This is a genomic window from Olleya sp. HaHaR_3_96, assembly GCF_019278545.1.
Taxonomy (GTDB): Bacteria; Bacteroidota; Bacteroidia; order Flavobacteriales; family Flavobacteriaceae; genus Olleya.
In genome coordinates, this window is sequence record NZ_CP058987.1 from 2842056 (window position 1) to 2899726 (window position 57671).

The following is a 57671-nucleotide window of genomic DNA, read 5'->3' on the forward strand; positions in this document are numbered from 1 at the left end:
TTCTTGAGCTGTTGCTTCTGTAAAAACAATAGCATTCTCTGTATTTAATTCCGGATTAAAAGTTTTATATGTTTTGGTTCCGTTGGCAGATAATTGATTGCCTATAAAGTTTTTTCCTGATATCATCTTTACTAATTTTTTAAATGTTTTTTCAATTTTACTGGTTTGTAAGCTACCTTTTTTTGATTATCGATATTTTGCAATAATAGCTTGAGATGAAAAACCTTTTCTCAAAATCATCTCTAAAATTATGATAAACGTGTTTTAATGTCTATATTTTACCTTCTTTAAAAACAAAGCTTTCTCTTTTTTGAATATTTGAAAGGCTTACCCTATTAAGTCCAGAACTTCAAGTCTTTCTTTTGCCAGAATATATCTTGCACGTACATCATCAATTTGCTGTTGCGTTAATTTCTTACCAAAAGTACGAAGCCCTCCAGCAACATCATTATGATGAATTCCCATAGCAAGCTTAAGATATTCCATAAGCAGTGGCTGAGCATCCAGATACGATAATGAATTTAAAGCCTGAGAAATTTTGTATGCCTCAGCCCATTCTCCATTTAAAACATACTCCTGCATAGTAACACTTGCTTTTGGGAAGATAGTACCTACACCTGTAATGCCACCACTTGCTCCAGCAAGTCCTGCATATACAGTTACTGTGTCTACTCCAGCCAAAACTTTTAAATCTTTGTTCTCTAACATCAAGGTTTCAATAATTGAAACATCTATAGTCGATATTTTAAGAGCAGTTACCTTAGGAAGAACAGAAAGTCTTTTAAGAAGGTCTGTTGAGAGCGCATGATAACCGGCTGCATCAGGATTGTTATAAGGCATAATTGTTACGCCTACATCTTTTGCAGTCGCTTCAGAAAGTGCATAGTACTCATACATTTCTTTTTCAGAAGGAATCGCCTTAGTTTTTGGTGGCATAACCATGACTGTATCAACTCCAACTGTTGCAAGTCCTTCAACAATTTTAGCAAGTTCTTCCTTAGTTTCTGCTGCTGCTCCGCTAATCAACGGGACATTGTATTCTTTAGCAACCTCAGAAAGGGATTTAAGTAAAGAAAGACGCTGCTTGGTGCTCAGGTAGCTATTCTCACCCAGTGTTCCAGAACCGACAAGTCCGCTCATTCTGCTTCCGCCCTTTCCTTGAACCTTTAAAATACCTGCAGCCTGTTTTTGTGTTGCTTCAAAGTCAATTTCAAGAGCGCCAGATTTTGACTCCTTCAACCATGTAAACACAGCTGGCATTACGCCATTCCATTGTATACTCATAATTCTATTTTTAATGTTAGTAAAATTAAAGAGTTAACAAATATTAAAATAAGATTAAATTACTCACTTTAGATACTATATTATCCTTAATAACACATAATTTTGTATTATTGAATAATTTTAGATTAAAATACAACTATTTGAAATGAAAGTTTTACCCTTTAAAATTCCTAAACCAGAAAATAACGCCTTGATTTATCAAGAAGATATTGAATTGGTGTTTTATGATAAACTGCACCAACATGACGAAATTCAAATAAGTTTTATTGAAAAAGGGAATGGTACTTTATTGGTTGGTGATCGTATTTCTAGCTTTGCTGAAAATGATATTTTTGTTATTGGAAGCAATTTACCTCATGCTTTTAAAAGTGATAAAAATGCAGTAAGCGACTCTAAAATGTTGAGTCTGTTTTTTACAGCATCTTCTTTTGGAGATACTTTTTTTGATTTAAATGACTTTGCAGAAATTAACCATTGCTTTACAAATTTCTCGCAAGGGTTAGTAGTACAAACAAATAAGAATGCTATTATTGACGCCTTTTTTAAACTTAAAACAGCGTCAAAATTAGAGCGTTTTATTTTGTTATTAGAAATTTTAAAAATTATATCGGTGTCCAAATACCAACCGCTTTCTAATTTTGTTTACACTAAAAAATATTCTGATCTTGAAGGAAAAAGGATGCGAAATGTATTTGATTTTACATTAGAAAACGCGTATCAAAATATAACCTTGGATGATGTTGCAAGCGTTGCTAATATGACAAAAAATGCGTTTTGTAAATATTTTAAAAAGCGAACGAACAAAACGTTTGTTAGTTTTTTAATTGAATTACGAGTTGAAAATGCTTGTAAATTATTAAGTACTGACAAGGATTTATCTATTAACGACATTGCTTTTAAATCGGGATTTAACAACACTTCTAATTTTAATAGACAATTTAAAATGATAAAACACATGTCTCCCAATACGTTTAGGAAGACTAATCTTTAATGTAACCTATACTATTGTGTTTTCAATTGATATTTGACATAATTAAAGATGTAATTACAAGTGATTTTATTGGTTCCACCAGAATTAAATAAATTACTGGCTTAAATTTCCATTCCACACACATTCCACTTCTCTCCTATCGTCGTTTCGTAAAAAGAGTGTTCCATTAACATTGTAGAGAAACATTTTAGAAGAAAAAAATAAGAAAATGTAGAAGTTTAAACTTCGCTTTTACCAAAGCAAAGTTACATAACGCAGAACATTATAGCACAAATTATATGTAATACAATTAGATAGCTATAATTCAATATTATGTAAAATATCCCACGATGTCTTATATTTCATAATAAACGTTTGTAATTGGGTCTTTAAACATTCGTTACAAGTCAATTAAACCTTTGTCATAACTTTTATATTCTGTACAATTGCTCAACATTTTTTAAATAAACGAATTACGAGAATGTTCAGAATTCCATTTTTGTACTATAATTAGTCGTTATGTAAAATATCCGCTGCCTATGCGCTCGATTGTTTTTTATAATCAAATTGCTTCGGCAATTTATTCTAAACACAATTTCCAACCGCATGCCAGCGCGATTTAAAAGCTAGACTTTTGCTTCGTTACAAAATTCGCAGATTCATTAATATTACATAATAAAAAAAATCACATGATTCTCGTAGCTTTCCGTAAGAGCTTAAATTTTTAGAAATCGACTTTTTAGGAGATTCACCAACACATTTGAAGTTTCTGCAAATAATTAAACCTGTGAGTAAAATAAAAATTCTAAGCACTTACTATATTCTAGTTACTATTCATCTTTTTTTAATTGCAACTATTTACATTATGTAAAATAGAAATTAATGTTTTGAAGTCTTTAAATTTTAATAATATCTTTTGTCTTGAAACAAAAGAAACAAAAATTCAAGACTGCATAAACTTTTGGAAACAATTACGGCTCTTTACGCTATATTTTAGACTATTTGGCGTTAAGAAAATGTACAGTGTACATTTTTAGTTAAATACAATTTGAAACTATCATTTATTAAAGTGTTGTATCCAATTACAATCATCCACAGGATAATTGCATTTGTATAGCCTAAAACATGAACGCTCACTTCAACTTATTGTTTTACCAAAATTTTATGAGGTCTTTTTAACATCTTGCTTCTATTCAACATTAGAACTTATTTAATGTTTTTGATGCGCGCACAAGTAACACCAAAGTTATGTTTTTCGGTTCGTGAAATGCAAGGGTAAATAAACTAAAGCTATTTAGCCAACGCTTCATCCAACGCGCCTTAAACCGCTTTATCCGTTGCATTTGACTCATTCAAAACAAGGGAATCGGCTATCCTTGGCGCTATTGCTAAGATTTAACTTTAAATTCTTTTATTATGGATGTTAAGTATTATCTTTTTTATTTTAGGCTTAAGCCTTTTTTTCGCTGTTATGTATTTTTAGGTGTAAATCATAATTGTAGGTTTAAAATACTTTATATGCCTAAGGCAAAAGTTTATTTACACGCTATTTGGTTCTTTTGGCTAGAATTTGGTATTACAAACTTTCCACCACCTCCTAAATAGGAAGTTTTTTGTTATCAAAACCTTATTTCTTAAAATATATATACTCATAAAACATTGTAGAAATCTCCCTCGCTTGTTCATAGCGAACAAGGTGGGAGATTAAATACAAAAATTGTTTATTGAATATTCAAGACAAAGGTTAAAGTAAAATCGGTATCACCATCATTGGAGCCAGATGTAGCTGTTTTAACATCTGGCTGGTGCTGCAACCTAACAGTGAATGATTCTCCAGAAGATGTTGCACTAGAGGTTGTCCAAGTAGAGGACAAACCGACCGGATTACCATTTTCATCCTGATCGTTGTAATTTATTGGGTCTGCAGCTGTATCTATATTACCGTTTCCAGTAGGATTGGCAAAGACGTCTTCCGTGAAACTAAAGAAGAACTGATGCTCATTGTCTTCCTCAAGGATTTCGTTGCCAATATTTTCAATGTCTGCTGGATTTAGAGCATTTAGAATTTCATAGGTTAATATATATTCGGTATCGGGAGCAAGTGTAATAGCATCCAAGATTTGTAATTCTTGTATACCTGTTCCGTCTGGGTCTTGAGCGGAAGCACTTACCACGTCACTAGCATCAGCCGTATTCGTGAAAGTAAGGGTAACATCTGTAAATACTTCTACTACATTTTCTACTTGCGGTGCGGCATCATCATCATTACTACAACCAACAATGGTAATAGCTGAAAATAAAATGGCTAATAAATGTAAATTTTTAAATGGATTCATTGTTTTCATCTTTCTTTTTTTTAATTTTATTGTATTGTTTTAATTTTATTGAATGGTACTATAGAAATCTTCAAAACTCAAGGCGGCCTAGTTGCCATAGCTCTGTATTTAGTGGCGTTTTTTATATTCATTTTTAGTATTTGTTTTAAGAGTATATTTTAGTGTAAAAAGTAAATTTCTACCAGATTCATCGGCGAAATAGCGATTTTCATTTAAGTAATCCCGATAAGCCTTATTAAAGAGGTTTTGAACCGTAATACCTCCATTGAGGTTTTTCCACTTAAAGTTCCATGACAGATCAAGTAGAAAATACCCACCAGTTGCCGCTGCAAAGTCAAATATTTCAGAGTTTGTTGTAAGCTCCACAGATCCATCAACCAAACTTTCGGGTGTAATTGTACGTGGTGCTTGAAATTGTCGAAAGGTATAACTAGGACGAATCGACCATTTAGAAGAATCAAATAACCATACGTTGCCTTGGTTCCATTTCAGATTAACATTTGTCGAAACCGGTGGTTGGTTGATTAAAGGCACATTATCACCTACATTTATGGACCATAAGTAGCTTGCGCCAAAAACACTTGAAATATTATCCGTCCATTCTTTTTTCCAACTGTAATCTGCGCCTAAGAACAACGCATCGACTTGATCGAAAATAAATGCAGGCATTGGGCCACGTATCGTTCCGAAAACTCCAATGGGCCGATCAAAAACATAATTTTCTATAAAATGTGAATACACCGTTATGTTATGGGTGTTTCCATTTTTATTAGTTTGAAATTCATTGATGAATTTATAGCCTCTTTCTGGGTTCACATTACTTTGATCTAAAGGGATAATTTCGTCGGTACTCAGTTGGCCATTGGAATCCGTGAATCGCAACAACCCAAAGGTTGTTTTAAAACCATGTTGTCCATAACCAAACAGTTCTTCCATATTTGGAGTGCGCCATGCAGTTCCTATATTTGTTCTAAAAGTGCTATTTTCGGAAAGTTGCCGAACATAACCCAATGATCCGGTAAAATTGGTAAAAGTATAGTTGTCTCTAAAAATATCTTGATTGGTTTCTCTACCTCGTACATCATTGGTTTCATAGTCAAAACGTAGCCCAGCTTCAATCATATTTTTTCCAAATGTTCGGCTTTCAACCGCAAAAGCACTAAACCTATCTGTATTGTAGTTGGGGATATACGGAGTGGTTTGGGTACCTGGGTTATTGTCGTTGTTTTGACTAAAATATTGAACACCAAGCAAACCCTTTAATCCATTCCATTTGGGATGTTTCCATTCCAGTTGATAGTCATAGGTAATCAAATCGAGATCAATAATAGGCAGCTCTGCATTTCTACGGACATCAAATTCCTTTCTTTTGTTTAATTGCACACCTCCAATTAATGTAAGCTTTGCGCCTTGGGCGTACCACCAATTGATTTCAGCCTTTGCCAAATGGTGTTGGGTTATTTGATTAGGTTCATTAATATCATAAGAAAACGGGTTTATAATAATAGGTTCGTTTGAATTAATAGCTCGAATAAACGAATCTGGACTATTGGCGATAGAAGCGCGTAAGAGTGCTAGATTTTGGTCAACAAAACTATAGTTCAACTTGAAATCCCATTGGTCTAAATGCCGAAGAACACCAAAACTAAACGCTTTTTCTTCTTTTCCAGAATTGGTTAAACTGTAATCGGGTGTTTTGCGATCTCCTATTCTGGTATAATTTCCGTTTGCAAAATAACTCCAATTTTCAGTTCCGTTTCCAATTTCAAAATTGGCATTGTAGCCTTTGCCATTGGTTTGGTAGCCCGTACTTAGTTCTGCATAAAATGGATTGTTTAATAGTAATGGATTGGGTTCAATAATAATGGCGCCTCCTAAGGCTTCAGAGCCATACCGTACACCAGCTGCACCTTTTATTACGGTAATACTGTTTGCCGAAGCAACGTCTATTTCTGGAGCATGATCGGTACCCCAATTTTGAAAGCCATGTTTTAGGCCATTATTCAATACTAAGATTCGATTGCCATACAAACCATGAATAACAGGTAATTGTACATTAGTACCGGTTGATGTAAATGTTACTCCCTGTTGTTGTGATAAGGCGGCTGCCAATGATTGGGTTGGATTGCTGGTAATTTCCCGCTTTCCAATTGTAACTTGCGAAATTGTTTCAGTACCTTTTTCTTTAGCTCGTTTCGCTTGAATGATTACTTCGTTCAATCCTGTAACCTCTTGGGTTAAATAAAAGTGTATGGCTGAATCGTGTTCATGGTCTTTTGTCGAATTCGTATAGCCTAAGCATGAAATAATAAGGATATTATTTTTTGTACATAGATTATCTATTTTAAAATTACCTTCAACATTAGTGGTGGTGTATTTTTCTATGCCCTTAACTTTAATCACAGCATTAGGAATAGGAGCTTCTGTATTGGCATCCAATACCTTTCCACTAAGGGAATAAGCGCATGTTTGTTTTTGAGCCATTAGTAATGATGACCCAATGAATAAAAATAATAATATTAGAAAATGTCGTTTCATTCTGAATGGCATTCAAAAATTGTTTTGTCAAGTATTACGTGACTTTATACTAAAGAATTGGCTACTTTCTCGTACTTTATGAGAATTGAAAGCTCCAAATCGGATGTTGAACGTAAATACTGGCTATTCATATCTTTTATTTAGTGAAGCCCAAAAATAGGTTAAATTTATTAAATGCAACTGAGTTGCATTAGCTATTTTAAATTGTTTTTTTTAGGAACATTGAAATGGTCAAAACTTTGAACTTAGGGTATGCCTATACACCTTATACCAAATAAACATTAAAACGAGCCTTATAATTCGTTTCTACCGCACTTTTATTTCACCATAAAATGAAACCGTAGCTAAGGCTATGATTGAATTTTATTATTCATTTAAGAGCAACATAATTCAAATTATTTAGGACTCATTTTAAATTTCATTTGGTATTATATCAATTATTAAAGTAAAGCCGAAGTAATACTTTCTTTTATTACATTTTCAAGTACAGAAGGTTTACTCCCAGGACCAATACTAAGTAGTTTTGAACCTGTTATAGGAATTCCATTAAATGGACGTATAAATACTTTACCATCTGGAGTACGTTCAAAATAAGTGTAATTGCTATCGCCCTTAATTTTAGTGCAACCTTTTACTCTAAGAATACTTTTAGGTAATGCAGAACAAATAGTATGAATACAGGTTGTGTTTGGTAAGTCTGATAAATCTACAGAACAAGAAGCCCAATGTGCTTTTTGATGGTCGAATTTCTTTGCTGTATTTTTAGATGGTAGTAACTCAGGAAGTAATAAAACATCCAAATCGGCTATAGTTAATATTTTAGCTATTGGATTCAGTTGTTTTATGTCATTAACTACTTGAGTTTTTCGACTTTCAGTTACATCTTCAATATGTGTTAAAACCAATAATGAGGACACCTGAATTTGATTTGCTTCGAGCTCATTATGTTCGCCTCGTTGTTGCCAATTTTTAACATCAACCACCGAAATTTGAATTGGTGGCAAAAACCGATCATGAAGACCAACACCCAAAAATTCCATTAACGAACACGCATCAGATGTTCCGTTAGCTTCGATTAAAGTAATTCCATTTTTTCTTTCAGGAATTCTGTTTACCGTATTTCTAAGTTCAACGATACCGCTACAACAAATACAACTACCGCTTAAAGGCTTAATACGGTTTAATTCAATATGCTTAGCAAATTGTTGAGCGTCCATATTTGCATTTTCATAATCGTTAAGAATAACAAAAGGGTTCCAGCCGTTATTAGCAAATTTTTCTAACAAATATTTTAATAATGTAGTTTTACCTGCCCCTAAAAAACCAACAACGGTAATAATAGCTTCCATGTTTTTTATGTTTTAAACTTCTGATATATAGTTTTTATGTAATTTCACCTTCGCTTTTGTAATTCTTAATTTCCCGAGCCTTTTACTTCACTAACACTCCTGTACATTCATTTAAAATATAATTAAAATGCTCAACATCATCTTTGTTTAGTTTTAATGTTCCAGTTATTGCGACTATATTATCGGTTTTAAAATTTGATTTATTAGAAAATTGAAGTTCAATAGTTGTTTCAGGACCTCCTTGACCACAGAAAAAACAAGATGACATTGGTCCTTTTGATAAGATAAATAAATTGTCTTCTGGAGATATATTTAAAAAATAACCTGTTATAGTTATTTGCTTTCCTTCTAATTTTTTTACGGAAAGTGAAAATTCAGGATACTTAAAATACTCATCGTATAAAGGGAAAAACTTTTCTGTATAAGTAACTTTAGATAAATTTTGCCAAGTAATTTTTTGCTGACTAAAAGATAAAGTGCTAGTTAAAAAAAGTAATATTAAAAATAAAAAATTATTTCTCATGGCTTAAAATTGTTGAAATATTCATACTTAATAATGGATATATAGCAACTGTAACAGATACAATCACCATGGAAAGAATAAGCATTGCTATTTCTAATATATTTTGAAAAGGCAATTCTTTAAGTATGTTAGGCTGAACGTTTGTTTGCATAGTGTTTAAGACAAAATACATGCCAATTTTAACTAATAAAACACCTGTTAAAAATGCTATAAATACTATAAATAAAGCTTCGTATATAAGTGTTTTAATAAGCTGAAAATTAGTAGCTCCATAGGTTCTTAGAATGGCCAAATGAAAAGCACGTTCTTTTACCATTTTATAAAAATTAATAAAAATAGTTAGGCAAGAGATTACAAGAATAATATAAGCGATCCACGAAATGGTTTTAAAACCAACACTAGTATACTCGTATAATTTAGTTAATTCGTATTTTGGCAATGCAGCTTGCATATTTGTACTCTTATTTACCTTATTAGGAAAGGTTAATAATGCTCTAGGACTTTTAAAAGTTACTAATAAAGATGTTATTTCTTTGTGATCTTCATGTTGTTCATGCGTTTCATGATGGTTGTGATGTTTATGTTCATGCACATCCCAAACACTTTCTAAATTAGTAATTATTAAACGGTCTATTACTTTTTGTGTTGGTTTTAAAACACCTACAATTGTTAATTTATCTGAATGTACATCTATACTATTATCTATTAATCCGTGAGCACTTACTAACGTATCTCCTATTTTAAGATTAAGTTTTTGTGCTACAGTTGCTCCTAAAACAACTTCTAAAGATGCTTTTACAGCGCGTCCTGTATTTAACTCTGCATTATAAATAGACATATATTCTTTTGTAGTACCTACAATTCTATAGTTTTTATAATTATCGCCATAAGAGATTGGCACTGCAGATGTTACCATAGGATGTGTTCCTATTTTTTTTGCTTCTTCATAAGAAATGTTTCCTGTTGGATTGTCTAAATGTAATATAGATGCTAAAACGAGTTGCAATGGACTTCCTTTTGCTCCTATAACCAAATCTATGTTACCTAAATTATTTTCTATTTGATTTTTAAATGAGAATTTTAATTGCTGTATTCCCAAAAGAAGCATAATACTTAATGATAACGTAAAGATGCTAAGAAATGAATATAATGGTTTGGATTTTATGTTATGTATAGTAATATTCCAAATATTCATAATGTAATGCTATTTTGGAAGTATGATTTAACTCTAAAGTCGTGTGTAATTACAATTAAATTGGCATTGGTTTGTTTTGCTTGCTTTAAAAGTAATTCAATAACAATTTTGCAATTATCATCGTCTAAGCTAGATGTAGGTTCATCTGCTAATATAAGCTTTGGTTTATGTACAACAGCTAACGCAATACTTAAACGCTGTAACTGTCCTTCACTAAGTTCGTTTGTTTTACTTTTTTTAAATTGATATATGCCCAATTCTTTTAACAAGGTATCTACAGCCTTATTATTAATAGGTGTTTTGCTAAAAAAAAGGCGAGCTTTTAAATTTTCGATAACATTTAAGGTTGGTATGGCATACTTTTTTTGAAAGACTATACCTATATTTTGTCCTCTAAAGGCATCTAATTTTGAATTAGATAATGTACTAACATCTACATTGTCTACTACTACTCTACCATTTATAGGTTTTAATAAACCTGCCAAAAGGTGCAGGAAAGTTGTTTTTCCTATTCCAGATTTTCCTAAAACAAGTACATTTTCTTGTTGTTCTAAAGTTATATTAGGGAAACTGAAAATGGTTTCATTTTTTTTATATTGAAATATTAAATCATTGGTTTGTACCATTGTTAATCTTATCTAGCTATTGGCCATTTATCTTCTTGAGGGAAAGCTTTCTCTTTCCATAGTTCTTCTTCATTTTTAGTAATTAAACAGCTATTTAACTGTTCTATTATTTCTTCATTTTCAAGATATTGCCCAATAAATACTAATTCAATTTTTCTATCTCCATATGCTGCATCCCATTCCGATTCTATTTGTTCTTTATTATCGTTAAAAGAAGCAGAACCCATACGCTCTCCATAAGACATAGAACACCACCAATCTCCTGCAAAATCTGCTTTACAAGAACCTCCTGCCGAACTCCATATTAAGGCTTCATTAGATCTGGATGCTAACCAAAACAAACCTTTACTTCTAATAATATTTTGTGGAAAATCTGTATTTAAAAAGTTTAAAAAACGTTCTGGATGAAATGGCTTTTTACTTTTAAAAACAATAGAGCTAATACCATACTCATCGGTTTCTGGAACATGTTCGTTTTCCAATTCTTTTATCCAACCAGCAGAAGCTTCTGCTTTTTCATAATCAAATAATCCTGTATTAATAATACTTTCTAAAACAACCTTAGATTTTTCTGTTGTTATAATACTTGCTTCTGGATTTAGCTTTTGAATAATAGCACGAAGTTCTTCTAATTGATCTTCTGAAACCAAATCAATCTTATTAAGAATAATTACGTTAGCAAATTCAATTTGATCGGTTAATAAATTTACAATGGTTCTATTATCGTTTTTAATAGTTGTTAAATCCCTTGTTGTAAGATAATCTGAACTAGAAAAATCTTTTAAAAAATTATAAGCATCAACAACAGTTACCATAGTATCTACATAACTAAACTTACTTAAATCTATTTTTCCGTCTTCACTTTCAAAAGAAAATGTTTGTGCAACTGGAATGGGCTCACTTATTCCTGTACTTTCTATAAGAAGATAATCGAACTTATTTTGGCTTGCTAGTTTTTCTATTTCTACCATAAGATCTTCTCTAAGTGTACAACAAATACAACCATTAGACATTTCGACTAACTTTTCTTCGGTTCTAGAAAGTGTGTTTTCATTTTCAATAAATTGAGCGTCTATATTTACTTCACTCATATCATTAACAATTACAGCTACTTTTAAACCTTCTTTATTATGTAGTACGTGGTTTAATAAAGTGGTTTTTCCTGCTCCTAAGAACCCACTTAATACTGTTACAGGTAGTTTTTTCATTTGTTCAATATTTTGTTAGAAGGAGATAACTTTAAAAGAAAATCAATATCTATAGCTTCCATGTTTACGCTTCTATTATACTTAGTTTATTCATTTTTTCAATTAAATCTCCTGTAATAGCAACAACAGCAGGTTTAGGAATATTATCGCTATCAAAAGGCCATTTACTTGTTGGATTTTTTAAATCTTTAGTTTGCTCTCCTGGATGTTGCACACTTAAAAATAGTGTTTTACCATCTGGAGAAAACCAAGGACCTGTAAGTTCTGCATCTTTTGGTGCTGAGGCAACTCTAATAACTTTACCTGCATCTTTTCCATACCTAGGAATAACAAATAAACTATTGTTTTTAAAAGGAAAGTAAGGTTTGTTGGCTTTGTTCATAGCATTTCCAGACATATCTGAAGTTATCCATAAATTACCTGATAAATCGAATGCTAAATTATCTGGACAAGAGAAACCATTGTCTTCTCCTCCTGCTATATATGTAGAAGCTTTAAAAGTTAAAGCATCAAAAGCTCCATTATTTTCTTCTAGTTTTAATATAGAACCATGAAAGTCGTTTTTAGTTTTATTATTGGTAAGCGAAATAAAAACATTTCCAGTAATAGGATCTATTTCAATATCTTCAGGTCTATTTAATGCTGTAGCACCTAATATTTTTGCTGCTTCTCTAACTCTTATTAATACTTCTGTTTGGTCTTTAAATTTACTTTTTAAAAGCGGTTGGTTTTCCCAATCTAAGGCTAACCATTTTCCATTAATAGTATCTGCTACATAAAGCGTACCTTCTTTTAAAGAACCTGGTTTCGAAGAAATAAATTTATATAAATGTTCATTATTTTTATCGTCTCCTGTATAAGCAACGACTCTTTTATCCTCTAGTTCGTATAGCGTACAGCACTCGTGAGCAAAGCGACCTAAAGCAATATGTTTTTGAGCCATTCCGTCTTTTGGGTTTACCTCTACTACCCAACCATAATTTTCTGGTGGATAATTATAAATTTTTTCCCAACCTAACCAACTTGGTCTGTGAGTTACTATATTGTTTACATCATACTCCGTTTCTCCAAAACAACCATCATAGTTTTCTTCGCAGGTAATAAAGGTCTTCCAAGGTGTAATTCCGCCAGAGCAATTACTATTAGTACCTATTAATGTGGTTGCTCCTTTTATTGGTGTGTCCCAATTTATTTTCATAGGTGTTTTTGCAGTAATACGTCTATTATGCGGATCGTTTTTTACAACAGACCAAACTCCTTTTTCTTGTTTAATTCGTACAATACTACCACCAACATTGTACATCTCTTTATCTACTTGTTCTTTTGTTTTTTCAAGTTCATTCTCTTCGGAATTTATAAAATTAGAGACAAAAAGAGGACTTACATATTCGTGATTTACCCATAATAATCCATCATTTGGATTATTTTCATCTAACGGAATAAAGCAAGTAAAATCATTATTAAACCCAAAAGTGTTTGTTTCATTAATTGAATCTTGCCATTTTATAATGGTATGATAATTTAGTCCATTAGCTAGCAACAAATCATCTTTATCTGAAGGTGTTAAACCTTCTAAAACAATTGTTTTAAGGGCTTCTATTTTTTTATTTGTAAGCGTATTATAACCTGCTGTTGGAGTTGTAGTACTACCACAACTTGTTAAGAATTTAGGCGTTAAAAACACACCAATTCCAGCTAATCCCATAAAAGAAATAAATTTTCTTCTGCTATATTCCATATTGTTATAAATAGTTAGACTTTTTCTTGAGCTATTATTTTCAAAAATTCATTACGCTTTTCTGTGTCAGAAAAACAACCTCCATATTCTAATGTTGTAGTAAAACTACTTTGGTCTTTTATACCTCTTGAAGAAACACAAAGGTGTTTTGCGGTTATTGAAACAATAACATCTTTAGTTTCTAGAACCTCTTGTAAGTCATTTAAAATTTGAAGTACTAATCTTTCTTGAACCTGAGGTCGACGTGCATAATAATCTACCAAACGATTAATTTTAGACAATCCAATAACTTTATTATTAGGCACATAAGCTACATTAGCAAACCCGGTTATTGGTAAAAAATGATGTTCGCAAGCAGAGTCTATATTGATGTTTTGTTCTACTAACATTTTTTTATAACTATACTTATTTTCAAATGTTGAAAGTTTTGGCATATTGATAGGATTTAAGCCATAAAACAGTTCTTTTACATACATTTTTGCAACACGATAAGGCGTTCCGGATAAGCTATCATCTGTTAAATCTAATCCCATTTCTTCCATTATCATTTTAAAATGATGTTGGATGTTTTCTATTTTTTCATCGTCAGATTTATCAAAAGCATCTGAACGCAAAGGCGTTTTTATACTTTTTGAAAAATGATTATCTCCTGTAATTATAATTTCTTCTTTATTTTTCATTTGTACAGCAATTAGTGGTTTTGCATTGGCAGTATTTTCTATTGTATAAATGCAAAGCAATTAATATTAATGCTGGTACATATATAAGGCTTTCAGGAAAGTTAAACCAAGCCATTTTTTCATTTATTATAATTATAAATAACATAAACCAACTTAGCCATAAAGCAGGTTTTATCCAATTACTTGTTGTTGTTTTTGTAGAACGGTAAATAGCATAGAATGAAATTATTAAGAAAAAATAATCTATAGATCTCCACCAAATTGGTGTAGCACTGCAGCAAGTTATAGAACACGTTTGAGCTATAAATAATATTGGTGTAGCTATACAATGTATAAGACAAAGTGTACTTGCTATTGCTCCTATGTTATCCGATTTTTGGTTTGTAATTATCATTAAAAAATATATTAATACAACTGAGTTGCAAATATAGTATTATTATCAACTAACGCAACTTAGTTGCAATAAATATGGTTATATTTTTTTCTACTCTATAGTTGTGCTATATTTGTATTATGGGAATTTTAAGGAAAACTAAATCTGTTAAAATACTTCTTGATGAATTTGAAGGTCAATCAACAGCTATTTCAGCAATTACATTAATAGAACGTCTTCATTTAAAGATGAATAAAACGACGATATATCGTATTTTAGACAAGCTAGAAGATGATGGTTTTTTGCATTCATTTTTAGGTAAAAATGGACATAAATGGTATGCGAAATGTAGTGGCTGTACTAGTGATGAACATCATGATATTCATCCTCATTTTCAATGTTTGGACTGTGGAAAAGTAGATTGTTTATCGACGGATATTCTTATTCCTAATATTCCTAATCGTAAAGTTAATGTGTCTCAAATATTACTTCAAGGAAAGTGTGAAGAATGTTTTGTTTAAATAAATTTCATATCTATTAATACTTATAAATTAAATAATCACCCATAATATTTTCAATACTCGGGTATAATAAATCAATATTAAAATTTAATAAATTTCACAGAAATATCTTTAGGGAAAAACCGTAAATAATAGAATATTAGTTGATTAAAAACCATTCCACACACATTCCACTACTCTCCTATCGTCGCTTCGTAAAAAGAGTGTTCCATTAACATCATAGAGAAACATTTTAGAAGATTTTTTTTCAGAAACAATAGAAATACTTTCGCTTTTAACCAAAGCTCAAGTTACATAACGCGGGCCATTATAGTACACTTTTAATATTGGATAATCCTGTGGATGATTCAATATTAAAACAACATTTAGTACTAAGTATGATGTTTGTTACCTGTGTAAGCTATAATTCAATATTATGTAAAATATCCCAGTATGTGCTGTTTTCATAACAAACGTTTGTACTTGGGTAATTAAACATTAGTATTTTACTTATCGTTTAATTTGAATATTCTGTACAATGGTTCAAGTTTTTTTAAATACGCAATTTATCAAGAAACTTCAGAATTCCATTTCTGTACTATAATTAGTCGTTATGTAAAATTTCCGCTGCCTTTGCGCTCGATTGCTTTTTTAAAATAATTATGCTATCGCATTAATTTTTAAAAACTCAATTTCCAACCGCAAAGCCAACGCCAAATAAAAGCTAACTTTTTACTATTATTATAATTTGCGTTTTCGAGGAAATGTTCGTTGTAATTTTTTTACGAGATTCTCGTGGATTGCCACAAGAGCTTAAATTTTAGAAAATAAAAATTCTAAGCACTTGTTCTATTTTCGTTACTATTTAAACTTTTTTTAATTGGAACTATAAATATTATGTAAAATAGGATTAAACATAACAAAAAAATTAACATCTTTTTTCATCTACTTATAAGGACGTAAATTTACATAATTTAAACACCTAATAATATGACAAACAACGAAATAAAAGAGAAACTAGACAAAGCTAAAAATCATTTTAAAGAATATCTTATCAATAAACCAATCATGCATAAAGGCAATGTAAAAACAAAAAAAAGAGCCAAATATGAAATAGATTTAGCGCGAACTTATATATATAGAATATTTGATTCAAAATTTTGCTATGAACTTTTTGAAACAAACGATTCAGTTAATGATCCCTGGACTATAACTGCATTAATTGATGACCTTAAAAGTGGTGATGGTTTTGAGTATACTTATACTGAGATAAGAAATAAAGGTTTGGAGCGCATTAATAAAGAGTAATAATATAATTAGTTCTTATTTTTTTTTTCTTGATAAAAAAAGAAACAAAAAAATCAAGACTGCATATGATTTTGGAAACAATTACGGTTCGTTACGCTATATTTTAGGAAACATTTTTACTCTTTAAATTGCTTTGAAATCCGTTGCGTATTTAATAACTATTAAGAAGCTTTATTACTAAACCCCTAAAATATTTACGCACCACTCACCTATTGTTTTACCTAAATTTTATGAGGTCAAAAAAAAGCAGGCTATTAAACCTGCTTTTCATTATTTAAATTTAAATCCTATCCAACATTTGAATAACCTTCATCATATATGATTTCGATTATTTCATCATCTGATAAAACTCTTAACCTACCATTTAAATGGTCAGTTTTGTAATCAACCAACAATTTCCCAAAATGGATTGACCAATTTGTTAAAGATTCTTTAGATAAAGGATATTGGGACTTAATATCTCTGATAAGAATTTTTCCATCTTTACCTGAAGCACTCACATCTTTTAACATTTTGGTATCGTTATAAACAAATTGTCTTATTGCATATCTGTAAAAGCAACTCACATTTTTACCAGCAGTATTTTCTAATCTAACTACATTTTTGGGCACAAAAATAATTGGCTTATCAAAATATTCAGGTAGTTCAACTTTCTTATTTACCCATTTTAAAGTATTACAATCAAAAATGTCTTTTTGAACAAATGTCTTCATTGGTATATTATGAATCTTACATTGCTCTTGCGTAAACTCAATTAAAACAGATTTTATGATTTTGGTAGTCATGTCAGAAATTCTATCAGAACTAATATCTTCAAAAAATAACTCTATATCAGCAAAATGACTTAAAACGCCAGTTTTAACTGCTATATTATTATAAATTGTATTAGATATTCTTTGTCTTAATTTATTTCCAACTGAATTTCCGTGATGCTTACTAAAAGCGTAACCCAATCTTGTTTCGTTAGGCTCACTTAAACCAGATAATAAGTAATCTGCTTGTTTAAATGATTTTTGCTTAACATTTTTTATTAATTCACCCCAAAAAATTTCCAAATGCTTTTGCATTTTTTTTGCTAAAGGAGTTTCTAAGCTTTCTATTAATCTTGGGTCTACAAACAATAAGTTGTCTGTATTTAATCTAATATCAACAAAATCTAATTTTGTTTGTTGATATCCTAATTTAAAGTAATCTGATATATTCATTGTAAAAAAATATTTATTATATATTATTATGCATTGACACTTTTGTCAACACTTATTTTGTAAAGCAATTATTGCTTTACTTTACTTAACCGATAATATATTTTAACTCTCTACAATTTTCGTTTTATTTAATTTATATTTATTTTAACATTGTTATTAACAATTTATTTTTATATTTGCACCCTGATAACGTCGAAAATTATCTTATAAAAACAAACTTTTAAAACCAATAAAGGTTGTAAGCCTCCATTATAGTTTAATTTATTTGTTTTAACTGCAACAAACAATAGCTAAATTTAATACAAAATTCGTGCCAAATGTCCTGTTTAAGACATTTTGGCATTTTTGCATTTGCTTTTGTCAATAAAACACTGCCAATGTGCATCTAAAACATTAAAATGTCAATTAAATTATAATTTGGCATACTATGTCATTCCACACACATTCCACTTCTCTCCTATCGTCGTTTCGTGAAAAGAGTGTTCCATTAACATTGTAGAGAAACATTAGAGAAGAAAAAAATAAGAAAAAGTAGTAATTTAACTTCGCTTTTACCTAAGCAAAGTTACATAACGCAGAACATTATAGTACAAATATACAGTAATTTCTGTATAGCCGTATTTCAGGCTATTTATACATAATTGTAGATATGACTTCTTTAGAATCATATCGTCAACAATTATGTTAAAAGAAATTACGGCTCATTAACTTGTAGATTTATTTGATAGCTATAATTCTATATTATGTAAACTATCCCAGAAAGTCTTGAACATACAATAAACATTGTTATTGGGGTGTTTTAAAATCCGTCAACAAGCCTCAATTATAATTCCGTAGAATCTCGTATTTGGCAATATTCAATAACATTTTCTAAATACGTTATTCTAACAAACATTCGAACTATAATAATTTGTAGCTATAATTCGACATTATGTTAAATTGCCTCTTGCCAAAAACGCTCGATTGCTTTTTAAAAATAATTATGTTACGCAGTAATTTTTTTAAACACAATTTTCCAATGCTTGCAGCCGCACAAAAGCTAACATTTAGAAATCTTCGAAATTCGTTTATTCAACAATAATCTTGCAATATTTTTTTCTATGACATTCTCGTCAATTTGCTACAAGAGTATAAAATTTAAGAAAAATAAATTTCTATACACTTGTTCTATTAGAACTATTATTAAACCTCTTTTGTTTATTACTTTTAATATTATGTAAAAAAGAAATTCTAGATTAGAACTTTTAAATCTTTTATTATTTTCTTTTTTCCTTGATAAAAAAAATTAGATAAACTAACAATATGTATTGCTAACCCCCTAAAATATTACGTTCCACTTACCTATTGTTTTCCCAAAATTTTATGAGGCCAAGTTAAAATCGAGATTCTATTTTAGATAATATTTGTAGATCTAATTTGTCTTTTGATAAAAATATTTTACAATGTAATTAAATTATCCACTAAATTCTCATCAGATCGTGTTCCGTATGGATCTATAGCAATGTAGCTTGGCTTTTCTTTTACGATTATTTTTATTTCAGTCATTTCTTTATTGATTTGACTAGATTCATAATACAAAACCGAACTATCATCCTTCACATTAGATGGATGTGCTGTAAAAACGCCAATTTTAATAGGTTCATTAATAGAAATTTGTTTTAGTTCTCCAGAATCTAAAGTTTCAAGGCGTTTCGATTTTACGCTTACAGTAACTTCAAAAGTTCCGTTTGGTAATTCTTTAGTTGTAGCGTTTTCTATTGCTAAATCATACGTAATTACTTTTTTAAACCAATCGTCTATTAAATGGTGTTGATGTGTTGGTGTAACGTTATAAACTTCATTTAAAAAATCTAACGTAGTTGCTTCTAATTTGGTGCTATTTCTATGGTTATCTGTTAACGTTTTCAATACTTTATTCACTTGCTCCTCTCCTACTAAATCTCTTAAGGCCAATAGTAGGTTTAATGCTTTTCCGTAAGAGATAAAACTTTGTCCTTCCACTTTATAAACTGGTGGCTCTATTTCAGAAGCAAAAGATCTTCCCGAAAAATACCTGATTCTTGTGTCTTCCGCTAATGTGTACAAAGCACTTTTTCCATACATTTTTTCCATTACCACTGCTTCTGTATATTTAGCAAATCCTTCAACTAATAAAGAACCTCCTGCAACTGGTTTAGCCGATAATGTATGTCCCCACCATTGATGGGCAACTTCGTGAATCGTTCTTTTTGCAACAACATTAAAAGTCTCTTCATCACTTACATCCAACAAATACAATCTATCTTCAACCATACTGATAACGCCTGGATGTGCAAAACCTCCAAAAGGCCAATGTGAAGGAACTTCAGCCATTCTAACGTGATCAAATTGATATGCTCCAAAATTTTCTTGACAATAATCTAGTGTTTGTTTTATGCTTTCTTCAATATCATCAATATTAAAATCATGATTTTTATCATAAAACTGCTCAATAGCAACACCTTTATAGTTTATCTTCTTCGTTTTATACTTTGCTGAAAAATAACCTACTTCTGGTGTGATTTTTCTGATAGATTTATAATGAAAATAGTTTCTATTATTTTTTGTCCATTCTTTTAGTAATTTCCCAGAACTAATGGCTGTTTGGTCACTTGATGTAGAAATAATAGTTTCAAAGTTTACTTTTTCATATTTAACATCTTCCATTACAATATGTGCATCCGAACTTTCATCTTCTTCTATTCGTTCTGGTAGGTTTCTTTTTTTACGTTCTCTTGGATTTGAAATTTCTAAACTAGTTGTATACCCTAAAATTGGATCAAACTTGCTAAAACGATTTATATAAGTTCCATTATTTATAATTGATTTATCTTCTTCATAACCTGCAACTTTATTTGTTAATTGAAATTTAAACACAACGGAATCTAGTGGTTGCAATGCTTTTTTAAATTTGAAAAGGTAGATTCCAAATTCTGCATCGTGTTTTATTAAATCTGCATTTTCAATATAAGCTGTATCTAATGTTTTTCTTTCTGTTATAAATACTTGTGATATTGGCTTTTCACTTCGGTTTATTAATACATAATTAGCACTTACAGTATAACTTCTGTCTTTTGGATAAATAGCAACTTCTGTCTTTATTGACGTTGGATATAATCGTTCTACTTCTTCATATTTCTTGAATTTTCGTTCATAGTTTTCACTAAAATCTAATCGATCGTTAGAACTCTTATACTCAGAAACAATATTTACATTGTAAAAAATCAAACTTCCGAAGGCAATAAAGAGTATCATTAAAAATGAGATGCTCAACTTCTGAAATTTTGTCCAATTTGTAAAAAGTTGTTTCATTTTTACAGAAAAACTCGCACCAATTCCTCTATTCCAAATTTTAAATGAAAGTATCGTTAATAGTAACCCGAAAGCTATCCAATAGATTGCTAAATGATTAAACAAGTTTGAAACTCCATTGAAACCATCCATATTATTAGATGTTATTCTTGGTAAAAAGCCAAGACTTGTTAAAGGATGTTTTAAGCCTAACATTCCAGACTTCAGGATTAATAGAGTAATCAATCCGAAGATTCCCATTCCCATATATTTAGTTTTCGCTAAACTATTTACAAATAAAGCAATCATACAAAAAACTACTAATTGCACTCCGTAATGATAAAATAACGATGCATACAAACCGAATTCAAAATTTGAATACCCTAAGGACATTTGAAACGAAATACACATAATTACTCCAACTGTAGTTAAGATTACAGGAAGTAAAATTAATGCACTAAATTTTGACAAAAAGAACACACTGTTTTTAACAGGAGTAGCATCAATAATTAAATTAAAATTTAAACTACGCTCTTTCCAAACAATTTCTGAACTGTAAAAAACAATTAAGATTAAACTAAAAATTGTTAACGGATTTACAATTAGTTTTATCAATTGGTTTGTAAACGGATATACGCTTACACCATATTCTCCACCACTTACTAATGTTGAATATAATTCTGAAAATACGATGAATACCCACATTAAAAGCACAGCAATAAAAGGTAAACTCTTAAAAACACTTTTTAATTCCAGTTTTAATAATGAGAAGAATGCCAGTTCTTTAGCTTTAAAATTTGAAGCTGATTTCAATGGTTTATATGCTAACAATGGTAGTTTAGAAGTTGCTACTTTTTTCCCTTGTGCTGAACTTGTTTCAGTAGCTTTCTTAACTTTCTTTGCTATTTCCCTAAAAGTAAACAGTTTATAGGTTCCTAATAAAATTCCAAAAGCAATACCTAACCAAATCAATCTGTTCCATAAAAATATTCCTGAAAAAGATAATAGTTGAGTGTTTTTTTGATACGGTGTCCAAAACTGTGTTTGCTCAAAAAATGCGGCAATACCAAAAGGATCTGCAAGAGCAGCTATTGTCATACTTTCTGGTGAAGCTGGTGTTGCTTGCGCTAACAAAGGTGAGTTTAAAAAGATAGAACTTATAAAATATAACATATACACAAATACAGCGCTCACATAGGTTACTGTACTGTTTTTTGTAAGGGTCGCTACTGAAAATATAATAGTTGTACTCACAAAGACATTAGGAACTACAATATATAACCATGGCTGTAAATACGTCATTAATTGAAAATCGGCAACACGTTCTGTATCTAAATCGGTAGAATAATTACCAAAAATATATCCAATTAAAAAGGGTGAAAATGCCAATAAACTAAATAAAAATGTTCCTAAAAAACGACTCCAAAAATAGTGTCCTTTTTTAATTGATGAACTATAAATTAAACCTTCCATTTTGTGCTGCTTATCTCTAAGCATGGCACTTATTGCAAAAAACATAATCACAAATAAACTTCCTAAAGTAAATAAACTGGTATGAAAATATACTTGAAAAGGCGCATTAAAGTTTACACCTTGTGGCGCAAAACCTTGTCTACCAACAAAAACACCCAACGCTAAAAATAATAATGCTAATAAAGGGAATGCACGTTGTTTAAACTGATAAAAAACTTCGAATTCTAATAATTTTTTAAACATAACTTATGCTGTTTCTGTTTCTTGTTGAAATAGTGTTGTGAAGTAAAAATCTTCTAAATTTGGAATAATCATATCAAAACCACTTTCTGGCTTGTTATCTGATAAAACTCTAATTTGAGTTTCACCAGCAACCAATTTTGTAGAGATTACATTGAATGCTTTTTTGTAAATTGCAATGTCTTTTTTAGGAATGATTTTAGTCCAAATTTTCCCTTCAATACTTGCTACTAACTCTTTTGGACTTCCTTTAGAAATAATTTCTCCATTAGATAAAATTGCCATTTTAGAGCATAAATTCCTTACATCTTCAACAATATGAGTAGAAAGTATTACAATAACATTTTCTCCAATTTCACTTAATAAATTTAAGAAACGGTTACTTTCCTCTGGATCTAATCCTGCAGTTGGTTCATCTACAATTATAATTTGTGGATTTCCTAATAATGCTTGTGCAATACCAAAACGTTGACGCATTCCTCCAGAAAAAGTGTAAACAGATTTTTTTCGATGTTGATATAAATTTACTTGTTGCAATAATGATGTAACTTGTTCTTTACGTTCCTTTTTATTTAATATTCCTTTTAATACTGCTAAATGATTCAATAGTTTTTCGGCAGATATTTTGGGATACACGCCAAACTCTTGTGGTAAATATCCTAACTGATTTCTAATCTCTTGAGGCTGCTTTACAATATCTGTATCATTAAAAGAGATGCTTCCAGAAGTTGGTTCTTGTAAAGACGCAATAGTTCGCATTAGTGATGATTTTCCTGCGCCATTTGCTCCTAACAATCCAAACATGCCGTTGGTAATTTCGAGATTAATTCCGTTTAAGGCTTTTACACCATTTGGATATGTTTTTGTTAGATTATTGATTAGTAATGTGTTCATGTCTGTTTGTTTTTAAATTGATGTACTTCAAAAAAGGGATTTTATCTAAAACGTCTTTTAGAGTTCCAGATATAACTATTAGTTCTGCTTGATTTGCTAGTGATTTGCTAGTGATTTGATTGTTGTTTAAAGTTCTCATAATTTATATGTTTTGATTAATTTGATACAAACATAAAATGAATAGAAAGCGCTTTCTAATTAATATGATATATGCTGTTTTTATAAAGTTATACATAGTAAAAAACTGTCTCAATCACGTTCATCCAGAAAATAGTTGTGTTGATATTAATTATTGTAGTGTGCATCAACTTTCTTGTGAAGGCAGTTTAACAATGTTACTTTTGACCTATGATTAATTTTTTAAAAAAATACAAAGCATTTATATTTGGGTTTTCAATAATTGTCCCAATATTCTATCTGTTAGATTATTTAGGTTTAATTCTTCTTCCTGAAGAAAAAACGTATGAGAGATATATATACGCATTTATTTGGGGAATACTAATTGCATTACCTATTCATAATTTTAATTACTTAAAAAGAAAAAAGGATGCAGTAATTAAGGTTGTTAGCTTGTTTGTTTTGTTTTTTGTAGCCATTACTATAGATGGTTATATGAACTTACCAGACAACCCTATTACTTTTATTTTACTATTGGGGTTTTGGCTTGGATTAGCGTACCTGTTAGTGCCTTCTTTTTTCAAAAAATACTGGAAATTAATAGCGTTTATTTATACACCCTTATTTCTATATTTTATTTATTTAAGATTATTTTCGGGAGATTTGGAAGCCTATTTAAAAATTAAAGAAGAGTTTCCGGTTTTTATATTCTTTATTCCCATTCCAATTTTATTTTCGCTTTGGATTTTTGAGCAATGGAAATGGTTACAAAACTTAAAAGTAGAGAAATCGAAAACAGAATTATCACTATTAAAAGCACAAATAAACCCACACTTTTTCTTTAATACCTTAAATAACTTATATGCATTAACGATTAAAAATTCAGAAAAAGCTCCAGAAGTTATTTTAAAATTATCAGACATGATGCGTTATACCATCTATGAAGGAGAAAAAGAATCTGTAAATCTACAAGATGAAATAGAATATTTAAAAAACTATATTGAATTACATAAAATTCGATATAAAAAAACGGTTGAAATTACTTTTAATCACGATGTTGATACAAGTTTAACTATTGCGCCTTTATTATTCATTATTCTCTTAGAAAACGCCTTTAAACACGGAATAGATTCACTTTCTGAAAATGCTTTTGTTACAATAGATTTATATGAAGAAGATAAATTTATCTATTTTATAATTGAAAACAACTTTGATCCAAAAGAAAAAAACGAAGCTGGTGGCATTGGATTAAAAAACCTAAAAAGAAGATTATCTTTATTGTATAAAGATAATCATGAATTGAAGGTTGACATCACAAATAACAGCTATAAAACAACTTTAAAAATAGCAAAACATGCTTAAATATATAATCATAGACGATGAGCCTTTAGCGCACGAAATTATAGAAGAGTTTTGTAGTATGTTACCACATGTGCAATTAGAAAAGAATTGTTACAATGCTATGGAAGCCATGCAGTATTTAAATGAGAATACGGTTGATTTTATGTTTTTAGACATCAACATGCCAAAATTAAGAGGCTTAGATTTTTTAAAAACATTAACAAATCCGCCTAAAACTATTATTACTACCGCATATAAAGAACACGCACTAGAAGGTTTTGAATTAAACGTGGTTGATTATATCTTAAAGCCATTTAGTTTTGATCGTTTAGTAAAAGCGGTGAATAAAGTTTCTGATAGTCAACCAACAAAAACTATTATTAAAGAGGTTTCTAATGCAACCGATAGCGCAACTCGTTTTTTTGTAAAAGGTGACAAAAAGCATCATCAAATAGATTTAAACAACTTGCTATATATAGAAGCGTACGGAAACTACACTAAACTGTTTTTGAAGAATGAAATGATTGTGAGTCATGAAAAAATATCGCACTATGAAGGTTTATTAAATGCTTCTAACTTTTTAAGAGTTCATAAATCATTTATTGTTGCGATTAACAAAATAAAATTTATAGAGGGTAATCGTATTTTAATTAATGACAATAAAATTCCAATTGGTCAAACATACAAAAGCAGTATTAATAAACTATATGGTAGTTAATTCCCATTCCATACACATTCCCACTTCGCTCCTATCGTCGCTTCGGGCAAAGCGTATTCCATTACATTTTTAAAGAAACTTTTAGAAAGAAAAAAATAATGAAGATTTGTCTTTGGTAAAAGCTTTTAACCAAAGCAAAGTTACATAACGCAGAACATTATAGTACATTTTATAAATAGGTTTATCCTGTGGATGAAGCTATTTATAACACAGATGATGCGTTGGCGAAATTATGATGTTATAGGTTAACATTCATTTATAAAAACATTTGATAGCTATAATGTAGTATTATGTAAAATATCCCAGAAGCATTCGTTTTCATAAGAATAATTGGAACTTGGGTCATTAAACTAATAAGCGGTTTGCTTCGCAGCGTTTAAAAAACATTTGTATCTATAATTAGCCGTTATGTAAAATAGCCGCTACCAAGCGCTCGATTGTTTTATAAAATCAAATTGCTCTGGCAATTTATTTTACACACAATTATCCAACGCTTGCCAACGCCAAAATAAAAGCTAACCTTTTGGCACTTATTAAAAATCGCATATTCGATAAAATATACGTAATAAAAAAAATTAGATGATTCTCGTGAGCTTGCCACAAGAGCATAAATTTTAAGAAATCGACTTTTTAGGAGATTCACGAACACAATTCTTTCTTAATCTTATCAATAGCTACATTTGTTATGAGTAAAAACACAGATACCTCTACCATCTTCAAATGGCATTCTATTTGCTAAAATCATCAATTTAGCTAATAAAGTAGTCGTTTTTCCGCTTCCTGGATAGGCAACAACATTTATATCTTTTGAACACTTTATGACATTAATACGTTCTCCTTTTTTTTCTAAAATATCTCCATCATAAAATGCATTTTTATTACCTAGTAAAGTAAAAGCAGCCTTTTCTATTTCTTCATTTATTATCTTCATTATTTAGGTATCGCTTTAGAGACTTCTTTATCATTTAAAGGTTTAATAATCTGTAATCTTTTTTTTGAAATCGTTACAGAAAACACCAAGCTCTACAATAGTCCATTTTATTATAAAACAATTCAAAAATTAAAATACGATAAACGTATTGTCAATAGATTCAATTCCATTAGAGTTACCATTGTCTTCTATTCCTTCAGTAATTACACAATTTTGAAAGGTAATATTATGACTATCATCTAAGTTTATCACTCTGTTTGCTGAAGAGGGATATACAGAATTAAATGTAACATCATCAAAAGTTAAGCGACCATCTGTAATATCTTTATTAAACTTATAAAAGAGAACCGTTTTATGTTGAACATTAACAACATCACCTGTTACAAATGAATTTTTAGCATTTCCTGAATAAGTAAAGTATCCATTAGAAGTAATTCGTTCACTAGTCAATGTATTATTAGAAATAGTTCCATTAGTTAAATTTTTAAAACTAATACCTACATTAAAATCCTTTAACTCATTGTCTTTTATAATATTATTTAAACCTGCGACAATAATAGAAGCGTCATAACCTTCAACATAATTATCAGAAATTTCGTTATTGTATGCTAAATGTTCATCGTTTCTAATTACTTCTTGAAGACCTATACCTATTTCAGTTATTATATCGTCTCTAGCAATTAATGTATTGTGGGTTATTTTACAATTAAAAGTAGCGTACGAACCTACAAAGTTGTCCATCTCATTATATTCAATAAGTACATCATTAGCGGTATATACAACAATATCTCCTGCATAATTATCTGTGAAAATATTATCACGTATAATTACATTTTCAACTCTTTCATACTCCAATAAGTTGTTCTCATCGTCACGTTCTCTATAAGCTTCTAAGTCAATACCAAATTGCGGAGCATCACCAGCTGCTTCAGGGTATCCATCTCTTTCTCCACCAGCTTTTGAAATAGTGTTACCTTCAATTACTACACCATTACCATCTATAACACTAATTATATTTCTCCTACAATCCGAAAGGTCACAATTAGAAATGGTAAGATCAGTAGCTATTCTTTCGCCTGTTCTAATACTTCCGTCTGTATTACGAATAGTAGAACCACCAATACCAATAGCATCACCAGTACCTTCTTTTATGGTTACATTATCAATAAGTACATTATCTCCGCCCGCTATAAAAAGTAATGTCCCGTAAGAATGTCCAGACCTGTCTATATCTAATAAATCTCTTACAGGTGTATAATCATGCGTGTAACGATCACCAATAAGAGTTCCACCAGATACTGTAATATTATCACCTTTATAAATACCTATTATTCTTGATGCAAAGTGATTTGTTGGTTGGCTTCTTAAAACAGTTTCATCACTCATTTTAAAATGAAAGTCAGATGGTATTTGAATAGCGTTATCATAAGCATCTGCAGGGGCTGTTGAGAAAATATCCCCATAAAAATAAGCATCAAATTTACCTATTGAAAAAGTGTCTGCTTCTAAGCTTTTAACTAAGGCTATAATATTGTTAAGTTTGTCTTTATTTTCAATAGCTTCTTCAGTAGTTATTTCTCCTTCTAAGAGATCCCAGTTTTCTGGCAAAAATGTAAACTCTGATGAAGACAGTGTTGCTTCTCCTTCAATATTTAATTCTGAATTTAATAATTCACCATCAATTTCACCAGAATTAAAAGTTAGCGTACCATTAGTGATACTTCCTCCATCAAAACTCAGTATAACGTTTTCTGCTAAATTAACGGTTTCTCCATTTAAATTTAAATTACAATCAATAACAATAGTAGTATTGCTTGAAAAATCTGCTAAATTAAAAGTGCAGTCTTCAATAACAATTGCTGCAGGTTCATTGGTAGTATCATCATCTTTACTACAACTTATATTAATGAATAATAAGGCTGTGAAAATTAAATAGGAGAATCTGGTCATTTAAGTTTTTCTAGGGGTTATAGTGGAATTCAAAAGTAAGTAAAAATAATTAGATATCTATGATACAATATAATAGGTGTTTCATAAATACAAAAAATAGTTTAATATTAAATAAAGTATGTGAAAATACTATCCCTTAAGAGCACAAATTTTTACATAATTAATTTAACACCTAAGTTAACAGTATGAAAAAATAAAACTCTTAAAAAAAGGCTATATAAACTCAATAACACGCTCACCTGAACATATATTGAATTTAGTCAAATCAACAATATTTAGTACTAATCATCTATAGTATGGACGCTCATTTCATCTATTGCTTTAACCAAAACCTTCTGAGGCCGTCTTCTTTGATCCTAACTTCTATTTAACAGAACCATAATGGAATTATAAACTATTTTCTTAGAAATTTAGGCTATATTTCACCAAAAAAAATAAAAACATATGCAAAAAATTATTTACTTATTTATAATCTTATTTTTAGCTGTAAAAGACATAAATAGCCAAAATTTATATGTATCAACTTCAGGTAATAGTATTTATAGTTTAAATCAAGATAATTCATTTTCTTATTTAACGACAGCAGATGCTAATATAAACGATATAGCTATTTCTGAAACGGGTGATTTTTATGGGATATTGACATCATCATTATCATCATTAAAAGGTATTGTTCATATAAATATCGATAATGGAGAAACTACTGTTTTAGCTAATACAGAAGAAGTAACGGGAACGTCCTTGACATATGGTGGGGATGGAGATCTCTATACTATTTATAATAGATCTTTGTATAAGTATAATATAAGCTCTAATTTGTTAGAGCTAGTATCTAACTTTGATTTATCTACACCTGGTGATTTATCAGTTTATAAAGGAAATATTATTTTCCCAAATTTCGTATCGGGTCAAAATGGAAACCCTCCATATTCAAGAATTATGGCCTATAATATTAATAATAGTTCAATCAATGAAGTTTTTTGCTTAGATAATATATTCGATGCTTATGGAATTTCTAATTCTTTTAATAGCTGTGAAGAAAACTCTGTAACTGTTGCTCATGGATTTGATGACTTCTATAATATAGATTTAGACACTGGTATAATAACAAATTTAAATATTGACAGATCTAATTTAGATAGTGCAATAGTTTATGGTTTAGCTTCAGATAATGAATATTTAGCCGCCAATTGTAATACTCAGTTACAAAGTTCTAATTGTAATATGTTGTCTACAGCAGATTTTTTACTAGAATCATCAATTAGTATATTCCCAAATCCTGCTAAAGATATTTTAAATATAAAAAGTCAAGTACAAGTTTTTTCAATTGAATTTTATGATATAACAGGAAAGTTAATCAAAAAAATAAATAATCCAAAAAATGGAATAGCCATTAATGATTTTGAAGCAGGAATGTATTTATTAAAATTATATGCAAACAATTCAGAAAAAATAATTAAATGGATTAAAGAATAGGCTATTGTAAGGTTTTGTTGTCTTTTTTCTATTAAGAGTTGTCTGAAACAATCCCATTCCATACACATTCCCACTTCTCTCCTATCGTCGTTTATTCATTGCTTGTCTATTTTAATAAATAGGAATTCATGAATCTCATGCTTCGATTTCGTGAAAAGAGTGTTTACTCGCTCTCTTATATTTGAGAAATAAGAGCTCGTGAATCTCGTGCCTCGATTTCATTAACATCGTAGAGAACCATTATTAGAAGAAATTTTCAGAAACAATAGTTATGCTTTCGCTTTTAACCAAAGCTCAAGTTACATAACGCGGGCCATTATAATTCAAATGTTCGTTTATGTTATTTAGCTCATTGTTTCCATTTGATAGCTATAATGTAGTATTATGTAAAATATCCCAGAAACATTTGTTTTCATTAGAATAATTGAAACTTGGGTCATTAAACTATTAAGCGGTTTGCTTCGCAGAGTTTTTTAAACATTTGTATCTATAATTAGTCGTTATGTAAAATTGCCACTGCAATTGCGCTCGATTGCTTTTTAAAACTTAAATGCTATGGCATTTATTTTAAACACAATTTCCAACCACATTGCCAGCGCCAAAAAAAAGCTAGCTTTTAGATGTTATCATAATTTTCGTAGCTTGATGTTTATAGGTAACATTTTTTTCTACGAGATTCTCGTGCATTGCCACAAGAGCTTAAATTTTAGAAAATAAAAATTCTAAGCACTTGTTCTATTTATAATTCCAATTTAAGTTTTCTTAGATTCTATTTTACATAATGTTTATAGATATGATTTAGAGTTTTTCAAGTTCATTTCTAAAATTTAAAACTCCTTCATGACTGCCAAGTTTGAACTTGTAATTTATCTTTTCACCCCATATAAAATCACCGATTTCATTTGCTTTTTTAATAATAGGAATAAGGTCTCTAGCTAGAAACTGGTCAATTTTTAAATCTTCATCATAATTCATATGAGCAATTCTTTGATTTCTATGTTTTACCTTAATATGATTAATTTGAGTCCTATATTTTTTTAAATTGGCACTTAACTCTTTTAATAACTTTTGGTTATTAAAATTCTTGTTTAATTCTTTTTGAATTCCTCGAAATGAATAATCAGACCTATCATCATCTAAGTTAGTTAAATGAAGTATTAAGCCATTTTCCATATACCTAAGAGCATTATATTCAGCAAATACATCATGTCGGCTTAAATTCTTAAAATTATTAGGCAGTTGATCTATTTTTCTAAAGAAACAACAGACAAGAATATTAATATCTACAATTTCTACCCTTAGCGTCGCAAATTCTTTTCTTTGTTTTTCTGTAATCATTATTAGTTTTTAATGTTCTCTTTTCTTTTTTTCTTTTTTTCTTGATAAAAAAAGAAACAAAAAAATCAAGACTGCATAAACTTTTGGAAACAATTACGGCTCGTTACGCTATATTTTAGACTATTTAGCGTTAAGAAAATGTACCCAAAGTACATTTTTAGTTAAATACGATTTTAATCGTGATTTTAGTTAAATGTTGTATTCAAATACAATCATCCACAGGATAATTATATTCGTATAGCCTAAAATATGGACGCTCCACTCACCTATTGTTTTACCAAAATTTTATGAGGTCGAATACTATGCAACTTAAGTTGTTTCTTAATAATCAATTTCACCATCAACAGCAAAACCTCCTGAATAATTGAATAAAAGCTTATAGTGCACTCTATCTGATACATTTACTTCTCCAACTATATTTTTATGCATAAATACCATTGTTCTAGAATTGAATCTTGTTGATTTTAGATAATAACCAGTAGCTGTGGTACTTGCAACCATTCCTGTTTCTCGAAAATCTTCTTGATTTATAGTCCTATTTACATCATAAATGACTTTTAACTTATCTGTAAAACTCATATAGTCAGAATATCTTAAGTCACCAAATAATTTATCACACTCTTTAGATTTATTAATGTACAAGAATGCTGAATAACACAGTTTTATGAAACTGTCTTTTGGATAGTTAGATAAATATGTAACGTATTCATTTTTTAGTTCATCAAAAGAGAATCTATCTAGTTTATGCATAAGCTCAAACCTTAATCTATTTAAAGAAATTTCATCTCTTTTAAGTTTCACTCCATCATCACATACTTTAAAGGCTTCTTCAAAATGACCTGACTTCATAAATATTCGGGCAAGTAAATATCTTGCAGCCATATTTCTTGAATTAATCCTAACTGCTTTTTCAAAATAAGATTTTGATTGTTCAGGGTCTTTTAATAACTGGTAAACCTTCCCATGTTCAGTCAGTATTAAAGTGTCATTCGGGTTTTTTAAGGAAGCTTCGTCTATCAGATTTTGAATTTCTACTATTAATTCATCATCTTGATTTGTGTCTTTTTTGTACCATGAAATTAAATAACTAATTAAAGTATGATAGTTATAAACATTATTATAATTTTTTCTTGCCCCACGAATTAATATTCGTTTACCTTCTTCCAAGTAAAATTTGGACTTATCTAAATCTTTTTCGTTTAAAGACTGTTTCATTAAAATCATACCGTGTGTATGATGCAATACATTTGAAGCAGGATTTAATCTTAAAGCATCTTTTATTACTTCTTTTGCATCATCATAGTCATCAGTTTTATTAACTAAAAACAATGCTTTTTGTTGTAAAACATAGTAATCATCTGGTACTTCTTGAATTAAAATATCGTAGCAACTTTTTGCAATTTCTACATTATCAAAAATAAGCTCTATCGTATTGTGATGATATAACTTTTTAATTAATGATGCTTCCAATGGATTAGATGGAATATATTCTGAAAATATTTTTGTTAAAAAATCAACTTTTTCAACATCATCCTTAAAGTAAATTCTACTTACAATTTCTGCAATTACAGGATGCCTCGATTTTAATAAAATATCAGTTTCTGATTCATCATCCTCATAATAAATAATATCTTTTGTGTATTTATATACGTTTTCAGATAAACTATTTAAATCTACTTCTAATACTCTCAGTAATAAACTTTGTGGTATTTTATATCTGAATTGATGTATAAAACAAATATGACGATATACATTTTTTGCAACTTCATCTTTTATTCCAGTATATTCATTGGCTATAATTTCCTCAAAATTTAAAGCCATTGTTGCTTCACGCATTGCGACAATAAGCTCACTATTTGCCTTTTCTTTAAATAGCTCAAATCTCCTTTCTTCATTGTATCTCTTTAATTTAAATAGAGCGTCATTTATTTCTAGCTTACTTAAAATAAGACCTATTTCATTATCTGAAAGTTTTCCTAAAGAAAATTCAACTGGTTTAGCATAAAAGTCATTATGATGAGCATGCCAATCAGAATTTCTTGAAGCACCAATTATTAATATTTTAGCTTTGGCATTTCTGAAATCCGATATTAGCTGGTTAATTTTTGTAACTCTATCAGTTGTATTGTCTATGAAAAGAATTAAAGGAGTGTTTAATTTTTCATACAAGCTTAAAATTTCTTTCGAAGATAAATTAGACCTTGATTTAGCAAATAAAACACTATCTCCTACTCTTTCAGAAATTTCTAAAGCTAATCTTCTTATAAAAGTAGATTTACCGTCACCTGCTCTACCAGTTATTAACCATAAATTAAATTTTGGATTTTTATACCAACTCTCAAAGTTTACTAATACATCTTCTAATAAATCTCTTGGTGCATCTAAATCGTGTTTAATATCACTCCAATTTGGTTGAGCTCCTTTATAAAAGTTTTTATTTAATTGAGAATGTTTACCTATTTCTGCTTTTGGGAATTGATAATTTTGAGAAAGACTATAAGCAACTTCTTCATTAATTTTTGCCTTATCAAATAAATCAGAATCTGGTAAATGTTCTATTAAATAATCTCTCAATGTCGTTCTTTTTCCAGATGATAAATTTGATATATGGTCAGCGAATTCATCTATTTTATAATCAAAACAAATAAAACCTTCTGATTCTAAAAAGTGTCTTAAAGAAGATTTAATATTAGGAGCAATAAAAAAGTATCTGTTTGGTTGAGTTGTTGTTCCACAGTATTTTTTAATTTCAGCCCAAACTTGCTGAAAATTCGAATCTATTAAGCTATAACCAATAAATATCATTGGCCTTTCCATTAAGTCGGTACTTAATTGAGTAAATAATTTAAGATGTGGGTTTTTAAATTCTGCATATTCATTCAAAGAAAAAACTAAATCAATATCAGGTCTTCCAATACATCCATGTAACTTAAATAAATTTACTTCTATATTTTTATTTTCTGTTTGTAAATCTTTTGGGCCAACAATCGTTTTAATTTTTTGAGCTTTATCTGTGTTTTTTTTATAAGCAATTTCAATAGCTCTATCAAGATTTGTAGTGTAAATATTAGACCATTTAAATTTAGATAATTTTGTTATACCACTTGATGGCTTTATCTCTTTAAAAAAATCTTGTAAAAATTCAAATAGGCTCTCTTTACCAAACTGCTTTTGAACCATACTTGAAACTAAAGAAAGTGCTTCATAATCGAACTTTTCTTTTGGGTAAAAATGATTGTAAATGATTTCAGCCAATCCAGAACCAACAGGAGATGTGTTTCCATTATTTAAAACAGAAGAAGCTACAGCTCCAGAACCTAAAAAAAGGCATGATTTATTAGATAAAATTGCATTTATTAATATTTGTTCGTCAGTTGGCTGTGGCATATGAATTCTTTTTAAACAAATATATCAAATTACATAACTATATAAGCTAATATTATTTCCATTCCACACACATTCCACTACTCTCCTATCGTCGCTTCGTAAAAAGAGTGATCCATTAACATTGTAGAGAAGCATTTGAGAAGAAAAGAATAAGAAAAAGTAGTAATTTAACTTCGCTTTTACCAAAGCAAAGTGCACATAACGCAGGCCATTATAATTCAAAAAAAGAATTATAATCAGACGTTATATAAAATGTCTTTGTAACATTAAAAGTATGAATTTTATTGTTGTCATGCTCAGAAAAACTTGTGACTATAAATTATTTTTATAATCCATGATTTAATGTAGTATACGAACAATTAAATACTAAGCACTTGTTATATTTATAACTCCTATTAATGTTTTAGCAAGCATTATCATAACCGCTCATTCATTTTTAGGTTTTTTCGCCTTCTCCATGGACACTTTAAAATCGTCTATGTTGCCATGTAATTTTATATTGAGGTAACGTACTTTTTTATTAGGGTCGATTTCTATAATTTCGTCATCTTCCATGTCTCCTGCTTCACCATTGTTTTTTTTATTAGCAAATAGTTTGTAACGTGCTGCTTGTTTTATTGTTTTCCAAGGGATTCTTACATAATATTCGATATTATGATTGCTATCTTGTGTTCCTGACAACTCCAAATGTCCCAACGTAGACTCAATAGTCATATTAGGTATTGTTATGCGTCCATTAGTAATATCTAAATGATTTCTGAGGGTATCAAATTTTATGTTTTTAAGATTTTTATCTCCCATATAATCTGATAACATAGAGATGGGATCGTAATTTTGTAATTTACCATTAAGTACTTCTACATCCATATGAATTTCTGATTGGTCCAAGTCTGGAACAAAATCTGGATAGACTCTAATTTTTCCTTTAATACGAGAGGAAACGGTACCTTTTAAATTTTCCGACACTAAATGATCTTGGCCAAAGTTTTCAAACTTAAACAGTAGTTTATCTATATCGACATGCTCTGCAACTAAATCGGGCTTCATGTAAATATGTTTTGGATCACTTCCATTAAAATAACCTGACATTTTAAAGTTACCTCCAGCTGCATCCATACTAAAGGTATCCACATGGATATAATGATTTTGTGTAGTGCGCAACTCCGCCTTAATATTTTGTAAATCTATACGATGATATATAAAATGACCGACATTTATATCAAATGTCATATCTGTAAATGGCAGTTGATAAAGATTAAAAGCGTCTGCGTGGGCTTTAACATCTGTAGTTTCTGCTTCTATTTTAGCTGTTGTTATTGGAGTTGCTGTTGTCGGTGACGTATTAAAATTAAAAAGTTGATCAAAATCTATATAATTTGCTTTTAATGCCAGGTAATTGTCTCGTTTTTTTATAGCCTCAACGTCACCTAGATAATAGTTAAGGTCTACACCAAAAATAGTTCGACCTATTTTACCATTAAAATTTTGAATGACCAGGTGATCATCTTCGTAATGAAAACGTCCTTTAAAATTTTGGAATCGTAAAGGATGCAAATGCATTTTAGTATTTAGTTTATCAAGATCTAGATCTATGGAGTGTAATGCTGAATCTTTATAGTGCATACTAGAATTTAGGTGTAAGACTAGTTTTTCGAACTCTTCGTGACGATAATCTTTAGGGACATAATTCTCGCCCTGGTATGAAAATATATCTTCTAAGCGTAGTAAATCGGAGGTTAACGTAATGTCTAAATCGACATCTCCATTAAGTTGGTCTTGCATCCAAAAACCATAATTATAGACTTGGCCATTAAAATGAAAATCTGAATCGTCAATAAAACCGGTGAAATCTACAATTTTGAGGTCTTTTTCGCCAATAAGAAAATCAACATGAAAGTCATGTAATTTATGTGGGTAATGTTTAAGTTGCGCATGAAGACTATCTATAAAAAATTCTCCTTGTGGTAAGTATTGAGATTCTGTAAAGCCCTTAGCAGATGATTTAAATGAGAAGCCAGTACTTAAATTTTTAATCTGTTCGTCTATACCTGTACTGTCTATCACAGAATAACGGGTTATTTCTGAAATATCAAGTAGATTTGATTTAATCTCTAAATGCGCAACTACAGGCGTGTTGGTGTGATGTATAATAGCAGGAAGATCTGATAAGTATCCTGTTATGGATACATCAGATTTACCCAATACCATATCAAATTGATCAAGCGTTGCTTTTTTACCATTCATTATAAGGTGCGCATCGAGTTGTTTTAATGGTGCAGGAAGCTCTGCAGAAGAGACACTTAGATTGGTCACTTTCAACTCTGTGAAATAGGCTTGATTAAGTGTGTTGAGTGCCAGTTCAGGATGGTCTAGATCTATAATATCGTGAAAATTCATTTCTAACGACACATTTCCAGAAGCGTTTTCTATGTCTGTGAGGTTAAGAAAACTGGCCATAAACTCTAAATTAAAGTCAACATTTAATTGCATATTAACTTCCGGTTCTTCAAAATTTTCAACAACAAGATTACCTAAAAACGTCCCTGTTTCTAGTTTGGCGGTCATCTCTGTTAATGAGAATTTCATTGTACGTAAATTGCGTTCTTCTCCATTGGTAAAATGGCCACTAAAACCCATATCGTCCACGCGTTTCCCTTTATCTGTATTTTCGAGAAAAGCCTCACTAGCACCAAAATGCACATCAAAAAAGGGCATTTGTTGGTTGCGTGTTGGTCCTTTAACCATAGCATTGAAATAGATTTTCCCGGCATTACGGTAGCGTTCCAGAACAGGTATCACATCTTCTGGCGCAAAAGCAATAAGCATATCAAAATTTGGCTTGGTCCCTTTTATCGAAAGATCAAGGTCTATATCATTTTTAGTATCTATAGCGCCTTCTATCTCAAAATCACCGTGTTCCATTTTAACACCTGAAGGTTTAACGGTAAGCAGTCCTGTATTTTTATTGAGTGCGAGGTCTGTATGAAGTTCAAAATGTTTGTGACGGACATAGGTGGTATCTCCATTATCAATCAAATTCATTTCAAATTCGGTATCTATATGACCAGAAATCAGTTCATTATTTATAGTAAATCCACCTTCACCTTCATAAATAAAAGTTTCTAGATCTGTATTTTCGGTTTCATCTTTTTTATGAATATCTAGATTATGTAACTGAATACGCTGTAGTTGGATATTTACAAAGTCGTCACTTGCTGCTTCTGTGTCCTCAAAAGATTCTAAAGCATTTTGAAGGTTGATTGTTCCATCTTTATGTAGCACAATATCAAAAACCCCTTCTTCTATAATAAGTGACCGAATATTATAGTTTCCGTTTATAATATCCCATATATTGAAACCCGTATAGATGTCGGCAACATCTAGGATTGGTGCTGCAGTTGTGTCTTTAGTTTCATAAATCTTGACATCATCTACCTTAAAAGAAATATCAGGAAAGTTGTTGAAAAGTGACAAATGGGTGTCACCAATCGTAATCAAACCTTGGTGTTGTTTATTTAAATCAGCAATTTCATTTTGAATAATATCGTCTTGTTCTGAATAAATATATAATACTACGGTACTAAAAAGTAGTATTGGTAGTAAGATTATAATAGCAATAAATCGCCACCAGAATTTCCGTTTCTTTAAGAATTTTAATTTCATACTATCATATTGGGACTATTTAGCACTAACATATAAATGCTAAAAGATAGTAATATAATACATATACTCACTAAATAACGACTTATGTTTTAATTATTCAAATAGTGGTTTAACCTTGTAGTGCGTCTTTATCTGTAAGATGTCTAAAAGTAATAGTTTGCGCATTATTTATTAGAAAAACTAATGTCAAAAACAATAGTATAACAATTTTTAATTGTAGATGTTGAATATACCTGAAAATAAAATACATAATAAGTATTTAGTTATCAGAGGAAAAAAACTTCTTGGTTTATTGTTGAAAATTAAAGCGCGTAATTGGTTATCACACACATTGCACTACTCTCATATCCTTTCGACTGTACTCAGGACAGGCTATTTGCGTGAAAATCGGGTTCTATTAGCATTGTAGAGACAATTTATATAGACAAAAAATAAAGTAAGAAATGTCTTAAATTTTTGCTTTTACCAAAGCTCAAGTTATGCTTTAGCTTTGCTCAGGATGGGCTTCAGCGAAGAAGATTATAGTACAAATTATATATGATACAAAGAGTTGTAATTTAATGGTTCATGATTTTTGAAATACGGACGTTATCAAGAAGATTGAGAACTCCAATTTGTACTGTAATTAGTCGAAATATCTGCGTGAGATTCTAAACACAAAGTTCTGAGATAAGTATTCTTGGTATTAGGTCCTTTTCTTTTAACCAGCGTTTAACGTCGTTATTTTCTAATATTTTTGACATATTTAGTTTAGAAGAAAAAACAATTATAAAAATCATTTTGTAATTTAATAATCAGAAGGGATTACTAAAAACAAATTAAACCTCCCCCTCAAACCTCATAAAAAGGAGGACGTTTAAATAGTTTGATAAGCTTATGGTTAGTCTGCTTAGAAAAATTACTTAGCAGAATTAAAAAAAGGATAATATACAGCCAATAGGTTTCACTCAAATTAGCATAATACGTCAGAAGCAAAATAAAAAGACCTGAACCATAAAACATAAGGTTGAGCCATGATTTATTCAAATAGTGTTTTCGCAGTATTAAAAAGCTCCCAATTAACAATAAACCAAGAATAACAAAGCGCCAGTTAGAATTATAATTAATCGATCCTAAGCCTATAAAACTAAAAAGAGATGCATAGCCTGCCCAACAGAGTGGACATTTAGGAAAAAAGAATAGAAATACAACAGATAGACTATTTAGAACACTAATTTTTTGACTCCCTTTTCTAGGTGTTTTTTTTGAACCAGAAGTCGTACTACAAGCGCAGGAGGTTGTTTTTAAAGGTGGCATATTAGATCCGTTTTAAGAGTGATACGTATTATTCTTCTAGAGTTGGTTTTGGTAGATTCTGATCCCATGAGGCTCTTCTAAGTAACCAGCTAAAGTCACCAGACAATTGACCACCAAATTTAGGGGACAGGTTTTTTGCATCATAAGAAATAGCAATACCAGCGCTAGAATGACAACCAATACAACTTTCCGTACCAAAAATACTTAAAGGTAAAGCACTCCCTTCAGACGTTGAGTTTTCCATAAGTCCCGCAATTTGATTGCCTTGCTGAAAAAAAGTTTCCATAGTAATATTAGTCAAGTAGGCTATATTAGGTACTCCTCCGGATTTATTAATCACACTTTCTGGTAAATGGTAGGCTGTAGCAGTACTTGTAGCTGGTTTCGCATTTTGATCCACAGGATATTGCGTATCAATCAATTGGTAATATTGCCAAACACTACCCTGTGCCTTAAAATAATCTTGCATCATACTATTAATTTGTCTCACACGGACAGGAATATCAACCATCCGCTTAGATTGTGTTTTCATGGTAGTGGAAGCAGCATAATAGTTATTAGTATCACTAGTTATGCTCCAGTAGTCACTATGCTCTGAGGTATGATGCTCATAAGTATTTTTACCATTAGTAGCATCCACATTTACGGGACAAATCTCGCAATCAGGATCAGTCAGTGTTGGGTGTATAACGGTAGTCTTACCATCAGAACCTACAATAACATTCTGATCCAAATTATCAATATGTTCAAACGTAGACCATACCCATTGCTTGCCTGTTGGAGTTTTCTGGCTAATATGAAAACCAATCAAGCCAAGACGCACTTGCTTTGGCTGTCCTGTGGTTTCATTAATAATATAACCTTTATCGGTCAAATAGCGGTCTTGATGTGGATCAGTATCCTTAAAAACGCGCCATGCCAGTTTAATCTCTGTAGCACCAAGTTCACCTCTATCATAGTTGCCTTTAGGGAAATTAGCTTCGATATGTGTCTTAGAAAATTCTAATTGACCGTTAATATTATAAAGTTTGTTATCTACAATATAATCAAACTCTTCTTTATTCATTAGTACTTCATAAACAACAACTTCACCATTCTGATCAAATAATTTACCGGCAAAAGCCTGATCCGTTTCATCCGCAATATTATGATGTTCGGGTTGTGTTGGTGTTCTACTACTTAGTATCACTCTAGAGTCACGATCTTTAAGCAAACTAGATTTTAGTCCTAAACCTGTCTGTATTCTTGGGCTACCCCAAGTAGCGGGTTGTTTCCCATCTTCTCTATAGACCTGAAAAGCTTCTTTCCAACCTAACCAGGCAGGTGATCCTGCATCTGTAAAGTTAGGTTTAGGGATGCCATTGTCGGATACAGGCCAATTAATAGCGATTAACGCTTGCCAACTATAAAGATTGTAAGTTTGATTAAGTTGGTAAATATCCCCAGCTTGTTTTAACTGTTCTTGTAACACAGGATCGACATCAACTGGTATATTTGGTGTAAAAACAACAGGTGATGGAATTTCCTCATAACGATTCTGATTACAGGAAGACAAGCTCATTCCTATAAGAAACAGACAAAATAAGCGAACGGGTGTCATATCTAAAAACGATTTAAAGTAAATAGTTGGTTTCATAAGTAATAGTTTTATAACGTGGATTTAGGTTTCAGGTTAAAAAGGGCATAAACATTTAGTGCCCTTTCTAAACCCTTTTTATCATAATTAGGCGCAAAATAATACCCCATTAATGTATCAGACGAATATTAATAGTAGGCTGTCCTATAGTGCGAAACGGAATTACTGGTCTTTGCTCATCCATATTCCCATTAGAAAGTTGGATCTCAACCTTCACTTGACCATTAGCCTTTTGTAGCTGTTCATGTTTAAATACAAAATCAAAACTCACTAAGGCTTGTTTCACACAGTTCTCACAATTGCCTGGATTGGTCGCCTGTAAAAAGAATCGTGTTTGCTGCAAAATGCCACCCAAATACAAAGACACCGTAAAAGAACCTGGTATTTTTATACGGTTCACATCCTTAACCCTAAGCGATACATAAGACAAATCACTTAACGTAAAAGCACTTCTATTAGATTGTCCTGTATCAGCAATACGTAGTAAGCTAATCTCTTCTGTAATAAATTGTTTGGTCGCTGTTAACGGTAATGCTGCCTCTACATAATTAACACCCATAGCGTTTAAATCAATGGTTTGATCTACTGTAAGTCCTAAAGACTTAGTAAAAGGATCTAAATTATTCAACCCAATACCATCAATCCAGTCCGTACTATCTCCACAGGCTTGGACATTCTTTTTAAAATCAGCAACGTTAGTCGTATGATGTAGTTTTTGCCAACGCCACATCAATCGGTCCCAATTGGCATGAAATAACCAAAATACAGGTTCAAAGCCAGTAACATCTTGGTTAGCAGTAGTCGCTCCGTTAATATTATGCACCATATCATGGGCATGCATTAAGGTCTCAGAACCAGACACAAATTGCCCCGTTTTATCTAACCCATTAAATGCATTCCATGTAGGTAATTGTATGATTTTATCCAAAAACATCTTGTTGGTATTAGTTGGATCATGTTGTGCGTCTCTAAAATAAGTCCATTTTTGAGTATTATAAATTGCTGCAGGATTACGGATAATACTACCATCGGCTTTTAAAGACCCATTGCTAACTTCAAACGGGTAAGCTTTTAAAAATTCTTCAGGAAGTTGGTAAGTGGATGTCGACGTTGGGTCCTGCGGATTTGAAGCTATAAACGGAGCTTTCGAAAATAACTCTGGATAAGTATCATCAGAAATATCCCAATACGGAAGCGTCACAGCCTCACAACCTGGTACAGAGCGTAAAGCATTTTCAAACTGGAGAATATAAGCTCTATGCCAAGCTAAAAACGGATGTATATGATGTTCACAATAAGTAACACCAGGATACCAATGGAGCCCGCCTAAAGTATAAAAACTATTAGGATCATCCTTAGGCAAATCCATAATACCCTTAAACGCTGTAATTAACGTTTCTTGCTCTTGGGCTGTTAAAGTATTAACGTTTTTTCTGTGGCGTAGACTAGTATCGTCTAAAATAGCAGCTTGTTTTGCTTTAAAAGCCTCTAAATCAGCAGTGTCTTTTGGACAACCATGGCTAAGCCAATTCCTAAAAGAAAATAATTTATCGTCATTCCATTTGGTTTTACCCATCGGCATAAATTTGTAATACACATAATAATATATTTTAGCACTTAATGCACTAACCTCTGTGTAGCTTTTAAGGTTTATAGTTCTGGACTGTTGCTTTTCTCCATCCGCGTGCATCATACAGTTATAATCCTGTTCATCGAAAAAATACTCCACCTCTTGGTCCCAAACGGGTTCGGCAATAATAGAAGTAAAATCAGGTTTGTTTAATTTTTCTTTGGTCATAATAGTGTTAGTTTAGTATAGTACAAATAAGGGGTTAACGGTCTTAAATAGTTTATTTTTAGCAAGTAAAAACAAACAATCAAATAATTACAAATCAACATATTAATAACTGATTTATAGTTAATTAGGTCAAATGTATCGTATTTATAAAAAATAAAACAGCGTATAAATACCCTATTTTTAGTTTAGGTATAAATAGTCGAGGTCAATAAAATTACTAGTGTGGATTAAAGGATGGTAATAGGTATATCACTTAAAATAGCCTCATCGGCTTAGATTAAACACAATAAAAAAGAGTGAATAAAAATATAATTTAGTAAGAAATAAGTAGCATCAAAATAAAGTGAGAAAACATACAGTTAAAAAGGAAGAGGATTATTTTAAATAGCTAGAAAATAATTGCATAACATAACATCAGCACGATTTAATAGCCAACCTTTTTAATCATTACAAAACTATCGTATTGAATAATTATTCTGCATTATTTTTTTCTATTATATCTTGTAAAGCGTTCTACAAGAGTACAAAATTACTCTGAGAGATAATTTCTGTACACCTGTTCTAATTGTACTATTGTTCAACCTTCTTATTAATTTGTGATGTTTAACAACATATAGTACTGAAATTTTAAATCGTGATTATTGATGGTTTATAAAACAGGTAGGCAAAATGTATACACATCATCTGGCAGTCAAAATAAATGATTCATAGGATCATTTATTTTGACTCTTGTTTTAGCCAAAATTTATCTGAGGTCATCTTGCCAACGTTTCATTTGGGTAAAAACGCACTGTATCTATTTGAACTTATAATTCAAGTTCAAGTATTTTTAATGTAAGTAGGATTTCGGTGTCTAATTCAATAATTTTATTGGCATCTATATTTTGTTTTTCAATACTTAGAATACTACTTGGGTTAGCTTCTAGTAGGCTCCCAGAGACTTCATCTAATTTATAATTCAAACCTATGGATTCTATATGTTCTCTGGTAACTTCATTATATTCTCTATCAATAAGGTTAGGCATAATTCGTTTTTCAGCGACACCACTTGGCGCTGGTACGGGAACAATTTTAAATTTTAAAGTTGCTGCAGCATTAGCATTCAGATTATATTGGTTAATGTTATTAGCATTAAGAGGTGTGACATTTGCTCTATATTTTGATCTTTGATAAGGTTGTTGCAGATTTGTGCTTTGATTATTAGATATATCCATATTTAGAGACACTTTAGCTTCCACTTCTGTTTCTGGAATTACATAAAAGGTAGGTTGATAACCGATACTTCTAATGAGTTGCATCAAACGTCTTTCTTCATTTATTATTACTGCCTCTTCATCGGAAGTCGCTCCTTCCTGCCCCTCAATGTCTTGTTGGCTTTCGATTTTATAAAGCTCCAAAGTCTGTCTCAATGAACCTTCGTCTAAAGCTGCTTGTGCTTCACCTACACCTCTACCTATAGAGGCTATTAACTCACCTAAAGGACCTGATAGTATTTCACTAAACTGTTTGATTGAATTATTCATTTTTACTAAATATTACGGTGATTAATTGATTATTTTGAATCGTACTGTTTATTGCTGGACTCTGCTTAAAAGATTCTCCTGATGGTACAGTACTCTGCTTTTGGTAAACAGGATTCAATCGCAAACCTTGATTGCTTAAAATGCGTCTTACAGCGGTTTCTGTAAAACCAATCAAATTAGGTAACTTACCAGCTTCGCTAACGGCTCTTGGGGCGCTTTCGATATCTAATATCACTTCACTAATAGAATTTCCATTAATCTCCTTAGCAGTTTCATGATTTAAAAATTGAAGATTGACACCATCTTGATCTCGATTAACCAAAGATTTAATTTTTAACTGAATATTAGAGAGCTTATAGTCACTGTTATTTAGGCTGTCTGCTAATTGAATCTCATTAACAATGTTGGTATACACACCACTAACTGGCATAGGTCGTAAATCAAAAGCAACGTCCTTGCTTAACGCGTCTATTTTTAATTGCAACTGTTTAACCTCAGTATTTTTTAGGCTTAAATCTTCTACAGCAGTATTGTATTTGGTATCTAAAGCTTTTATGGTCGCATTAGCTTCCAATCGTTCTTTTTCTGATTGTGCTTTTTCCGCACTACAAATTTCTAATTGCTCTAAATAGTTGTGTTGTTCTTTTTGAAGTAAGGCATAAGTATCTTGCAAAGCAGTGTACCCTTTAGCACAATGTTCAAGCGCTTGAATACTCTCCGTATAATTCCCGTTTAAAGCGTCATATTCCTTTTGAGACGCTTGGTACTTTTCTTCAAAAGGAGCTAAACGTTCTATGTCTTGTTTAGCATCATTTAAAGACGTTGTAAGGGATTCATTTTGTGTTTGTAATTGAGCATTTTTCTGATGTAATACTTCTAGTTCTTGTTGTACTTCATGTAATGCGGCTTGCAGTGCTTCCTTTTCCTCTTGGCAGTCGTTAGCATCATTGGCTAAACTTTTAAAATTAGCTTCTAAATCAGAATGCGCCTTACTTAAATCGGTGTGGGTTTTAGTCGCAGTTTTTAACGTATTGGTAACCTCAGTATATTGCTTTTGCTTTGCGGTTAATTGGGTTTTAGATTTGTCTAACTGTCCTTCTAACGTCTTAGTATTAGTGATGCATTGTTGTAATGAGGTATCAAGGAGTTGGTTTTGATACGCAAACGAGTAAGGGGAAGTTACTACTATAAAATCTTTAAAACCTTGCTGTTCTTTTAATAGATCTTCTTGCAACAGATAAGCGGTACCAAAATCAAAATGCAAGACACTCTGTTCTTCATCAAAATGAAAAGCATATAATGAGGTTAAAACCTGAAATTTCTCTAAATTATAAAGGTCCTTCTGGGCAATAATGCGCAGTTCTGGTATTTGATTGTTTTTTAAAATATTGAAAAAAGACAATAATGCTTTGGCTCTGGACTTTGTCGTTTCTTCAATACTTAAAACCCCTTTAGTGATAGTGTCGACATAAATAGAAATCCATGCATTTGTAGTAACCTCATAATATTGAATAAATATGGGTAATTTGGCTTTGGGCTTATTCTTTTCATCAAATAATGAAAAATCAATGCGTATGTTTTTTAGTTTACTGAGTGGCATAATATTAAGTGTTGCTAATAGCTACAGAGGTAAAAATGGTTCCACTGTTAGCTACAAAAATTATCGTTTTGTTGACATCGCCTGAGGCAATGGTTATGTTGGTTTCATAAACGCCTGCTCCATTGGTAAATCCTTCTTTGGAAGGCGAAAATAAAGGGGGTGTGATACTAGTTGCAGTATCATTTAATGCTAATGAAGTCGCTTCATCAAAATTAATTTCTACCTTTTGTCCTACAACAGGCTCATTGGTGGCGTAAGTCAACGTCACTTTAAGTGTGTAGGCTGTTGCCGAAATTTGTTCAACATCCATTACAATAAATACCTGAGGAACACCTTCATTGGGCATCACAGCTACAAACCGACCAGAAATAGTACTGGTAATTTTATTTGAAGCACTGTCGTTACTAGTTTTATTTTGTGTTGTAGTTGGGAGTTTATAGACTAAGGCTTGATGACTTTGTTGGGTCATCACATTGCTTTTTGTAAAGGCAGCAGTTTTTGCTAACTCAGGATTAGCAAGGCGTGCATTAGATGGTGTTGTTGACTCGGTTTCATTTACAACTTCAGAGATAACCTCTAAAGAGAAATCTAAGTAAGGCAATTGGTATAAGGTATTAGGTCGTCCATACTCGTCATAAGGCGACATATTTCTTAACTGATGCTGTGCCACATTAAGACTATCGGCTATGGATAGTAAAATGTCATGTAATGCTAAGGAGCTATTATTTGCTTGACTCATAATTATGCGTATTTGTCTTTTTTACGTTTTTGACGTGCTTCACGTTGTTGTTCTCGCTTTTGCGCTTGTTTTTTCTCGTCTCTAGATTTAATTTGTCTTTGTTTTCTATCCTCTTCTCGTTTCTCTTCGGCTTGTTTGTCTTGTTGGCGTTGGGCTTTGGCCTCTTCCTGCTTAGCCTCTTTTTTCTCCTGATTAGTTAATGAGGGTTTAGTCGCCTTCGCTTTGGCTTTTAGTTTGTCTTTAAGCTTTTGTTGTTTCTGCTCAAAAGCATCTTTTTCTTTTTGTGCTAACGTTTTAAAATCACGTTCAAAGGACTTAATGTCACTAATACCCTCTTTTGGTACCACATCAAAAGACTCTACCATGGATTGTTTTTGAAAGTCATCCCATTTTTTCTCAGACTTAGCTTTCAGTTTTTTAGCCTCCTTTTGTTGATCTCTTAATTGTCCCCATCGGTCTTTTATTGTTTTTGATTTCGGTTTCGGTTTGCTTTTTTTGGTTACTGTTCTGACTACCGAATCTTTTAGTTTAGATAAAATTGGCGCTTTGGGTGTATCTCTGTTTTCTGCCCAATTAGCTTTAGGTTTGTCACGATGTTCTGACCATAAATCCTTGGGGGTATCTCTATGTTCTGACCATAGATCTTTTGGTTTTTTTAGGACTTTGGTTTTAAAAGTCTGACGTTGTTTTTCCCACCTGGCTTCAAAATCATCTTTCTTGAAGTCCTTTTTAAAAGTCTTAGCGCGTTCAACTTGCTTTTTGGCAGTAGTAACTTTTAATTTCAGTGTGTTCCTTTGGTTTTCCCAATGTTTAAACTCTAGCTTTTTGGCAGCAATTTTGTCTTCTAATTGTCGTTTGGTTTCAAATTGTTGTTGGTCTTGTTTCCTTTTGGTTTCAAAGGAAGCAATAGGCTGATCAAAAGTACTATTAGCAGGTGCATCTGTAACATCAGAATCACCACTTAACGTTTTCATCTGTTTTTCTAAAGCTTGGCGCTCTGCAATTAAATTTTTAAGCGTATCATCAACTTGTATTAAGTCTTCAAGTGACGCCTTTAAATCTAGTGCTGAGGCTGAATCCTGTTCTGGTGCTTTAGGTAATAATGTTTTCCAATTTTTAGCCATAGAGTATCTTAATTTGTAAGGTTAGCTACCAGAGTCTTCTTTTAATAAGGCTTGCAAGCGACTTTCAAAAATAATAGGTACAGGCACGGTAACTAGCTTGGTTCTAAGCTCTGAACTACCACTGGCTTCAAATTGGTATTTTTGAGAATAACTGGCGTTGACAGCAGCAGAAACATTGGTAAAACCAGTGCTATAGCGTCCTTTAACTTCTGCCGAAAGACTTAAATCCCTTTCTTCTTGGAAACGCATATCCATTTTTATCGAAATATAGGATTCTACGAATTGATAAAAAGTGGGTGTAAAGCCTAAAGCTAATAAACTAACACCCGCTTCTCCTTCTTTTAATACGATTAAGGCTGTTTCATCTTTTTCCATTTCACCATTGGCATTAAGCTTATGACCACTCATCATTTGCGCAATACGAATAGATACTCTGTCTAAGGCATATTGTGCCTCAGCAATACCAACTCCCAAATTTTTAATCATCTGCGGAAATGGCACGTTTAATAATTCTTTACCTATGTTCATAAGATCGTATTTAATTTATGTATTGATTACTCAGCTGGTGCTTCTGTAAATTCTTCTTCCATCATCTTTCTAATTCTTTCTTCCAACACTGCTGGTGGCGGGATAGGAACTAGTTTGGTTCTTAATAGACTACTTCCTTCAGCAGAGTAACTGTATTTTTGAGAGTAACTAGCATTTACCTGAGAGGTACTAACATTACTTTTACTAGCATTTGGACTACCAAATAACTTAGCAATACCACCACCTACGCCTCGACTACTTTTATTAGTGGATGATCGATTAATATCAACAGATGAAGAAGCCTCATGGGTATACTTAATAGCTATTTTTACTTCGATAATAGTGTCTACAAATTGATAAAAGGTTGGTGTAAAACCCAACTCCATCATAGATAGTCTTTGGGGTATGGAAATAGTTAATGTACCAGAAAGACCATCATTTAGCTTTATTTTTTTTGCCTCTATCTCGCTAATTTCTTGATACTTAGCGTTGTTATTGCTGTCATAACCAATAAATACTTCATACTTATGTGGTGATGAACCTGTTTTATAGACTTCCGAAATTACTGTGCCTAATACAGTTTTAACTTGACTTGTATCTTCTGCGAATTTACCTGCCAACTGTGTCTCAATTTGTCCTTTATAGAAAGCATCTTTGCTTTCATTGTAATTTTGTACCGCTTCTTGGTAGGTTATTCTTTCTTTTCCAAAAAACACGCGACTGTCTTCAAAAGTTATATTCCCATTATCATCAGTAATGGTTTTAAGACCTCCCATCATTTCTGCAACGTCTATAGAGTTGGCGTCTAATGCCATTTGCCCTTCTGCTATAGATAAGGCCATTTCACGAATCATGTCGCCCATGGGCACATCTAGTAATTCTTGCCCAATTCTTGGTTTGTTTCTGCTCATAATTTTTGTATTTTAAGTGTTACTATTTATTTTAACTTTTTGGTTCTATGTTTATAATTCAGGCTTGATCGTTTTTAGCATTTCCAAAAGGTTTTCTGGCGGAGGTAGTGATACCATTCTGGCGGCAATACTAGAGGATCCACTTGCAGACTGATCAAACTTACGACTGTAGGACGCGCTTACTGATGCGGCTACAATACCAAAATCGGCTTCCACACTGGCACCTACCGAAAAGGCTTCTGATTCTGCCATAGAAAATTCCATTTTCATTTCAAAACTAGCTTCAGTAAAGGCATAAAAAGTCGGTACAAATCCTAGTAATAATAAATTGGTCGTTTCTCCATTAATCTCAACACCTTTTTCTGCGAGTGCCTTTAGCGTTTTAATAGAGTTCTCATCTAAGGCAGCTTGTGCATTGGCAACAGATATTCCCATTTGCTCTATCATTTGATGTAAAGGCGCATTGGTTATTGAATTTGTTATAGTGGCTATAGCTCCCATAATTATTCAATTAAAGAGTCTACGTACTTTAAAAATCCATCTGGTGGTGGTAAGGAAATCATACGTGCCGACATAGACGAATTACCCTCTACAGACATTTCAAATTGCTTAGACATGCGTAAATCAACATTTAATCCTAAAGCAACAGTTTCATTGGATTTAGAATTACCACTATTATCAGATAATAATTGACTAGTGTTTTCACTTTGTGCTATTTTCACTTCGTCTACTGCGCCTTCTTCCTCTTGTTTTGAAATATTAATAGATTCACTTGTTTTAGAATAAGCAGAAAACTCTATCTGAGTCTCTTTATCTAGATAATAGTTTATACTTTGTCTTTTTTCTGTCCAATAGTCGCTTATATCTTCTGCTGATGATGAGATTAGAATGCTACTATTAGAATTTGTTATAAAGTAATTAGCATCAGTATCAGGAATAGCTCCAATTAACACAGAATTAAAATAAATATAATCAGCTCCTGAAGTAATGGCGATGCTTACTTTTCTAAAGACTTCATTTTTAGTATCATCAGGACCACTATTGGCTCTGGCTAAAGTTTCACCTTTCGGCTCAATATGTATTTGTGTGGCTCTAGCGCCTTGGGCAACTAGATAATCTCGCATAGCTTCACACCTGTCTTTAGATAAATTTATATTATATGCATCTGCACCACTACTATCGGTATAGCCTTTAATAAGAATGTTTGCAGTGTCATCTTCTCTTAAAATAGAAGCCAATGCCTCAAACTCTGCGTCTTTTCCTGCGTTGTCTATAGTCCCTTGTGCATAATTAAAATTGAGGATGCGTTTATCAAATCCAAAATGAAATTCTAAATCCTTTGGACTTACTGTAGAACCATAAATTAGCTGTTCTGAAAAACCGTAGACTCCACCAGATGCTGAATAAACTGATGAAAAGTCACTACTACCTATAGTTATTTCTCCTGTTATATTTCCAGTTCCATCTTTGTCAACATCATTCCCACTATAATCTGTAATCTTTAGTATTGTAAAATCTACAGACGGTGTATAGTGAGTAACAAACTGTTGTAACACAGAATAGTTTAAGCGTTCTACATCTTGTGACTGGATAATTTCCGAATGAAACTCATCTATTCTAGAGACAATACCTATACTTTCATCTAATTTATAATGATTGTCATTTATAACAACAGCATTCTTGGAACTGCTTTTCATTAAAAACTTTCGTGATGATTTAAAACTACTCTTTTCAGAATTAAATGCTTTTTCTTTTTCAACGTTTTTATAATCGTCTTTACCTTGTTTACCAGAATTATAAGTGGCGTCCACTTGTACAGATAGCGCAAACTCATCTTTCATTGTCATCTTTAAATGAATGTTAGCGCTAATATCTGCATAGGTAAAACTATAGAATGCTGGTGCAAAACCCAGTTCTAATAGCGATTTATCGCCTAATGTGGTATTGGCTAGTTTTGTGATTTGAGCGATAGAATTATCATCTAACTTCTTTTGGGCATCTGCTATACCCATAGCTAAGGAAGTGAAAATATCACTAACATCTACTTGTTGTAGTACTGCTGCTCCTTCTTGAATTTTTGTTACGTTTGACATATGTTGTTTAATTATAATGGATTGATCATTTCTGGTAATTCTATTGCTATTTGAGAGTTTATACTGTCCTTTCTAACAGTATAATAATGATGCTTTTTATTAAGACTTTCTATTTGTTGTTGGCTAATGGTATAGCCTCTTTTACACCAATTATAGAGTTCTTGAGTCAAAGGAATTTTATGAGGCTTTATAATTGCTATTGCATTTTCGAATGCTATTATAGCGTCTTCTTTTTCGTTGAGGTATAAATATTGTATGCCTTTGCGTTCCCATAAAGACGCTAAATACTTCATAAAAATAGAGTGCTCTTGTAAGTCCTCTTTTGTTTCCATAAAGGCAATGCATTTATCACAGAAAGCAATCACCTCTAGGTAAGATTTCATTTGTTCCAAGCTTTCCATTGCACATTGGCTATAATGTTGAAAAAAAATATCTGCTTGTGGTATTTGTTGAGACATCCGCAAGGCCTCTTTATAATGCCTCAAAGCTTCTTTATGGTTTCCTTGCGTTGCATAAAGTTTACCTTGTTCGGCAATATTGTAATGTAAATTAATATTTTCCATAGGGTTTAACTATAAATAGGTTCAACATCGCAGCCCAATGCTTCTAATTGTTCAGATAACAAACGATTAAGCACACTGTCTAGCTTTTCTGGGGTTTGCCATTTGGTATCTTTAATGTCTACTGTCTTAAAAAATAGATCCAATGTCTTTTCTACTTGTTCTTTCTGTGTGATATTTTGAATTTGCAACTGGTATCGATCTACTGAATTTACATGACTCTCACAGTCTAAAGCAGCTGCTGTTGTTAATTCTAAATAGGGTTCAACCTTAGATTTAGAAAGGCTTTCAACAATTTCAAGTGGTAAATAATCGTTTAGTCTGCCAATTAACTCTGTAGGCATCCCGATTTGTTCATTTAAGAATTTTACAGAGACTTCATTGTTGGCATCAAAAGCATTCAGAATGATTCTATAGCGTATAAAATCTTCATTAACTAATTTTATTTTTTGAGGGTCTTGTACTTTAGTCCATAACTGTTGTGCCTCTTTATGGGTAAGTCCCATTATTTTATTCTGGTCTAATGTATATCCTGCGTTTTGGCATAATAACCCAAATTCATTAATAAAAGAAGGCGTCAAATCTTTTACTAATATGGTATAAGTCGCTTTACGAGGATTACTTGCCATAACTTCTGCATCTATTCTTTTGTCAAGAGCAAAAGCTGTATTTTGGCTAACACCACCAAGTACAACAGAAGGATCTTGAATTAACAATTCAAAAGCCTCTTTTTCGTTGATACCAATAAAATCGGACAATTGTTTGGCTATTTTCTGAATTTTAAGTGGATTTTGTATATAAAGTGCTAAATCAAGTTTTTCTGTTGGAGTTGGAATAGCATCCTCAGCTTTCTGAACTAATATTTCTAAGCCTAACTCAGTAAGCATATTTTTTACTTTAGCGGCAGTTTCTTCGTCTACTTTGTGTAAAAACAGACTGGGTGCGTTATAAATCATCTGAGTTAGCAATTGATGATTGATTTCAAATGCATCTGCCAAGATTTTAGTAATTCCTGGTTTAGCCGTTCCGATAGATTGAATGACGATTGTTTTCATAGAATAATATTATATTTTAATCATTTATTTTATTTAAGTTTTAACAACTTGAAAGCTATTTTTACTTTTTTAAAGAAAATAAATATTTAACACCTGTTTTCTTTATACAAAGCTTGCGCGTTTTTCTGCTTTACAAATTTGATTTTTAATTACTTACAATCCTTGTGGCATTTAACCCTTTTTAATAAGGTTTATCAACCCTTTTATTTAAATTAACGGTTTAGAAGTGTCCCTTGACAATCGGTTGAGTTTGATCAATTACGTATTTCTATAAACCCAATACATTAATTCTGATAGTAATCTTATTTAATACATATCCCCATTTAACGCCTAATGTTGTTTCGGACAAAACGTATTGTATTACATTTTTAATAAAATTTAAAAAAGAAAAAAGGACTACCAGACCTTTTATTTAAGTTCTGTCCTATTTTTTTATCAAAGTAAAGTAACGTTTCCATGTCGTTCAGGATAGACTCCACGCAGAACATTATAATGCAAATATGCATTTTCGGTTTTACCATTGAAATATAGTTTTTAAGCTATAATTCTATTTGCCGTTTAGATTGAGCGAAGTCGAAATATTGAATATCCAAGAATGTTCTCGTTTCTATAGAAGCTGTATTACTTAGGGCATTTTAGCATTGTTTTTTTTACGTGGTTTAGCATTTAATACTTTGTACAATTATAATGCTTTCAAATTACACGGTTTTCAGGGATAAAATGGATGCGCATTTTAAATTATATTTACACTCTAAATAAAGATTAACAAAGACATTAATAAATCCTTAAGATGAAAGAAGACATAAAATGGTTTGAAGAAATGACCCAAATCCTTTTCAAGGAATATAAAACGTTGTTTTTAAGTAAACTAGTAGATTATGAAAAAGAGTCTATAAAAAAAATAGCCCTTTTAAGAAACCAATACCTAGATTATGATGATAATGATGATGATTTTGTAGCTGTTGATTACACACTAGGTATCTATTCTAAAGCGCAGTTAAGAGTCCTAAAAAATAAAATAGACGAATCCGCTCCAAGTGATGTTTTAGAAAATGTTAAAGACCTTTGGGGGCCTCCACTTATCAATAAAGCATGGGAAAATAACTACCAATATAGTACGGACTTTGAACTGTTTCAACATTGTACTGTTCTAGCAACTGTAGGTCAAAAATTGTTAACAGACGCAGACATTAAACCTTATATCATGAAAGGCGCCTCTGTTTATCTAAAATGTTTTGGTGATTTTAACGAAGAATGTGCATTACCAATGTATAAAGGAGTCATACCTGATACTCCAATTCGTGAAAAAGTCATTGCAGATTTTGTAACGACAGACGAAAATAAAAAATTGTTACTATCCCTTTGGAATAAAGAAATTACAAAACCAGGTATAAGCTTTTTTAAGGCAATTGGTTTGACGCCTTTAGTCAATTACCCGAGCCAAAGTGATATTAGTAAAGAACTGTTTAAAGCACGAAAAATACTATTTAGAGTGGAAGATGAAGGCGGAAGTAAAGAAGCAAGCAGTAAAGCTGCTATAGCTAGTTTAGAGCCCTATTTAGAAGATATTATACCCTTTAAAGGAAGAAAAACTAAAAAAATAAAAGAGGCAATTCAAGAACATGAAAGTGCTTGCTATCATTTAGGCTCATGGTATAGCAGATTAAAAGACTATGACAATGCAGAGAAATGGTGGAGACGTTGTTACCAAATCTTGCCTACACAGGCGGGAACCCTAAATCTATGTTTAGTCTATAAAAATGATAAGCCAAATTATCCAGAGTTTTTAAAAATCTGTGAGCATTTAGCATCTATCTGCAGCAAATTGCCTTCATACAATCAAATGTCTGTATGGAAGTACTTAGCAACTGCTTATGTACTAAATAACGAGCTAGAAAAAGCAATCCAATCTTTTAAAACACTGATAAAAGACAATCCTGATGAGGACATAGTATACTATAAATCTTTAGCTACGGGAGCGTTAGATAAAATATCAGTACTAAACAAAAAAGATGAAAAGCTTAAAAACCAATTACTAAGTGTATTTGAATCATAAAAAGCTATAATTAAACGTGATTTTAATGTAAGGATTTTAATTTTTTAAATGGTTATTTCAATTGATTTTCAATAGAAAATTGTATTGAGAAAAGCAATTTAAAAACGAAAAACGTGGTTCTGGATAGTTCTGCTGAGCGAAGATGAAGCACTAATTTTTTTCAGATTTTACTAGTACTGAGACGTTTTTCTTACATCGAACTCACGTTCATTAACTAACTATTTCATACGCTTTCTCATTACGCTCCTATAGTCGCTTTGCACAAAAGCAGCTCCAAAAATTAAACGGTTTTCACGGATAAAACAGTGCCAGATTTAAATTATATTTACATTCTAAAGAAAAACACTTATAAGTGTTAAAAAAATAAATACTGTATATTAGATTATAATTATGAAACTAACCATCGTAGAAGAAATAATTGGTCAAGGGGTCATTGATACTATTGTTGTTAATTTACCAACGGATAAGTTAACCTTAAAAGACATCATTACTGCCAAAGTAGCGGCTACTGTAAATGCTATAAATAAAGATCCAACAACAGTGAAGTCTAATCATCATTTTTTATCCGATGAAGAAAAGCGTTTAAACCAAGACCTATTACAAAAGAAGAATAAAGAACTACAAAAACGTGTAGAATCTTTAAAACTTGATGCAGAAAAAGAAACTTACATTGCTCTAGAAGCATTTCAAAACAATATGTTCTTTGTTTTAATTGATGAAAAACAATATTCAGACTTGGAAGAGAGTGTCGTTATCACAGACCAAAGCCAAGTTAAATTTATTAAACTAACACAACTACAAGGCGGATAATTTTATGAGCAAAATGAAAAACTTTTTTTCAAAAACTAAAGCAGAACAAATTTCTAAAAATATAAGATTCAATACTATTGCGTCAGTTCTGGAAGATTTAAAACCAAAATTTACCCAAGCCAATGAAGCATACAAGTTCCAAAGTTACGAAAGGGAGCTAACTAGACTCTATGCCGAAGGTGCACCGCTTGTTACCATGCCATACAACACTTTTGGGCGTGCCAAGAGAGATAACTATTATTTTGGAAGTGGAAGTAACTCTGATTATAAGAACTTTGGCGAAATTATTCTTCAAGAACCTAATAATATTGAGGGGGCCTATTTAAACTTGCTAAAGGATCTTGTCACTTTTCATGCAGCATCACGTAACAATTTTAATCTAAAGTCTTTTGATTACCTTAAAGAATATCCAAAAGAAGCCATAAAAGAGTTGCTTCCTTCGTTAACATACGGCTTAAAGTATGCAGGGATCATTGAGAACAGTTTACAACTTTTTGTTGCTTTTTTCATTTGGCACCAAGACGTGCTGAATCTTGACGATGTGACTTCAGAACTGCACATTGTTTTAGATGAATTAATATCTAAAGACGAATTATCCAAGTTATTAAACGAATTAATTAATTTTCATACCGATTTAAACAAAATACTCGAAATCGATGAAAATAATTTAAGAACATTAGACATTGAAAGTTTGTCTATCTATTCCTACTTAAACAAAATACCAGAAGACAGTCGATTTCAAATTGGTACACTAGTTAGTAGATTTTTAAGCAAGCCATCAATTGGTGCCTTTGAGGCTCCCTATAGAAGTCTTAGAAGTCATTCTAGTCTTCAAAATTTAAATTTAATCGATGATCAAAATTTCGAATCTAACGAAAAGCTAACTATTCTCTCAAAAATACATCAAGAGCAAAATAATTTAGAAATACGAGTTGATAAACGATTAACTAATAACGTGGTTGAACCCTGGTTTTTTGAAGAATTATGGGATTTTTTAATTAAAGAGCGATGGATTAATCATTCAAGTCATAAAAACCTTAAATCGAAAATATCACAATGTGTTGCTTTGTTTATTTCAGCGATGCCCGATATGGAGAAAAACTGGTGCAATAAGCTTTTTTCTGGCTTTGAACAAGTTGCCATTCCAAACAGACATGACCCTTATAAAGGCCTTCATCATTCTCAAATAAGACCCATATTTAAACTATTACAAAACGTTTGTGAAATTGATGTTACCAAATTCTATACTGTAGGAAAAGAGAGTCGCGTAAA

Annotated in this window: 42 protein-coding genes (2 of these 42 cut by a window edge); 9 read left to right on the forward strand and 33 right to left on the reverse strand. The window is 31.3% G+C overall.

Annotated features, from left to right (window positions below; genetic code table 11):
- Both H0I26_RS12500 and H0I26_RS12505 read right to left on the reverse strand, forming a co-directional pair.
- Positions 1-126, reverse strand: partial view of an aldehyde dehydrogenase (NADP(+)) gene (locus tag H0I26_RS12500; protein WP_218699356.1) — the beginning only. It extends 1452 nt beyond the left edge of the window; the window shows 126 of its 1578 coding nt (coding positions 1-126); it begins with the start codon at positions 124-126; the stop codon falls past the left edge of the window.
- 201 nt (positions 127-327) lie between these two features.
- The gene (locus H0I26_RS12505; RefSeq protein WP_072302222.1) at positions 328-1284 is read right to left on the reverse strand and encodes a dihydrodipicolinate synthase family protein; all 957 of its coding nucleotides are present in this window, start codon (positions 1282-1284) and stop codon (positions 328-330) included.
- A 145-nt stretch (positions 1285-1429) separates the two neighbouring features.
- Between H0I26_RS12505 and H0I26_RS12510 the strand changes: the two genes are divergently transcribed.
- A complete protein-coding gene (locus H0I26_RS12510; RefSeq protein WP_072302221.1) occupies positions 1430-2275 on the forward strand; it encodes an AraC family transcriptional regulator in 846 nt (281 codons plus the stop codon).
- Positions 2276-3975: 1700 nt separating this feature from the next.
- On the opposite strand, the gene H0I26_RS12515 is transcribed toward H0I26_RS12510, so the two are convergent.
- From H0I26_RS12515 to H0I26_RS12560, 10 genes are all read right to left on the reverse strand, one after another.
- Complete coding sequence (locus H0I26_RS12515) at positions 3976-4599, reverse strand: GTP cyclohydrolase (protein ID WP_218699358.1); 624 nt, start codon at positions 4597-4599, stop codon at positions 3976-3978.
- A gap of 99 nt (positions 4600-4698) precedes the next feature.
- Positions 4699-7074, reverse strand: a complete 2376-nt coding sequence (locus H0I26_RS12520) for a TonB-dependent receptor (RefSeq protein ID WP_256935339.1) — start codon at positions 7072-7074, stop codon at positions 4699-4701.
- Positions 7075-7568: 494 nt separating this feature from the next.
- Positions 7569-8477 carry a GTP-binding protein gene (locus tag H0I26_RS12525; protein WP_218699360.1) on the reverse strand — a complete coding sequence of 303 codons (909 nt, stop codon included), beginning with the start codon at positions 8475-8477 and terminating at the stop codon, positions 7569-7571.
- Positions 8478-8559: 82 nt separating this feature from the next.
- The gene (locus H0I26_RS12530; protein ID WP_218699362.1) at positions 8560-9000 is read right to left on the reverse strand and encodes a hypothetical protein; all 441 of its coding nucleotides are present in this window, start codon (positions 8998-9000) and stop codon (positions 8560-8562) included.
- Positions 8990-10195, reverse strand: coding sequence for an ABC transporter permease (locus H0I26_RS12535; protein WP_218699364.1), 1206 nt, complete (start codon positions 10193-10195; stop codon positions 8990-8992). The genes H0I26_RS12530 and H0I26_RS12535 overlap by 11 nt, the downstream gene beginning before the upstream one ends.
- Entirely contained in the window at positions 10192-10821 is a 630-nt protein-coding gene (locus H0I26_RS12540) for an ABC transporter ATP-binding protein (protein WP_218699366.1), read from the reverse strand. Before H0I26_RS12540 ends, H0I26_RS12535 begins: the two co-directional genes overlap by 4 nt.
- Before the next feature lie 8 nt (positions 10822-10829).
- Positions 10830-12029, reverse strand: coding sequence for a GTP-binding protein (locus H0I26_RS12545; RefSeq protein ID WP_218699368.1), 1200 nt, complete (start codon positions 12027-12029; stop codon positions 10830-10832).
- Between the two features lie 64 nt (positions 12030-12093).
- Complete coding sequence (locus H0I26_RS12550; RefSeq protein WP_218699370.1) at positions 12094-13767, reverse strand: PhoX family protein; 1674 nt, start codon at positions 13765-13767, stop codon at positions 12094-12096.
- 14 nt (positions 13768-13781) lie between these two features.
- Complete coding sequence (folE, locus tag H0I26_RS12555) at positions 13782-14447, reverse strand: GTP cyclohydrolase I FolE (RefSeq protein ID WP_218699372.1); 666 nt, start codon at positions 14445-14447, stop codon at positions 13782-13784.
- Entirely contained in the window at positions 14437-14841 is a 405-nt protein-coding gene (locus H0I26_RS12560) for a MerC domain-containing protein (RefSeq protein ID WP_218699374.1), read from the reverse strand. Before H0I26_RS12560 ends, folE begins: the two co-directional genes overlap by 11 nt.
- A gap of 227 nt (positions 14842-15068) precedes the next feature.
- Between H0I26_RS12560 and H0I26_RS12565 the strand changes: the two genes are divergently transcribed.
- Together H0I26_RS12565 and H0I26_RS12570 are read left to right on the forward strand one after the other, a co-directional pair.
- A complete protein-coding gene (locus H0I26_RS12565; protein WP_411268231.1) occupies positions 15069-15341 on the forward strand; it encodes a transcriptional repressor in 273 nt (90 codons plus the stop codon).
- Positions 15342-16310: 969 nt separating this feature from the next.
- Complete coding sequence (locus H0I26_RS12570; RefSeq protein ID WP_218699378.1) at positions 16311-16628, forward strand: hypothetical protein; 318 nt, start codon at positions 16311-16313, stop codon at positions 16626-16628.
- Positions 16629-16915: 287 nt separating this feature from the next.
- On the opposite strand, the gene H0I26_RS12575 is transcribed toward H0I26_RS12570, so the two are convergent.
- From H0I26_RS12575 to H0I26_RS12590, 4 genes are all read right to left on the reverse strand, one after another.
- Entirely contained in the window at positions 16916-17833 is a 918-nt protein-coding gene (locus H0I26_RS12575) for a hypothetical protein (RefSeq protein ID WP_256935121.1), read from the reverse strand.
- A 1437-nt stretch (positions 17834-19270) separates the two neighbouring features.
- Positions 19271-22858, reverse strand: coding sequence for an ABC transporter permease/M1 family aminopeptidase (locus H0I26_RS12580; protein ID WP_218699380.1), 3588 nt, complete (start codon positions 22856-22858; stop codon positions 19271-19273).
- Positions 22859-22861: 3 nt separating this feature from the next.
- Entirely contained in the window at positions 22862-23749 is an 888-nt protein-coding gene (locus H0I26_RS12585) for an ABC transporter ATP-binding protein (protein WP_218699382.1), read from the reverse strand.
- Positions 23727-23888, reverse strand: a complete 162-nt coding sequence (locus H0I26_RS12590; RefSeq protein WP_218699384.1) for a hypothetical protein — start codon at positions 23886-23888, stop codon at positions 23727-23729. Before H0I26_RS12590 ends, H0I26_RS12585 begins: the two co-directional genes overlap by 23 nt.
- 209 nt (positions 23889-24097) lie before the next feature.
- Between H0I26_RS12590 and H0I26_RS12595 the strand changes: the two genes are divergently transcribed.
- Both H0I26_RS12595 and H0I26_RS12600 read left to right on the forward strand, forming a co-directional pair.
- Complete coding sequence (locus tag H0I26_RS12595) at positions 24098-25228, forward strand: sensor histidine kinase (RefSeq protein WP_218699386.1); 1131 nt, start codon at positions 24098-24100, stop codon at positions 25226-25228.
- Positions 25221-25925, forward strand: coding sequence for a LytR/AlgR family response regulator transcription factor (locus H0I26_RS12600; protein WP_218699388.1), 705 nt, complete (start codon positions 25221-25223; stop codon positions 25923-25925). Before H0I26_RS12595 ends, H0I26_RS12600 begins: the two co-directional genes overlap by 8 nt.
- 667 nt (positions 25926-26592) lie before the next feature.
- On the opposite strand, the gene H0I26_RS12605 is transcribed toward H0I26_RS12600, so the two are convergent.
- Together H0I26_RS12605 and H0I26_RS12610 are read right to left on the reverse strand one after the other, a co-directional pair.
- Entirely contained in the window at positions 26593-26856 is a 264-nt protein-coding gene (locus tag H0I26_RS12605; protein ID WP_218699389.1) for a hypothetical protein, read from the reverse strand.
- Between the two features lie 129 nt (positions 26857-26985).
- A complete protein-coding gene (locus H0I26_RS12610; RefSeq protein ID WP_218699391.1) occupies positions 26986-28806 on the reverse strand; it encodes a right-handed parallel beta-helix repeat-containing protein in 1821 nt (606 codons plus the stop codon).
- A gap of 444 nt (positions 28807-29250) precedes the next feature.
- On the opposite strand from H0I26_RS12610, the gene H0I26_RS12615 reads away from it, so the two are divergent.
- A complete protein-coding gene (locus H0I26_RS12615; RefSeq protein WP_218699392.1) occupies positions 29251-30282 on the forward strand; it encodes a T9SS type A sorting domain-containing protein in 1032 nt (343 codons plus the stop codon).
- Between the two features lie 798 nt (positions 30283-31080).
- On the opposite strand, the gene H0I26_RS12620 is transcribed toward H0I26_RS12615, so the two are convergent.
- The 15 genes from H0I26_RS12620 to H0I26_RS12690 form a co-directional block, all read right to left on the reverse strand.
- Positions 31081-31620 carry a hypothetical protein gene (locus H0I26_RS12620; RefSeq protein ID WP_218699394.1) on the reverse strand — a complete coding sequence of 180 codons (540 nt, stop codon included), beginning with the start codon at positions 31618-31620 and terminating at the stop codon, positions 31081-31083.
- A gap of 321 nt (positions 31621-31941) precedes the next feature.
- Positions 31942-35007, reverse strand: a complete 3066-nt coding sequence (locus H0I26_RS12625) for an SIR2 family protein (protein WP_218699396.1) — start codon at positions 35005-35007, stop codon at positions 31942-31944.
- A 426-nt stretch (positions 35008-35433) separates the two neighbouring features.
- Positions 35434-38670, reverse strand: coding sequence for an AsmA-like C-terminal region-containing protein (locus H0I26_RS12630; RefSeq protein WP_218699398.1), 3237 nt, complete (start codon positions 38668-38670; stop codon positions 35434-35436).
- A 1324-nt stretch (positions 38671-39994) separates the two neighbouring features.
- Positions 39995-41602, reverse strand: a complete 1608-nt coding sequence (locus tag H0I26_RS12635; protein WP_218699399.1) for a hypothetical protein — start codon at positions 41600-41602, stop codon at positions 39995-39997.
- 109 nt (positions 41603-41711) lie between these two features.
- Positions 41712-43400, reverse strand: a complete 1689-nt coding sequence (locus tag H0I26_RS12640) for a tyrosinase family protein (RefSeq protein ID WP_218699401.1) — start codon at positions 43398-43400, stop codon at positions 41712-41714.
- Between the two features lie 806 nt (positions 43401-44206).
- Positions 44207-44923: a hypothetical protein gene (locus tag H0I26_RS12645; protein WP_218699403.1), complete on the reverse strand. Its 717-nt coding sequence runs from the start codon at positions 44921-44923 to the stop codon at positions 44207-44209.
- A complete protein-coding gene (locus H0I26_RS12650) occupies positions 44916-46523 on the reverse strand; it encodes a PASTA domain-containing protein (protein WP_218699405.1) in 1608 nt (535 codons plus the stop codon). The genes H0I26_RS12645 and H0I26_RS12650 overlap by 8 nt, the downstream gene beginning before the upstream one ends.
- A 4-nt stretch (positions 46524-46527) precedes the next feature.
- Positions 46528-47262, reverse strand: a complete 735-nt coding sequence (locus tag H0I26_RS12655) for a hypothetical protein (RefSeq protein WP_218699407.1) — start codon at positions 47260-47262, stop codon at positions 46528-46530.
- A gap of 2 nt (positions 47263-47264) precedes the next feature.
- On the reverse strand, positions 47265-48386 hold the full coding sequence (locus tag H0I26_RS12660) for a hypothetical protein (RefSeq protein WP_218699409.1): 1122 nt from the start codon (positions 48384-48386) through the stop codon (positions 47265-47267).
- 21 nt (positions 48387-48407) lie between these two features.
- Positions 48408-48914, reverse strand: a complete 507-nt coding sequence (locus H0I26_RS12665) for a hypothetical protein (protein ID WP_101018562.1) — start codon at positions 48912-48914, stop codon at positions 48408-48410.
- A 26-nt stretch (positions 48915-48940) separates the two neighbouring features.
- Complete coding sequence (locus H0I26_RS12670; protein ID WP_218699411.1) at positions 48941-49825, reverse strand: hypothetical protein; 885 nt, start codon at positions 49823-49825, stop codon at positions 48941-48943.
- Between the two features lie 51 nt (positions 49826-49876).
- Positions 49877-50326: a hypothetical protein gene (locus H0I26_RS12675; RefSeq protein WP_101018563.1), complete on the reverse strand. Its 450-nt coding sequence runs from the start codon at positions 50324-50326 to the stop codon at positions 49877-49879.
- A 2-nt stretch (positions 50327-50328) separates the two neighbouring features.
- Positions 50329-51918 (reverse strand): OmpA family protein, encoded by a 1590-nt coding sequence (locus tag H0I26_RS12680; RefSeq protein ID WP_218699412.1) that lies wholly within the window; start codon positions 51916-51918, stop codon positions 50329-50331.
- 11 nt (positions 51919-51929) lie between these two features.
- Complete coding sequence (locus tag H0I26_RS12685) at positions 51930-52481, reverse strand: hypothetical protein (RefSeq protein WP_218699414.1); 552 nt, start codon at positions 52479-52481, stop codon at positions 51930-51932.
- A gap of 5 nt (positions 52482-52486) precedes the next feature.
- Positions 52487-53533: a hypothetical protein gene (locus H0I26_RS12690; protein ID WP_218699416.1), complete on the reverse strand. Its 1047-nt coding sequence runs from the start codon at positions 53531-53533 to the stop codon at positions 52487-52489.
- A gap of 790 nt (positions 53534-54323) precedes the next feature.
- On the opposite strand from H0I26_RS12690, the gene H0I26_RS12695 reads away from it, so the two are divergent.
- The 3 genes from H0I26_RS12695 to H0I26_RS12705 form a co-directional block, all read left to right on the forward strand.
- The gene (locus H0I26_RS12695; protein ID WP_218699418.1) at positions 54324-55589 is read left to right on the forward strand and encodes a tetratricopeptide repeat protein; all 1266 of its coding nucleotides are present in this window, start codon (positions 54324-54326) and stop codon (positions 55587-55589) included.
- A 390-nt stretch (positions 55590-55979) separates the two neighbouring features.
- The gene (locus H0I26_RS12700; RefSeq protein WP_218699420.1) at positions 55980-56399 is read left to right on the forward strand and encodes a hypothetical protein; all 420 of its coding nucleotides are present in this window, start codon (positions 55980-55982) and stop codon (positions 56397-56399) included.
- 13 nt (positions 56400-56412) lie between these two features.
- Positions 56413-57671: the start of a DUF4132 domain-containing protein gene (locus tag H0I26_RS12705; protein ID WP_218699422.1), read on the forward strand. 2218 nt of this gene lie beyond the right edge of the window; the window shows 1259 of its 3477 coding nt (coding positions 1-1259); the start codon lies at positions 56413-56415; the stop codon falls past the right edge of the window.

Bases quoted from the DNA above. Each gene is read 5' to 3' on its own strand.
- H0I26_RS12515 (WP_218699358.1), bottom strand. From the start codon at position 4,599: ATGAAAACAATGAATCCATTTAAAAATTTACATTTATTAGCCATTTTA.
- H0I26_RS12600 (WP_218699388.1), top strand. From the start codon at position 25,221: ATGCTTAAATATATAATCATAGACGATGAGCCTTTAGCGCACGAAATT.
- H0I26_RS12560 (WP_218699374.1), bottom strand. From the start codon at position 14,841: ATGATAATTACAAACCAAAAATCGGATAACATAGGAGCAATAGCAAGT.
- H0I26_RS12565 (WP_411268231.1), top strand. From the start codon at position 15,069: ATGAATAAAACGACGATATATCGTATTTTAGACAAGCTAGAAGATGAT.
- H0I26_RS12625 (WP_218699396.1), bottom strand. From the start codon at position 35,007: ATGCCACAGCCAACTGACGAACAAATATTAATAAATGCAATTTTATCT.
- H0I26_RS12630 (WP_218699398.1), bottom strand. From the start codon at position 38,670: ATGAAATTAAAATTCTTAAAGAAACGGAAATTCTGGTGGCGATTTATT.
- H0I26_RS12540 (WP_218699366.1), bottom strand. From the start codon at position 10,821: ATGGTACAAACCAATGATTTAATATTTCAATATAAAAAAAATGAAACC.
- H0I26_RS12530 (WP_218699362.1), bottom strand. From the start codon at position 9,000: ATGAGAAATAATTTTTTATTTTTAATATTACTTTTTTTAACTAGCACT.
- H0I26_RS12620 (WP_218699394.1), bottom strand. From the start codon at position 31,620: ATGATTACAGAAAAACAAAGAAAAGAATTTGCGACGCTAAGGGTAGAA.
- H0I26_RS12690 (WP_218699416.1), bottom strand. From the start codon at position 53,533: ATGAAAACAATCGTCATTCAATCTATCGGAACGGCTAAACCAGGAATT.
- H0I26_RS12590 (WP_218699384.1), bottom strand. From the start codon at position 23,888: ATGAGAACTTTAAACAACAATCAAATCACTAGCAAATCACTAGCAAAT.
- H0I26_RS12645 (WP_218699403.1), bottom strand. From the start codon at position 44,923: ATGAATAATTCAATCAAACAGTTTAGTGAAATACTATCAGGTCCTTTA.
- H0I26_RS12685 (WP_218699414.1), bottom strand. From the start codon at position 52,481: ATGGAAAATATTAATTTACATTACAATATTGCCGAACAAGGTAAACTT.
- H0I26_RS12680 (WP_218699412.1), bottom strand. From the start codon at position 51,918: ATGTCAAACGTAACAAAAATTCAAGAAGGAGCAGCAGTACTACAACAA.
- H0I26_RS12520 (WP_256935339.1), bottom strand. From the start codon at position 7,074: ATGGCTCAAAAACAAACATGCGCTTATTCCCTTAGTGGAAAGGTATTG.
- H0I26_RS12700 (WP_218699420.1), top strand. From the start codon at position 55,980: ATGAAACTAACCATCGTAGAAGAAATAATTGGTCAAGGGGTCATTGAT.
- H0I26_RS12650 (WP_218699405.1), bottom strand. From the start codon at position 46,523: ATGCCACTCAGTAAACTAAAAAACATACGCATTGATTTTTCATTATTT.
- H0I26_RS12655 (WP_218699407.1), bottom strand. From the start codon at position 47,262: ATGAGTCAAGCAAATAATAGCTCCTTAGCATTACATGACATTTTACTA.
- H0I26_RS12695 (WP_218699418.1), top strand. From the start codon at position 54,324: ATGAAAGAAGACATAAAATGGTTTGAAGAAATGACCCAAATCCTTTTC.
- H0I26_RS12535 (WP_218699364.1), bottom strand. From the start codon at position 10,195: ATGAATATTTGGAATATTACTATACATAACATAAAATCCAAACCATTA.
- H0I26_RS12610 (WP_218699391.1), bottom strand. From the start codon at position 28,806: ATGACCAGATTCTCCTATTTAATTTTCACAGCCTTATTATTCATTAAT.
- H0I26_RS12580 (WP_218699380.1), bottom strand. From the start codon at position 22,858: ATGTTTAAAAAATTATTAGAATTCGAAGTTTTTTATCAGTTTAAACAA.
- H0I26_RS12570 (WP_218699378.1), top strand. From the start codon at position 16,311: ATGACAAACAACGAAATAAAAGAGAAACTAGACAAAGCTAAAAATCAT.
- H0I26_RS12675 (WP_101018563.1), bottom strand. From the start codon at position 50,326: ATGGGAGCTATAGCCACTATAACAAATTCAATAACCAATGCGCCTTTA.
- H0I26_RS12635 (WP_218699399.1), bottom strand. From the start codon at position 41,602: ATGAAACCAACTATTTACTTTAAATCGTTTTTAGATATGACACCCGTT.
- H0I26_RS12615 (WP_218699392.1), top strand. From the start codon at position 29,251: ATGCAAAAAATTATTTACTTATTTATAATCTTATTTTTAGCTGTAAAA.
- H0I26_RS12575 (WP_256935121.1), bottom strand. From the start codon at position 17,833: ATGAATATATCAGATTACTTTAAATTAGGATATCAACAAACAAAATTA.
- H0I26_RS12595 (WP_218699386.1), top strand. From the start codon at position 24,098: ATGATTAATTTTTTAAAAAAATACAAAGCATTTATATTTGGGTTTTCA.
- folE (WP_218699372.1), bottom strand. From the start codon at position 14,447: ATGAAAAATAAAGAAGAAATTATAATTACAGGAGATAATCATTTTTCA.
- H0I26_RS12665 (WP_101018562.1), bottom strand. From the start codon at position 48,914: ATGAACATAGGTAAAGAATTATTAAACGTGCCATTTCCGCAGATGATT.
- H0I26_RS12605 (WP_218699389.1), bottom strand. From the start codon at position 26,856: ATGAAGATAATAAATGAAGAAATAGAAAAGGCTGCTTTTACTTTACTA.
- H0I26_RS12510 (WP_072302221.1), top strand. From the start codon at position 1,430: ATGAAAGTTTTACCCTTTAAAATTCCTAAACCAGAAAATAACGCCTTG.
- H0I26_RS12670 (WP_218699411.1), bottom strand. From the start codon at position 49,825: ATGAGCAGAAACAAACCAAGAATTGGGCAAGAATTACTAGATGTGCCC.
- H0I26_RS12660 (WP_218699409.1), bottom strand. From the start codon at position 48,386: ATGGCTAAAAATTGGAAAACATTATTACCTAAAGCACCAGAACAGGAT.
- H0I26_RS12505 (WP_072302222.1), bottom strand. From the start codon at position 1,284: ATGAGTATACAATGGAATGGCGTAATGCCAGCTGTGTTTACATGGTTG.
- H0I26_RS12640 (WP_218699401.1), bottom strand. From the start codon at position 43,400: ATGACCAAAGAAAAATTAAACAAACCTGATTTTACTTCTATTATTGCC.
- H0I26_RS12545 (WP_218699368.1), bottom strand. From the start codon at position 12,029: ATGAAAAAACTACCTGTAACAGTATTAAGTGGGTTCTTAGGAGCAGGA.
- H0I26_RS12550 (WP_218699370.1), bottom strand. From the start codon at position 13,767: ATGGAATATAGCAGAAGAAAATTTATTTCTTTTATGGGATTAGCTGGA.
- H0I26_RS12525 (WP_218699360.1), bottom strand. From the start codon at position 8,477: ATGGAAGCTATTATTACCGTTGTTGGTTTTTTAGGGGCAGGTAAAACT.
- H0I26_RS12585 (WP_218699382.1), bottom strand. From the start codon at position 23,749: ATGAACACATTACTAATCAATAATCTAACAAAAACATATCCAAATGGT.